The organism is Anaerobiospirillum succiniciproducens DSM 6400 (assembly GCF_000482845.1).
Taxonomy (GTDB): Bacteria; Pseudomonadota; Gammaproteobacteria; order Enterobacterales; family Succinivibrionaceae; genus Anaerobiospirillum; species Anaerobiospirillum succiniciproducens.
Window position 1 is genome coordinate 1 of the sequence record NZ_AXWV01000035.1, and the last position, 42447, is coordinate 42447.

At 43.6% G+C, this 42447-nt stretch carries 21 protein-coding genes and 1 pseudogene; 2 read left to right on the forward strand and 20 right to left on the reverse strand.

Annotated features, from left to right (window positions below):
• Positions 1-324 precede the first annotated feature (324 nt).
• Positions 325-537 (forward strand): annotated as a pseudogene (locus H524_RS17025) (flagellin); the annotation flags it as partial.
• 102 nt (positions 538-639) lie between these two features.
• Positions 640-1080, forward strand: a complete 441-nt coding sequence (locus H524_RS0106030; protein WP_027939573.1) for a BsuBI/PstI family type II restriction endonuclease — start codon at positions 640-642, stop codon at positions 1078-1080.
• A gap of 94 nt (positions 1081-1174) precedes the next feature.
• Here H524_RS0106030 and H524_RS0106035 read toward each other — a convergent pair whose 3' ends face one another.
• The 20 genes from H524_RS0106035 to H524_RS0106145 form a co-directional block, all read right to left on the reverse strand.
• Positions 1175-2533, reverse strand: coding sequence for a GIY-YIG nuclease family protein (locus H524_RS0106035; RefSeq protein ID WP_027939574.1), 1359 nt, complete (start codon positions 2531-2533; stop codon positions 1175-1177).
• A gap of 9 nt (positions 2534-2542) precedes the next feature.
• Positions 2543-4672 carry a DEAD/DEAH box helicase gene (locus H524_RS0106040; RefSeq protein WP_052338942.1) on the reverse strand — a complete coding sequence of 710 codons (2130 nt, stop codon included), beginning with the start codon at positions 4670-4672 and terminating at the stop codon, positions 2543-2545.
• A gap of 99 nt (positions 4673-4771) precedes the next feature.
• The gene (locus H524_RS0106045; RefSeq protein WP_169726133.1) at positions 4772-7651 is read right to left on the reverse strand and encodes a DNA methyltransferase; all 2880 of its coding nucleotides are present in this window, start codon (positions 7649-7651) and stop codon (positions 4772-4774) included.
• A gap of 283 nt (positions 7652-7934) precedes the next feature.
• A complete protein-coding gene (locus tag H524_RS0106050) occupies positions 7935-10001 on the reverse strand; it encodes a DNA methyltransferase (protein ID WP_044121614.1) in 2067 nt (688 codons plus the stop codon).
• A 203-nt stretch (positions 10002-10204) separates the two neighbouring features.
• A complete protein-coding gene (locus H524_RS0106055; RefSeq protein WP_169726134.1) occupies positions 10205-11059 on the reverse strand; it encodes a hypothetical protein in 855 nt (284 codons plus the stop codon).
• Positions 11060-11241: 182 nt separating this feature from the next.
• Entirely contained in the window at positions 11242-11745 is a 504-nt protein-coding gene (locus H524_RS16450; RefSeq protein ID WP_052338943.1) for a hypothetical protein, read from the reverse strand.
• 118 nt (positions 11746-11863) lie between these two features.
• Entirely contained in the window at positions 11864-12622 is a 759-nt protein-coding gene (locus H524_RS0106070; RefSeq protein WP_156907555.1) for a hypothetical protein, read from the reverse strand.
• Positions 12623-13048: 426 nt separating this feature from the next.
• A complete protein-coding gene (locus tag H524_RS0106075; protein WP_027939581.1) occupies positions 13049-14788 on the reverse strand; it encodes a hypothetical protein in 1740 nt (579 codons plus the stop codon).
• Positions 14789-15157: 369 nt separating this feature from the next.
• Positions 15158-16741 (reverse strand): vWA domain-containing protein, encoded by a 1584-nt coding sequence (locus H524_RS0106080; protein ID WP_027939582.1) that lies wholly within the window; start codon positions 16739-16741, stop codon positions 15158-15160.
• Positions 16742-16994: 253 nt separating this feature from the next.
• Positions 16995-18815 carry a formylglycine-generating enzyme family protein gene (locus H524_RS0106090; RefSeq protein WP_027939583.1) on the reverse strand — a complete coding sequence of 607 codons (1821 nt, stop codon included), beginning with the start codon at positions 18813-18815 and terminating at the stop codon, positions 16995-16997.
• 570 nt (positions 18816-19385) lie between these two features.
• Positions 19386-20591 carry an ABC transporter permease gene (locus tag H524_RS0106100; RefSeq protein WP_027939584.1) on the reverse strand — a complete coding sequence of 402 codons (1206 nt, stop codon included), beginning with the start codon at positions 20589-20591 and terminating at the stop codon, positions 19386-19388.
• Positions 20592-20596: 5 nt separating this feature from the next.
• The gene (locus tag H524_RS16455) at positions 20597-22390 is read right to left on the reverse strand and encodes an ATP-binding cassette domain-containing protein (protein ID WP_052338944.1); all 1794 of its coding nucleotides are present in this window, start codon (positions 22388-22390) and stop codon (positions 20597-20599) included.
• 930 nt (positions 22391-23320) lie between these two features.
• Positions 23321-25432: a vWA domain-containing protein gene (locus H524_RS0106110; RefSeq protein ID WP_027939585.1), complete on the reverse strand. Its 2112-nt coding sequence runs from the start codon at positions 25430-25432 to the stop codon at positions 23321-23323.
• A gap of 270 nt (positions 25433-25702) precedes the next feature.
• A complete protein-coding gene (locus tag H524_RS0106115; RefSeq protein ID WP_156907556.1) occupies positions 25703-26761 on the reverse strand; it encodes a flagellar basal body-associated FliL family protein in 1059 nt (352 codons plus the stop codon).
• A gap of 17 nt (positions 26762-26778) precedes the next feature.
• Complete coding sequence (locus tag H524_RS0106120) at positions 26779-30054, reverse strand: virulence factor SrfC family protein (RefSeq protein WP_027939587.1); 3276 nt, start codon at positions 30052-30054, stop codon at positions 26779-26781.
• Positions 30055-30201: 147 nt separating this feature from the next.
• Positions 30202-34143 (reverse strand): virulence factor SrfB, encoded by a 3942-nt coding sequence (locus tag H524_RS0106125; protein WP_027939588.1) that lies wholly within the window; start codon positions 34141-34143, stop codon positions 30202-30204.
• Positions 34144-34626: 483 nt separating this feature from the next.
• Positions 34627-36495 carry a hypothetical protein gene (locus tag H524_RS0106130; RefSeq protein ID WP_027939589.1) on the reverse strand — a complete coding sequence of 623 codons (1869 nt, stop codon included), beginning with the start codon at positions 36493-36495 and terminating at the stop codon, positions 34627-34629.
• Between the two features lie 95 nt (positions 36496-36590).
• Positions 36591-38453, reverse strand: a complete 1863-nt coding sequence (locus H524_RS0106135; protein WP_027939590.1) for a hypothetical protein — start codon at positions 38451-38453, stop codon at positions 36591-36593.
• A 143-nt stretch (positions 38454-38596) separates the two neighbouring features.
• Complete coding sequence (locus tag H524_RS0106140) at positions 38597-39988, reverse strand: hypothetical protein (RefSeq protein WP_156907557.1); 1392 nt, start codon at positions 39986-39988, stop codon at positions 38597-38599.
• A gap of 572 nt (positions 39989-40560) precedes the next feature.
• A complete protein-coding gene (locus H524_RS0106145; RefSeq protein WP_027939592.1) occupies positions 40561-42423 on the reverse strand; it encodes a hypothetical protein in 1863 nt (620 codons plus the stop codon).
• Between the last annotated feature and the right edge of the window lie 24 nt (positions 42424-42447).

The following is a 42447-nucleotide window of genomic DNA, read 5'->3' on the forward strand; positions in this document are numbered from 1 at the left end:
ATATGTTGGCATATTATGTGCTTTCTAATGTTGTAGAAATACAGCATCGCTTTGTTACGTCTTGCTTTTGACATTTTAATGAATAAGCACAAATGTCATTAATTGTCAATACCAGCTTAGTGACGTACATCACCTCACATATGGTGATAATATACGTAGCGTATGTAAATTTGTTTATTGAATTATGGCATTGAAACCGTCGCCAAAAAGAGAGAATTTGCTCCTATGACAAATTTTGTATTCGAGAATTTGCGACAAAATAATAATTGGGTTTCGAAGTTAGTTGAAGAGCTCATTTTTGCAATCAAAGATGTCGCAAAAATGATACAAAACAGAATGGAAAGCACCATCCGTAATCAGGCCTCAATTTCTGAGAACGAATCCGACGCCCGCTCACGTATTCGTGACACTGACTTTGCAATGGAGACAGCTGCTCTGACCTCTAATCAGATCATTCAGCAGGCATCGCAGACCATTCTGACTCAGGCAAATCAGCGTCCAACTATCGCGCTGCAGCTCTTAGGTCAGGGCCAATAGTTCTAAAGACCTAGTCGTAAGTTAGCTGACGACGAATAATCAAGTTCTAAAAAGGCAGCACCATCGGTGCTGCCTTTTTGCGTTTGTAGAATCGAGGAAAACATGGCCAATTGCCAAGATCTTAAGATCGCAGATGAACTCATAAAGGCTGTATTAGATAGCTTTATACCTGAACATGCAACTTCTTCTATACCTGTCTTTATTGCAGGAGATCACAGCTCTGTGATCCACCAAGATCAGATTGCACTTTCAGATATTGGTCTTGATGCAAAACACCTGCTTGGCAAAACTGATCTCGTGTTTAAGGTTGATGATCCTAAAGAGCCATGGCTGTGTTTCGTATCATGCGAACACTCATGTGGACACATCGATACCAAACGCAAACAAGAGCTCGATAAGATCGCAGCATCAACTAAGCTAAAGTGCGCTTATCTTTCAGTGTTTGATAGCATGGAAAGCTACTCAAAGGTATGCGATTCAATCGCCTGGAGCACCGATGTTTGGATAGCAGATCAGCCTACAAAGATCATAAGTTTTGATTAGCGTTCTCCATCATTAGGCTTGCATCAACGCCCGCGCAGAGGCTTGCCTTAAAACATAGGTTTTACTACAGAAAGCATAGCTTGATAGATAAGTATTACTTTTGCTTTAGCTTGAGACGGCCTTGGATTGGGTCAATGTAATACTTGTTAAGGTCTTGAGCCATGATATGTTCAACTACCTCACAGGCGGTATCAGCACTTACGGTAAACCACTCCTTTGGCTTGTATGTGTGGCCCTCATTATCTTTAAGCGTCACATTCAAGCGATGTGCTGCAAAAATGGTATGAAGTGCATTCTCAAGTGCTAAGGCGTCAAAGTTCTTACAAGCAATGGTACGTAAGACTTTGACAGGCGCACATAAGTAAGTACTTTCGTTCTGAGCATTGGCAATACGTTCTTCAACTGTATTGCTGGTACAACCAATTTTGATAAGGTGGCTATGCTCTAAGAACTTTTGAATCACAGGCTCGGTGCTCAAAGTGCCCAAGATATAAACGTATCCATCAGGCTTACCAGCGTTATCAAGCTTCTCAAAAAGCGGGTCTAGCTCCCTAACTAAGCGAGAAAAGAACTCCCTGCCAATATCATCGTTCTCAACTAAACGCACACAAGGAGGCACGCTCTTATAGAACGATGCCTTTACAGATGTACTGTATGGACTACTCTCAGTGCCATTGTCGAAAATCTGTCTAACTCTATACTTAATCTTTTTTGATGCCTTGCTGGTCTTTTTATCCTCGAGGCTAGCTTCGGCAATTAAGCTAAAGACTCCATCAATCACAAAAAACTGTCCAGGCACGATATCGATGCTGTCGCCACCAACTATCTTTACCTGCTTTACATGGTTTTGCTTCAGTAAAAGCTTTACCTCATTAAAGTAGCGCTTGAACTTATCAAACTCAGCGCACTTTACGGCTTTCGCTAATGGCTCCTCAAAGACAAAAGTCTTTGCTTTATAGGCTTCAGTGTCGCGCCAATACTCATGCTCTACAACAAGATCACTTTGACCTACATCATCAAGAAGTCCTAAAGGATCTGCAGCAAAAACGGAGTCCAAATCAGTAAAGAGGCGTGAGTGCATATCCTCTACCTCTTTTTTGATCACCTCGTCGCGAGTCATGCGAGTTCTTGAGATCTTTTCAGTTTTCTTTGAACGCAGCTCCTCAGGTAGCAATGCCTCACATTCTTCTTTAGCAGCAGAATAGACAGACAAGACCTTCTGATAGCGTTTAAAAAGAATCTGCTCTTCAAAGTCATCGCTAGCTTCGTTTGGCAAACGTTGGTGCTCTTTAATGAACTCTTTAATATCCTCAAGTTCAGACATGATCTTTTGCGTGTCATTCATCGACACCTTAGACTTGCCCACATCTGCTAGCAGGCCATAAGGATCATTATCAAAGAGCTCATCAAGTGACTTAGGACGTTTAACAGGCAGATCAATATTGAACTTCATATCATCACCTTAGCTATTTTGAGCTTCAGCTGATGATGCTGCCTTTGCATTGGCCTCACGCTTCTTTTGAAGAATGTACTCAAAAGCCACGCCTAAACGACGCTCAAAGTCGTTAGTAGACTTAGGATCAGGCAAACGATTATGCTCAATTCTGAAGGTATTAATATGAGGCCATAACTCTAAAGCTGCATCCAAAGTCATCTTTTCACGCCAAGCATTAATCTGATTTTGCATGAGCTTTAACAGCTCTGGCTTTACTGCCTTTGAAACAAAGATGTATGCATCTTGGAATGGATTGATAGAGCCGATCATGTTGAAATCGAGTTCATCCACATTAATGAACTTATCTTTGATTTTCACAAAAGTTCGATTCTCATGATCTTGAACTATCGCTACAGGCTCCTCAACGACATCTGTAGGAACATCGTGAACAATAGCATCATCTGGCTTAATCACTGGCAGTGTCTTGATAATCATCTCAGTAACTACAGCCTCAGACATGGCAGCAATATCACTATCACTTAGCTCAGGATGGTACTCACGAATAACTGAAGAAACATCCTCTGCCACTAATGACTTGGAAATATCATCACCACCATTCGCAATAGCCTTTTTGACTGTATTAGAGGAGTTAATCACCTTAGCTACAATATCGGCATACTCCTCATTGATGATCTTAAGAGCATCATCAGACATGCTGTCATTATCAATGGTGATCTCAACCTGATTACCAATCTTCTTCTTGATACTCTCGATCTTTTTCTGCTCTTTTTGCTCTGGAGTTGTAGGCTCGACTTCACCGCGCTTTTTAAAGTGTACGTTAGGAGCTAACACCTGCTCCATCAGCAAGGATAAAGTGATGGCTTTAAGAAGACTGTTAACTGCATCCGTTACGTCATCTACCATAGCTGTAGGCATAGCTACGAGGTTAGTAAATTGAGCGTGTTCTTTGCCTGGGCAGTCACGTGTTGCACGACCAATGATCTGAACAACTTCGGTCAATGATGAACGATAGCCTACTGTCAAAGCATATTCACATTGAGGCCAGTCAAAGCCCTCTTTGGCCATGCCTAAGGCGATAATTACATCAACAGTATTTAGTGTTTCAGGTTCACGCAGTGCAGCTAATGTTACACCCTGCATACCTGCAATGGTGTCGGATACGAGATCAGCAATTCTAAGGGTCTTTCCATTAGCACTCTTAACCGTGATGATGCCAGTCTTAGGATCTCTAGCTACGCGCTCACCAATATAGTCAATAAGTTGGCCTACTTCATTAAGCTTGTCACCGCTAGACTCTTTAGAGTTCACATTAGGAATATGGATGATAGTCTTCTTATCTAATTCAAGAAGCCTTGGTACAGCATCTAACCAGTTACCCTCATAGAAAGCGTAATCAATACCTAATGATTTTAGGTACTTATAGCCGTTAAGCTGCTCATAGTAAGTGTAAACAACACGATCAAACTTCTTCTCATCCTCAACAGACAGCACAGGTACGCTGTCACCTCTAAAGTAAGATCCTGTCATGGCAATGACATGTGCCGATGTCTTGGTCATCAACTCATGAATTACATTACCTAAGCGGTTATCAGCCTCCTCAGAGACATGGTGGAACTCATCAATTGCAACTAAAGCTTGGTTAAAGACTGACTTATCCTTAACCTTGTCATAGAAGTAGACTAAGGTTGCGTGTGAGCATAAAAGATAATGAGCATTGTCATCTTCTAAAAACTTAATAGCCTGAGCTACTTTCTGAGTCTCGCCGCCTGGAGCACAAAGGTTGTACTTTGAATCTAAATGCCAGTCAGCAAAGAAGCCAAACTTACTGAGCTCAGTGTCATTAAAACTTGAACCAATAGCAATCTGAGGCACTGAGATGATGACTTTCTTAATGCCTTGATTGATGACCTTATCAAGAGCCAAGAACATAAGAGCACGTGATTTACCACAAGCCGGTGGAGCCTGAATGAGTAAGTACTGAGAGTCTCGCTTTTCAAAAGCACGAGCCTGCATTTCACGCATACCCATAGCATTTGCCGCAGAACTTTGACCAGTCTGTGAAAAGCTATAAGAACCTACGTTATGTACCTGCAGTCTGCCTACAGCGACCTCTTCACCCTTGTGCTGCTCACTCATATTCAATCCTCTTATGTTTGACTCATCAAAATCATCTACTGACTAATTCAGCCAGAAAGCACCCACTGAAACAAATACTTAGCTATCAGCTTTAAATGCTTAGCTATCAGCTTTAGCGGTAGCTTTCTTTTTCTTCGGCTTCGCAGCCTTTAACTGCTCCTTTTCTTCAGCAGCAATCGCTTTAGAGTAAAGGTCAAGTAAGAACGACAAGCGCTCCTCATCATCCTTGAATGGCTCCTCACGATAAGCACGTTCTACTGCAGCATCGAGTCTTGCGTGAACATCCTTAAGCTCATCAGGCATGTTTTCAGGGTTATACATCTCACCAAGCGTAAACTGTGTTTCAAAGTCGATACGTGTCAGCAAGATCTCTTTTGCCAGCTTATCGATCTCATCACGCTGTTCGTCACTCACCTCAGGCCAAACAAAGGTGTTGAATGTCATGTCACGAGAGTAACGTATGTCAGACTTGAGCCTGCCAGAAGTAAACTTGATCCACAAGTTATGCATGAGAGACATAAGGATGCCAAAGTCATAGTAACTTGCATTTGGAAGCATATGAACTTGAGCACAAGCAATGGTATCTGATTTTATAAAGCCCAAAGGGATATACTTACGTCGCTCTGATGAGACAATTGGAATTACAAGTGCTCTTTCTGGATTCGATATACTTGCCAACTGACAAAACCGCCAAGGTTTATCTTTAACCTTATACGCAGCGCCTGTTTTTACTTGAGCAGATCTCCACAATCTACAATCCTCAACATGTGCTGTTATCTCTGGTATTGTAGACCACCTGTCCCTGTCGTCTTCTTCTAACCAAAAGCAGTACCTAAATTCACTCCTCATCAGCTCACTACTGCCTATGTACTTTTTGATATAAGGCTTAACGTTAGGATGTTCATTTAACAGTTTCTGCCCATCCTCATAGGTCAGTATCAGATGACCACCATCAGCTGATTTGTTTCCAAATGATAAATTAATATCTCGTTGAAATGCATCGTTTTTACTCTTAACAATTGTAGGAACAGAACAGCCTGTTAAATAAGGAGAAATACATATGCATTTTTCTGCCTTTAGCATATTTGTCTTGCTATCGTGAGTAATTAAATTGGGCGATTGAGTACGTTTAAATGAAAAACCGACTATCACACAAACAACAGCAGCCTTGCCTGCTGCATCGTTAGACCATTGGAACGGCTTATACGCAAAGTTAATGTATATGCCTTTATCTAATAACAAGCTCCATAGAGTGTTGACCTGCTCGCCTTGGCAGATTGAGTTGGTTGATACAAATGCTGCATGCACATTGTTGTTTAGCTGCATGTATTCTGATGCTTTAACAAACCAAGCCGTAACATAGTCTGCGTAACCTAATTTATACTTTGGTGGGTAAACTGATATTAACCAAGCCTTTTGTTCATCAGACAAATACTTTGCTCCACCAAACGGTGGATTACCAAGGATGTAGCTGCACTTTGAGGCTGGCAGGATGTCGTTCCAGTCGGTGGTAAGGGCGTTGGCTCTAACTATTGTTGCTGATGACTTGAGTGGGATAGATGAGATATTGGAGCCGAAGCGAGCGTTAGCTTGCTGGTTCATGAGGTGCTGCATGAGCCACATGGAGACGTGGGCAATTTCAACAGGCCAATCCTCGATCTCGATACCATAGAACTGATCGATGTTGATAAAGGAGTTTGTAAAGGCACCCTCATTAATGTAGTCAAATACCTCGTTCTCAAGAGTACGCAGCTCTTTGTATGTGACAAGGAGGAAGTTACCGCAACCACATGCTGGATCAAGGAACTTGAGCTTGCCTACTTCCTCTAAGAAGTCATAGAACATTTTGCGCACGGCAAAATTCTTACGACGAGAGCTATCGGCACGTTTAGCAGTGGCAGCACCTAACTTGAGAGGCTCAGCCTTTTTCTTTAGTTCTTCAAACTCAGCATAGAGATCATCAAGGAACAATGGCTTGATGAGCTTGAGGATATTCTCCTCAGAGGTATAGTGAGCACCCATGTTGCGGCGCTCTTCTTTGTTCATAGCGCCTTGGAACATAGCACCGAAAACGGCAGGTGAGATCTCAGACCAAGAGAGCTTACCGCAATCAGTAAACTGATTGCGGGTTACAACGTCAAACTCAGGGATAAAGCCAGGTTCAGCAAAGAGGCCACCGTTTACATATGGAAACTCTAAAATCTCATTGGCAACCTTGTTTTCAAGATGCTCTCGCTCATGTTCTTTAGTGTTAAATACCGTAAAGATATCTTCAAAGAACTGCTTAGCGTTACTACCCTCACGATCTACCAGCTTGTTGAAAGCATTGGAAAAGACATTATCGTCACCCATGCCAAACACGCCAGTATCCTCAGCAAAGAAACAAAAAAGGATGCGCACCATGAAGCTGTTGAGCTGCTGCATGTTCTCATCGCTAATGTTGTTGTGCTGAGCAAGGGTGTCGAGCAGACGAGTGAGCTTTAAACAAGCCTTACGATCGGCTTCTTTAGAGGAGACAATCTTAGTTCTACGCCCCTCTAACATTGGCAGCATAAAGCTGTAAAAGCCTGGCAAATCCTTATAGCCAATTACTATGTTGTCATGCTCAATAGCATCGAACATAGCAATGGTCTCAGGGCCGCAACAAATGAGGTATTGAAACTTATGCTTTGGACCAGTGACTTCTTTTAAAGCACGCACATCATCCATGGCATGGACAACGTCGGCATCATCCTTTAAGAATCTAAAGTAGGCGCGTAATGATATGGCAAGATCAGGCCTGGCCATAGAATCATTGACGTCTTTGCATGCAACGTTATAGCCCGGCTCATTTTTAAGAGCCATTTTTATGGAATCATTGGCGGTTCCATACATCCTCATAAGTTCACTGAAGAATACATCAGGCTCCCACTTTTCCTGCATTTTCTGACTTAAGTCATTAATGAGAATAGAGAGATCTTTTGAGGATACCTTGGCCATAACATTCATCCCAAACAAAAGCTTTATTACATCAGTAGTGCCAGTTGTTATCACAACTGCAAGGCTACTCGCAGTAGCCTAATCACTAATACCGTCATTTGCAAGCATAGAAATAGTTTTTAAGCTTATAGCTCACAATTAACTTTTAGTTCATAAGATGTGAGCCTTGAAAGTACTGCCTACAGCCGAACATTAAAAGAATGGCTCACAATTAACTTTTAGTCCACAAGATGTGAGCCTTGAAAGTACTGCCTACAGCCGCATGCTACTAATATGACTAATCTTAAAAGAAGTGCAACATAAAGATGCCATCATCAGCTTCTTCGTCTTCCTCATCAAAGATATGGTCATCAGCGTCATCTTCAATGTAACCATCAAACTTTTCTCCAATGAAAAAGACATCAGTAATGGTATCTTCTGCATTGCCAAGCTCATTTGGCCATGGGAAAGATGATTTGACTGAGTAATTTGGCAGCTCATCGCAATTGTTTAGGACGAACTTGCTGCTTCGGCTAGATCTATCAAAATCAAAATCTACAATTGGTACAATCATGGCAGCACTGATACTGTCATTGTTTTTCATGTATGAAGCGGCTAATTTCACCCATGCACTTGAATAGTGAGTAACCTCAATAAGACCACAGCCATCCAAGATCTTCTTAACCTGATTAAGCTTAGCCTTACTCATATCACCGAACATGCTCATTGGTAAGTGGGACAAGATAAAAGTGCACTCATCTGCCTTAATGATCTTGTTCCAATCAATCTCAAGTGCATCTCCTAGCACTATCTTATCCATGCTATTGATTGGCTGCACTAATGGCTTTGCACCAAGGCGCTTATTGAGTCTGAAGTCACAGACATGCTGTACCATCCACATGGACAGGTGAGCCTCCTGAACCAACCATGGTTCGATCTCAATACCACCAAAGTTCTTAAGATCAATGCATGACCTTACATTTACAAATGATCCTTCACTATCAATACCTAAAGGCTCAAAGATACCTTCTTTTAAGAACTGCTGTATACGTGGACAATCCTTAATGAAAGACTTTACGTGCGCATAAATCTTGGTTTCAAATCTACGACAGTCTTGATATGCGTATGCTAAGAGGTTAGCGCAACCACAGGCTGGGTCTAGGAATTTCTCATTGCTAAGGAGCTTGATGAAATTCTTCGCATACATGACATACTTGGTGGCAGCCTTGCGTGCTGTTTCCTCATCTTCTGCTTCGGTGGATTTTAATTGCTCTTGAAGCATCATCTGCTCATGGGTGTCATATCTCTCTTCAAACTCATCAAGATACAGTTCTTTAGCAAGCCAATTAAGCTTTTTACCTTGCGTATAACATTCTGTAACAGCAGATCGCTCATAATCGACCATAATGTACTCAATGAGCGAACTAAAAAGCACTACAGAGATCTTGGTCCAATTAATCGTATCTAAAGCGAGCAAGAGTGATACTGCTTGAGCATTAAACTCAGGTACTAAGATCTTTCCTTTTAAGAAATCACCTTCGATATAGGCAAACTTCAAAAGTCTCTCATCGACAGATGATTTGAGAGATTTGCGCTTTGAGTCCGGTGTAGCAATAACGCTAAAGAGATCGCCAAAGAACTGTTTAGCGTTAGAGCCATCCTCAGAGACCATACTCTTAAAAGCACTCAAGAAAGGCTTCTTATCTTTACCAAAGAGTTTGTAATCATCAGCAAAAAGACAGAACCACAAACGCAGCACAAAATCGCCTAGATCAAGACGCTTATCATCTAAGCCGTTGTGCTTAACGAGTTCATCAATCAGCGCAATAAACTGTAAAGCCGCACTTTCATCTACGGACAGACTCACTGCTTTAGCTTTCTTTTCACTCCAATCTATCCAGGCATCTACTACAGGTTCTGTAGCCCTTAGAGCTCTTGGTTTTACTTTAAGTTTAGTGATGTCTAGACCATCTGCAAATAGAGCACTAAGTTCGTCCTTATGCTTACACAGATCTTTTAGTTCACAGACTAAGCACACATCGTTTTTGAGATCGTAAATTGCGACCTTGTCTTGAGTACAGCAAATGATGATTTTAATGCCGTGCTCTTGTGACTGTATAAGCCTAAGGCTCTTCATCTTATCAATGTATTCATCTAGGCGGCTACCTGCTTTAGGAAACCTAAAATAGGCAAGACCAGCAATTGCTACATCCTTGTATGTGAAGTTGTTGCGACGATTATTAGGAGCTAAGTTGCCAGCCTCATCACCATACAATGCTCCATCAATAATCTGACGTGACACTCCAACATGCTCTAACAGCCCATCCATGAACAGCACAGGATCGAACTTTTCCATTAGCTTTTGACACATGTTGTCAAAGCTGGAGTTTTTCTCTTTGGTCTTGCTTATAGGCACTTTAGCGCTCTCTCTTCACTTAAATACAGCACATAACTAAGTATGCATACACAAGCGAGTCTATCACAGTACAAGCTTAAGACCTCTTGAGCTGCGATATAAAACCGCAATGCGCATTATTGCGGCATTGCCAGCGATCAATGTGTGGTTGTGTGGAGTTATGATTTGGACGTGATCATGTACTCGGCAGTTTTGGCTGAATAGTTTTCGGTGAGCACGAGATTGAGTACGTTGCGATCTTCAGTGTAGTTCTCAAGCACTGAGCGCATTTCGTTGATGCTGGAGTTTAGAAGCTCAATTTCGCGATCGTAGTTGGCGAGCACTTCATCATCGGTAAAATCTAAGATCTTGTAACCTACAATCTTCTCTTTGAGCAGACGATAGGAGCTTACGCGTGCTTCTTGTACGGTGATCTCCTTTTCGAGCTCTTCGATCTTCTTGTCATATGCGGCGATGTGCTTTGCAAGCCGATTCTTTTTGACGCGCTTTTTATCTATGTTGAGTAGCAGTCGGCTCAGTGTTTTAGTGTTCTTGCCATACTCTTTTTGAGCCGCTTCGTATGCCTCAATCGACTCTGAATGATACTTTTCCATTTGCTCGGCGAGAGCATTGAGTTGATCTTCCTTTTCGGCATAATGTTCTTGCACATTTTCTAAAAGAACATCCACGCCAACCATAGAAGCACAGCTGCCTGCTGCTGCAGCTACACAACTTGCTTTTGACACGGGATCAATAATAAAGACACATGACAGGCCGCCAATTAGTCCACCAGTGATGCAGGCTTGAACCTTGGAATCATAATCATCCCAGAAAGATGAGTTATACCAGTCAGACTCGGTAATACTTGCAGATATTGACTCTACACCTGAACTAATGGTGCTACATGCACTGAGCATGATAGCAGTGCCCATGGCGCTAAAGCTCCATAAGATACGCTCAGATAATTTTCTTAATCCAAGGGCTGATAAGTGTGGCTGCTCTTTTTGCTTGTTTGATCTTGAATATATAAGCATGATGGTGCGACGACTGTGGAAAGAGTGTTTTAACTTAGTAGGTAAATGCCTATTTTTCCAAATTGGGTTGTTTAGCCTAGATACAGACTAGTACTATGAAAAACGCGCATTAGCACTTAGGCCAAGGCGCGTTATTGTCTTAGCGTTGTTGAGCTTATGGTGGCTCAATTAGCTGTTCGTGATTAGAGTGAGTTTTGCAGCTCGTCGAGTGTAGCCTTGAGCTCTTCGATTTCAGCTTGCTTCTTCTTTAAAGTCTGATTTGCTGCGCTAGGCTTGTTCATAGCAGCAACCTTAGCCTTAGCAGCATCAAGCTTGTCTTGCAGCTCTGAGGTTAAAGCACGCTTCTTAGATAAGCTTGCCTGAACAGCATAAAGCTCACTGCGAGTCTTATCGAGCATACGAGTACGCTGCTCGTAAGTGCCAAGCAGTGCTGCTCTCTTACCTTCTACCTCACGGGCTAAGGCATTTAAGCGCTCGCTTTCTGCCTTGAGCTCATCCACGTGCTTTTGCTTTTGCTCAACACGCTCTTCATATGAGCCAGTAACTACACACCCCATCTTGCCAAAGAAGCCTTGATCTTGGCTAGGATCGCACTCTTCTGGAGTTGAGGCACAAGCGGTGAGTAAAACAGCGGTAGCGCCAGCAATTAAAGAAAGCTTGGCACCCTTTACGAATTCTAATGACATGGTCTTTCCCATTCCTAGGCAAGTTGATTAGATCTTAAATCAACCTGCCTCTTAGTGGACATTCGCGCATTGTGGCGCTATGTAATCTTGAGCTGCTAAAGCAGGCTATGCAATCAAACTAAGCAGCCTTGGCCTTGATCTCAGAGCCGTCGTTGAGAGCAATATTAAGCACGTTGCGATCGTTAGTGAAGTTGGTGAGCAAGCCGCGCATCTCATCGATGTTGCTTTGCAGACGGGCAATCTCACGATCGCACTCTTTGATCTGCTTACGCTCAGCTGCAGTTAAATTCCCATTGCCAGCAAGCTCAGTCTTGGTCTCTTTGAACAGAGCAATTTGCTTCTCATGATAATCGATGTTGTCTTTGAGCACCAAGATGTTGCCATCATAACGAGCTAAGGTCTTCTCAGCTTGCTTGCGATCAGCTGTGTTCTTGGCGATCTCTTTTTTCATCTGAGCAAGCTTTGCGTGATCCTCTTCATAGACCTGATTAGCAGTTGCAAGCATGTAGGCAGCCTTCTGACGGTTCTCTTCCATCTGCTTGGCTAATGCATCAAGCTGTTGCTCCTTGGTGTGATAGCCCTTACGCAGGTTATCTAAAAGAGCATTACCACCCATGAAAACGGCACAGCCTGCAGCAGCTGCTGCAAGACATACAGCACGTGAACCAGAGTCAGCAATGAACATACAAGAAACACCAGTAATCAGAGCGCCGCTAACGCAAGCAGTTGCATAGGAGCTTTGATCTACGGAGAACTCATCGTTAGTCATACGTGGGTCTGCATTTGATGCAGAAGGACCGCTAGTAGTTGAGTTACAGCCAGTTACGGCCATCAGACCACATAAGGCTGATGCCATTAGAGTAGTACGAAGTTGCACAATATGCCTCCTTGTGAACTGCTTTGAGCGCCAACTAAAACCAGCTATAAAGATGATTTTCAGTATGGCTGCAAGCTAAGCTTAGTCTCTTGACCTGCTTTTAATAGATAAGTTATTTGAGCACATCAGAGCCAATGTCGATGGCGTCCATGCATGTGAACGCTAACAGCTTGGTCTAAGGCCTATGACCTCAGGCTCATATGTTAGCCGGCTCTTAGGCTTATGCATGTGCATGTGAATAATACCTGTTAAGCCTATGGATGCGTCTTTTTTATCTTGTTGTTTGACTGCTTAAGCACAGAGACTTTATGAAAGTCTCCATGCTTAATTATTCTTGTGCCTAGCCTTAGCTAGGCTTTTTTTGTTGTGCCTGTTCATTATACATCTACAATTTAGATATAGTGTAAATTAGAACAGTTTTTATTGCTATTTAGTACCACCGTAAAGTTCGATTGGGAACTTCTGATTGCCGATAGTACCGACGCAATCTACCTTGCCATCTTTAGATGGAGCACACTTTACGTTTGGAATACGGTAAGTCTTATTATCTGGGCAGACAGCCTTACCATCAGATGAAATTTGGATATTGCCATCAGCTGATGCGGCACCAACTTGGGCAGTACACTTAGTACCATCAGCGCGGGTAATAGTCACAGTGCCCTTACCATCATTGAGCTGATACTGCATCTGCAGTGGTTTACCGTTGGACTCATCCATTAAAGCCATACGTGTACCCCAATTGCCATTAACGACAGCTGTGCCCTTGGTAGCTAAATCCTGAGGACTAAACTTAATATCCACAGGAGGTAATGGAGTTACAGCTGCTTGTTGCTTTGGCATAGCAGGATCTGGCGGTGCAACCTGATTAGTTGCAGCCATCTCTGCAGCACGAGCCTCCTTAATAGCAGCTTGTACCTCAGGAGGTAAGTTAGCTAAAGACTCATCAACTGGCATCTTTGGATCAACCGGAGCTACTGGAGTAACCTCAGTTGCCACCTGAGTAGCATTCTCCTCTACTACTTGATTAGCTTGGCCTGGCACCGCTTCATTGCTTACTACCTCTTGCACGGCAGTATTGTCTGCTGAAACTACTTCCTCTGGTGGAACTTTAGTAAGTTCTGATTGAGGCTCTTGAGTAGAGCTTGGAGCAGTCTCTTGCACTACAGTGGTTGAGCCTGCAGCTACTTCTTGTGCTGCAGCTTTATCTGCAGCTGGCTCGACTGGCTTTTCAGGGGCTGGTTCGGCTGCAGGCTCGACAGGCTTATCTTTGGCAGGATCAGCAGGAGCTACGGCTGCAGGAGGATCAGCAGGAATACTTGGACTTGATGGAAGACCAAAGCCAGGCAGACCAAAGCCTAATAAACCTAACAGCTTCCATAAGAGCCACAGTAATAATGGCAATAAGAGGAGGGCTAACAAGAGCCATAACAGCCAGGCTGGAAGACCGCAAGTATGGCCTGCACATATGCCGCCTGGACCAAAGATGGCGCACTTGTGGCCTTGATTGTTATCAGGGGCATTTGGTGGAGTCTCTGGCAGTTTCTGATCTGCAACTGGACGGCTTGCAAAAGCAGCATCAGCTGCAGGAGCAGCACCTGCAACTGCTGCAGCTGGAGCTGGAGCTGGAGCTACAGTCTTAAGCTTATCCCATGGGCTACCATCAAAATTACCAGCTCGATCAGAAAAGCCCCAGAAGGTAATGACAGGAATGCCGTCCACAATGTAGACATTGTCCTGACTTGGGAAATGGATTGCAGGTAATTTTGAAACAGAGCCGTCACCATTTAAATATGCTGCAAACAAACGACTTTGAGTGTCAGAGGTACGTCTTGAAAGCTCTTTGCCTAGCTTTTGTAACTTCATCTCGAGATCGCGTAGCTGTGCAAGCGCATCTTTACGCTCCTCAGCAGTAGCTGAGGCCCAATGCACAATACGATACTGACCATCGGCATTTTTTGGTGGGAATGGTGCGTACCACTCGATAGAAGTACCATCGGCACTTACTTTTGGAATAGCTAGGTGGCGGACACGCTCCTCGCCAATGGAAGGATTGATGGCTAATGCTGCTCTAAAGGCATCAGCATTTTGATAAATAGGCTGTCCATCCTGTCCAATTGGAGTAAAGTCAGAGATGTTGCCGCTACTTAAGCGAGTACTCTTATGCATGAGTATGTCCTTTGACAGAAAAAGTCTCTGTCAGTTTGTTTGCTCTACAGTAACTGCAGCCATAACAGCTTCAGTTACCGCCAAATTCTTTACATTGAGTGCTAGTTCCCATCGTTGCGTGCAATTAGATGCTGATGCTACGACGCTCCTAGCTAAAATTCTGGTGCCACTACAGGCACTATTAAAATCCTGGTGCCTCTGCATGCACAATCAAAGTCGCTGCTCCGCTACGCCACTATCTAAGTAGTGGTGCTGCGACGCTACTATCTTTAGCGTAGTGCAGCTACGGGCACTATCTAAAGCATGGTGCTGCTACGCCACCATCTATAGCATTGGGCAGCTTTAGGCGCTTTGATGCATGATCTCTTGCTACTGACAGACCTTAACTAAGGAACTGCCAGCGTTTTTAAGATCATTTACCAAGGAGACACTATCTTGTGGTCTGTAGACCTTGCCACCGGTAATCGAGGCAATGCACTTGGCCTCTTCAACATCGTCACCAATTAAGATCACGTTGATCTTAAGCTTTGGTCGCTGCGCATGAATCGTCCTGGCTACATCGCAAAGATTAAGATGCTCAGTACCATTGCAAGTATCCACGCCATCAGAGATTAAAATACCCACTGCATCAACATTAGCAGGTACTGAGTTAGCCATACCACGCAGTGCTGAGACTAATGGGGTAAGCACCTCAATTGGCAGCATGCCTTTAACTAAGCGAGGGTCAGTACGTGCAATCGACTGTTTTAACGCGCCACGATTAGCACCTGAGAATACGCCATAGTCACGAGCTAATGGACAGCCTTGAATACCGAAAAGACGAATTGGGACATTTTTATCCACACTATCGACTAAGGCATTGGCTGCTTTCATCGCTGCATCAATACGGAATGATCTATCTGACATAGTATGCAGCATGGAGCCAGAGCCATCAGTAGCCATTACAAGCTGTGGCATCTTGCCTTGCTTTTTTATCACCTCACACTTTGGCAGCTTGGACGAAGTTGATGCTACTGTAGCCTTCTCTTGGGCCACTTTGTCAGCTGCCAAGCGATCTTGCTCTGCTTTAAGCGCACTTTGCTCTAAAGCTTCAGTTTGTGCGATAAGCTTGTCGATCTCAGTGAGATTGTGCTGATCTTGTTTGAGTGAATCTACTAAGCCATTGAGCTTATCGTTACGATTGAGCTCGTTGGCTAGCTCTAAACGCAAATCGGTCTTATCGATAAGATCATTGATATCTTTTAATAAAGCCTGATCTTTAGCTAAAGTCTGCTCTAAAGCTGCAAGATCTTGAGCTTGCTTTTCTTTAGCCTCATCGATAAATGGCCACGGCCACAGCTTCATAAAGTACCAAGCTAAGCCTAAAGCTAAGAGCAATAAGAGCAGCACTAATCCTATAAGACCCCAGCGTATGCCAGAGCCACTTGCAGCTGCTGTAGCACCTGCTGCAAGCAAGCTTGGATTTTGCGCCAGAGCTGAGTTTAGATGAGGCGTATCGATATACGGAATAATAACCGGCACAGACTCATTGACGATGATCATGTGCTGTGGGTTATTTAAAAGCAGCTTGAGTAATAACGCAGGACTTGGAGACAGTGGCTTATCACCCTTTTCTCCATTTGCCTGAGCAGCAGCTAAATGAGCTTGCTTTTCATTAGCGATGATAGGCTCAACAAGCTGCATGATGTAGTCGCGACGCTCTTCATAATGAGCTTTAGCCTGCATACGAGCATTAGGAAATACCGGTTTACCATCGAGCATTGGCACGGGCTCAAGCAAACCCTCGCTAGGCGAGTAGAAGTTTAAGTACTCCCCATCCTCATCGCGATCAGCAATTAAGCTTTTAACCTCAGGAGGCAGGCTAAGAGAATTGATGAAAGCGCCCAAACTTTTGGCCGCATCTTGCCACTCAGGCGCAAGCTCTGAGCCTTTAAGGCGCATAACTCTTAACATCCAATCCTCCTCAAACTAAACATCAGGAGCCGTCCCATCATCCATCAAGCAAGCTCACAAAAGCAAAACAAAGCCAGCGCAAACTTACCACAGTCAGCCGTGCTAAATAGCAGTATTAAACTCGCATCGGCAGCGCCTAAGAGCACTTGCTATGAAATGTGTGCGATCTATTGCTGCGCTTAACTAAGGTATTGGCCAAGGTATTAGCTAAGGTAGTTAGCGCAGCATGGCAAGGCTGTGGTTTATTGGGCTTTTAGTGCTTCATAGCACGGCACTGCTTGACCCAAGTTGCCTTGTTTTTTGACAGATCACGACTACCGTCACGATAGGCATCTACGTCTTTAACAAAGCGCTCAATGTACTCGCTTAAGGTACCCTCGTTCTTACCGAGAGCCTTTTGAGCATTACGCTGTTGAGCCTCAATAAACTTGTAGTCGAAAGTATCTAAGGTGTCTGTGATGTGGTCTGCATAATAAGAAACATAGTAGTCCACCATCTGCTCAGCTAAAGCACGATTGTTAGCAAGCTTTTTCTCTTGCTCCTCTTTAGCCTTGAGACACTCTTTAGACTTTGCATCCTCACGGCATTGACGCATTGGCAGCTTACGAACGATTTCTTCGTTCTTTAAGGTACGCTCACGGGCAATTTCCTCAGAGGCAATTGAGGAGCACAGATAGCCACCTAAACGCAGGTTGGAGACGATGGCCTTATCACGCATTTCATCTTTGCGCACATTAGCCTCAATCATCTTGTTACGTAGATCAGCAAGGCTCTTAGTTAGTGTATAGCTACCCTCAAGCACACGCTCTTTCTCACTTTGAGCTTCGCTAAGATCTTTACGTACTGCCTCAAGTTCCTTTTCTACCTGTTCTAAGGACTTAGCAGATCCTGCCTTAGCTTCACTTAAAGCTTTAGCTTGCTGCTCAGAAAGCTTTTTGGCCTTATCTAAAGCCTGTTGTTGCTCAGCAATAATCTTGTCTAAACGAGCTACGGTATTTAAGTTACCGCCGCTCTTTACATCAGCCGCATCTGAGTCGTTACCCAGCTTTTGTACTTCTGCATTGAGCTCACGTACTTCTTGAATAGAGTTAGTAAACGGTATGGAGAGCACGATACGCATGCCTGCATCAGAGCCTTTTGTCTCTTTACCACGAGTAAAGTAGGCTCTCTCAGAACGATAGGCAGTAAGCATATCGGACTTAGCGTTAATCACCGAGCCGCCACGCACGATAAAGCCACCTGATTGACCATGCAGTCGACCAGTACGAGTGGCATAAAAAGGATCAAGCATCATCTCGCTGACATTGCCAAGCACGTCATAAAGACCAGCTGGATTTGGCTCTTTAAGACCAATTGGTCTTACCTTACCATCAGAAGCACTCTCACTTGCCTTGTACCAAGCATAGTCTGCAATAGTTTTATTTTGGGCAAATGGGAATACATCGGCGCTAAACTCTGAGGAGGTAACATGGCTGCCACCACGAGCTGCAAACTCCCACTCACTATCGGTAGGCAATCTAGCAAAGGCTGAAGACTTATCAGAACTTAAAGGTACGCTGCCAGTTTTGGCACTCTTAGCCTCAGCACTTGAGAGGTAGGCTGAATACTGTCTGGTAATCTCGATAGCATCAAACCAACTGATGTTGTTTTTAGCAATACGATCTTTAATTGAGTATTTCTTTGGAGTGCACTTACCCTTACCCATGTCGTACTTGCTTAAGAGATCGTACTGGGCATTATTAAGCTCGTATTTGGAGATGAGGAAGTAGTAGCCTTCTTTGTCTTTAAAGGCACCTTGGACATAGCGTTGATTTAAAGACTGTGAGAGCATGGCCTCGGCATTAGTCGATCCGGCATTAAAGCCCTTATCTTGCAGCTTGCTTGCAGAGCCGGTGTAGACTTTTTTAAACACCATAAAGCCATCACAAGGCATTGGAACAATAACGTCGTCCTTAGCTGGCTTAGGATTGAAGGTCTCAGCCGTTTTATCCTTACTATCAGCTGCAAAGGCAGTTGATGAAGCCATCATGCTAAAAGCTGCCGCAGTCATCATAGCCGCAATACTAAGTCTCATGTCCCCTCCAAGGTCACTTATCTACTACTAGTTAGAATCAAACTATCACAGATAAATTAGGTGTATCTTTGCGCTAAAAGTGTAAGCTCAAAAAACCAAGAGATCTGCCAAGCCATACATAATAGAGCTGATAGTAGCTTGATTGATCTAAAGCAGTAATATCTTGCTAGAACTACATTGTATGGTTAACACGCATAATTACAAAGCTAATTAGCTCATTATGTGCCGTTATGTGACACACACAACCTACTAGCCCCAAAGTAAGCCACGCACGACCTATTCCACCACAGACAACACCGAGCCATTTGCCCATTGCCAAACAGCCAAATGAGCTCACACCCATGCTATCTGGCAGCGAAAGTGGCTGATAGAGCTAGCATTGCCTCCATGGCTAAATCGCCGCGCATACTAGCAGCGCTAAGGCGAACTTGCATCGACTGCATGCAAAGAGGCAGCGTTTTTTGGTCTTTGCACCCTCCTAAGATGACAAAAGCCAATGCAGGGCATTGGCTTTGTCTTGAGTGAAATAATTTAAGGTCGGTTGCCTGGGCTTGGGAGGCTTTTGTTTCTTTAGGCCTCGCGGAGCACGTCGGCAATTTGCACCTTTAAGAATACGTACTTAACTGAGAGCAAGGCGACGATGAGTGATAGGCCAAGGGTGCTAGAGAAGAAAGCCAAGATATGCACCAGTGTGAGCTGACTAATCACTGAGCCTGCTAAAATTCCCATAAAGTAGAAGTTAAAGATAGCAGAACCAATGGCGTACATTGCCAGACCAGCTACAAAGCCAATCAGGGCAATAATGAGAGACTCGATAATAACAAGCTTGTAAATATCGGACTCAGAGTGGCCCATGAGACGCAAGAGTACTAAGTTACGCTTACGAGCGCGTAAGGAGCTGAGCATAAGGCCGCCTAAGGCAATTGAGCCACCGGCAATGGAAACTGAGGCAATAACACCGAAAACGAAGTTTAAGACATGCTGAATTGCCTTAACATTTTCAATATCTTTAACCTTGGAGCTAACGTTAAGCTTCTTGCTCACTAACAAATAGTACAGCGGGATGACGCTATCAACGTCTTTAGCGTACAGACGAAACTTTGCATAATAACGCTTACCCTCACGCTCATAAGATCCATCAGAGATCAGAGCAGGGTTATAACCATTACGATAGTCATCAATGGCATTGATAAGATCTTTACAGACCATAATGGTGTCGTCACGCACAAAGCGCTCAGAGATAATGCCACGGATTACCAAATCCTTTTTGACAGCCTCACGTACGCTATTCATGGTGCGTGACACCATGATGCTAATGGTATCGCCTACCTTTAACTTGCGGTCAACAGCCACAGCCTCACTAATAAAGACTTCGCTATTTGAAAGATCATGCTCTTTTTCAGTAAATGGGATTTTTGATCCTAAGACCACAGGATCGCCAAGCGCTGTTGGCAAGACGCTCATGCGCTTAACTCCTCCTGGAAATTTAATATCTACCAGTGCATTTAAAGCGGTGATCTCAGGTACGACAAAGCCAGTTTCTTTATGTGAACGCAGCATCTCAAAGAAATTGTCATCAAGGCGATATGAGGTATCTAAAGTTAAAGATAGTACACTTGGATCATTAACTAAATTATCCTCAAGCTCACTTAAAATACCGTGTCTTAATGAGAAGAGCAGTAATAATGGAGCAATGATGCATGCAATAGCCGTAATCTGACAGAAGTTCATCAAACGGTCATAGTTGAGTTCTTTTAAAGCGATCTTAAAAAGCATCTTAACTACTTACGCTCCTTTTCAAATGCACCATCGTTTGCATCAGCCGATGCCCCACCAGCGCTGCCAACGCCACTTTTACCTGCATTAGCATCTGCGCTGCCAACACCACTTGCATCGGCACTAGCATCTGCATTAGCTGCATCTTGCTGCTGTACTGCATCATGCTCTTGTGCTGCATCAGGCAAGCTTAGTTTGCCTGTGCCGACCTCGCTTATGAGACCATCGGAACCTACGCTGATAGTACTCATCTGTGCTGATGAGCTACTGTCGAGATCACTATCGTCAACACGTGGACCACCGCGCTTTGAGGAGGTCAGAGAGTTATCATCAACTCCGTCATTGTGCTGGCCTTTAAGCTTGTTAGCTGGAGTGGTGTAGTAAGTAATACGACCCTTAGCTGAGTACAGATGACCAAGCTCGTCATAGAGGATCTCAATACCTGCTGTATCTGAGCTCATAAGCTCATTACCACCTGCCTCAGTCTTAATGGCATCAGAAAAACCACCAACACGATGCATGGAGGAGCTTGGCATTGGACTTAGAGTTACGCCACTTGAGGCCATGCTATGAGAGCCTGCCTTACTGTAGGTATTGTGGAAAGTGTTAATCGAGCGACCGGCAAACTGTGAGCTGTAAATATGCGGCGCTGACGGAAAATCAACAGGACGGCCAGTGTACATGGCGTTGATACTATGGTCAGCAGTATTGGCATTGTCGTAGAAGGTAAAGACAGAATACTCAGAGTGTGATCTTACTGAGTCATAGACATAGCGGGTATAACGCGCTGCAGCTTTGAGATCGTGAGTAATGAGCAAAATGGAGATGCCAGACTCTTTGGCGATCTCATCGATAATCTGGAAGAGATTTGCAGCATTATCTGGATCTAAAGCCGAAGTTGGCTCGTCGATTAATAATAAACGTGGCTTATGCGCAATAGCACGTAAGAACAAAGCTCTTTGACGCTGACCAATGGATAATTGCTCAGGGAGCTTATCTAAATGATTGTACAGTCCAATGCTCTTAACGTGAGGCATTAACACCGCCATCATCTCATCGACCATAGCCTGGTTTTCTTTATTGGTGATGGTAATGCGATTGGCAGTACTCTCTTTTGGACTAAGCTCAGCATGGACTAAGGATTCGGCACTGAGTTTACGCTTATCATGTGGAGTGAACTGTCCTGCTGCATGCGAATCATAGCTATCTGCTGAAACTGATAGCTGCGCTGCTGCTAATCGAACTCTCATGCGATCTTCATCTTTAAGCTGAGTTTCGCTTGCGGCGCTATTATTATCGCTAAAAGATAAAGAGCGAGCCTTAGCTGCAAATCCATCGATAGAGATAGCGGACTTATCGTTTAAAGCTACCTTGTTAAGCGAGCTTGCTGAGGCTGAATCGATGGCACTTGGCTTAGATTTGATGGTGGTCTCGTTAGAAACCTGACGATCGAAAACTTCAGTGGTGGCTTGACGTAAAGCCATGCGAATTTGCAGCTCGAAGTTTTCTCTAATGGTTAGATACGGCAGCAGGCCGCCAGTTTGCGGCATGATGCCAATTGAAGAAACTCTTAAAGCCTGTTGCTCTTTAGCGCTGAGCTCATCAACAGCAATACGGTCAATGATAAAGGATCCCACCTCAAGTGGCGGAGTAATTAAGGCAATAGCTTCCATCAAGGTCGACTTGCCAGAGCCTGATACACCACATAGAGCTACGCACTCACCATCGGCAATAGTAATCTCAGGTAGAGAAACCGTAAAGTCTCCCCTCACTACCTTAAGTCCTTCGATCTTTAACATTTAGCTCTATCCAATGGTGGTAATTAATTCTTTGTCCAAAGCACATAGCAACGACATACGATAATCGTTTTGCTTATGCTTTCGACCTCTAATGTTTGTTTAATGAGTTAACAGCACTAGCTATGCCATAAGAAGACGTGCATGGAGAGCAAATACTCACTCTTAGGCATATGGCCTCAAACTGTTGCGCTATATTAATCAATCACGCCATTCATCACAACTTATAGCAATCAATTATCACACTCACTTACTTAATGCCATTAGATAAGTTCTAAAGATCTAGACTTAAGGGTTAAGCATGCTAAAAAGTCGATCTCTCGAGGCTATAAAGTCTTTTAGTAATGTTTTTAGCCTTACTAGTTTATCATTATTTCAACGTTTTGTTTAAGTGCCTAAAATAGGCTATTTTTGGCCTATCTAAGCCTAATACTAGATACTACATAGAGTCACAAAATTTAGCTTAGCCTGTGGCTTATGCCACACTTTTTAACATGATTTTTTCACGCCTATCACAAATTGATGCCGCTAAGGATAAAAATGCGATTCAGCAAAACCATCTAAAAAAGCGCTGCCTAATCATGCGCCGCGCACCAACGCACCTTTGCTCTAATTAACATGCGACCATGGCACTTAGGCTGTTAGAAACAGCCCAATTTGTGTCCATCAAAACGCAAAAGGCTCAAACACTAATGTCTGAGCCTTAATGATTAATAGCTTGTTTACCGCCACACTGCTAGGACTAGCTGCATCGCAAGTGGATGCCGGCTACTAGCAATTGAAGATAGCCTTGATAGCTAATAGCAGCTGCTAGAATTTGACTTAGCATTAACGCCGATAGCAGCCGCGTCCATTTTAGATAGCCTTGATAGCAGCCGCGAGTTATTTGTTATGCTGAGCGGCTGTCTAGGCATTGGCTGTAGAGCTATGTGCTTATGGCAATGCGTCAAGCGGGATTGGGTAAACCTCATCGGAGGTGTCGGCGTCAACGTTAAGCTTGATGAAGCGGTCGTTATCGCCTGAGCAGTGTTGGATGTAATTGAGGCTGTTCTCAAGGGCACGCACAATACGCTCTTGCTCTTGTGAGCCTAAATTGTACCAATCCTCTGGTGAGAGGTTAGCAATCATAGACTTATATGGCAGATCGTCTAAAAGCTCACCCATAATACCCATTTCACCAATGGACTTGCTCTTAGAGAGCTGATTAGGGTCGCGGCCCATTTGAGCTGCTAAAGCTTTGAGCTGACTAAACATGTCATCAGAGCTAAGCTGACCTGCGATACCTGACTCAAGCACACCATTTACTAAGGTGTATAAATCGCTAAGCTGATTGCGGTTGACTAACACTACAGGAGTACATACTGCAGTGTTGTGATTTTCCACATCACGGTCATACATCCAGCCTTGTAAGAAGTCTGGGCTCTTAGCGCCAGTAACACGACCTAAGTAGGCAAGCTGCATGGCAAGACCTAACTTGTCACTATCGTTAACTAAAGCCTTTTCTTGGTCATTAGTAGGCTTTTTGGCAAGATCATTAGCATCCTTATGCTTGTCAGCCTCGGCTTTGAGCTTGTCGCTAGCAGCTAATGAAGAACCTGCTGACATCTGTCCCATCACAGCACGCTTTACCTGTGCAGTTAAGGAGCTAGATAAGGTGTCAACCATGCTACCAAAGGCCTTAACGTCACCAGCATTTACTGGATAGTACAGCGGCTTATTTAAGATCTGGTTGAAAGATAAGATCTCATACTGATCTTTTGCCTTCTTATGATTCTTAGCGCCACTTTTAGTCAGCAAGTGCATGGTGTACACAGCTGCACCATAGTGCTGAGCTTCTAAACGTAAGGAGTTTGCATCCATACCAGTGGAGCTTTGCTTATCACCTGCATCGATAGCACCAGCATCGGTAATGAGCACGATGTAACGGCCACCGTAGTTATTCCAGTTGATATCCTGCAGAGCCATATTGATACCGGCATAAGCATCTTCATCAAACTGAGTGCTTGAGACCTTAGCCTGATCTAAAGTAGCCACCTTCTCATTAAAGGTCTTAGCATCAACAGCCTCACCTGGCTTTAAGTACATCTTGGTAGTGTACTCTAAGCCTGGAGTGCTCTTGGTGTCAGCGCGGAATGAGACGATACCAAAGTGCACGCTGTCATTGAGGTTATTGCTCTCAATAGACTTGTAGATGGAGTTAATGGCTTGCTTAGTACGCTCAATGTATGGACGCATCGAAATAGATGAGTCAATAACAAAGACGATAGCTGACTTAAAGGCAACTACGTATGGATCATCGCTATTGCTAGCCTTTGAAGCAGCTGCGTTAGCTTTCGTAGTAGCTTGTGCGCTTGCAGCATTTGCGGCTGCATCGCCACCCTTTGCTTTAGCTGCAGTATCGGTAGAGCTCTTAGAGTCTTTAGCCGTTACTGAGGCAATCTCATGCTTGTAAACAAAGTTACCATCAGGATAGATCGACTCAACTGAGTTTAAGATTGGCAGTAAGTAGAAGTTCTTAGAAGGATCAACATACTTATCTGGCTCAATGGAGATAACACCCTCAGCCTGACCACCTTTTGAGGCAGTTTCATAAAGCTTTTTATACTGCTGAGCACCATCATCTGAGTCGATGATGTTATCTAAACCCGCCTCTTGCTCGAAAATCAGAGCACGATTACGGTTAGCTGAGTTAGTAAAGTGCAGAGCAAGCTGCATCTTCCAAGGTACAGTGCAGCTCTTGTCTAAAAAGCCTGCGATCTTACCAGTAGTATCTGCACCAACCTCAACAGTGGCACCAGTGTCTGAGTAGACATAGTACTGACTTAAAGGTGCAATCTCTTTACCTGCATCAGAGACATCTGCCTTGGCATGTAACTTACAGCTTGGAGTAGTTAAGACACGCTGATATAAAGTGGTCTTGCCCTCCATGAGCAGAGGCTCACGGCTACCTTCAGCTGAGGCACTGGCACTAAAGCTTGCTGCAGCAACTGCAGTAACTACGGCTAAGGCTGTCTTGGTAAGCTTAAAAGCATTTACCTTTGTCATAATTCTTCCTTAAATCTTCACAACTCCATTCACCTCACAAGCCCACGCAAATGCCCAGTGCTCCTGCTGCGCCTGCATGACAGCTAATCAATTCTAGGCGCGACAGGTGTATTGCATGACAGCTCATCATGGCTCTCCATTTTCGAGTCAAGACCTTACGTGACTGGCACTAAGATGGGGCTTTGAAAGTTAGCTTGAATGCCCTCAGCAAATGCTGAGGGTATGAGCAACTGAGCTTGTCGTAGGTTGCGTTTAATGGGTTTATTGAGATTATTTTTGGCTTAAGCGCTCCATGAGTAAATCTGCTTCGCGCTGATCAAAGTTCTTGTCAGCCTTAGTACGCTGAGTCCAGTACTGGCTGTCGTTGGCATTCTTCTCAATGCACTTGTTGGTAAATTGACTGCCTGGATCAGAGTAGCGTGCATACACATGAGCAAATGGACCACCATCTGAGGCACGGCCCTTGGTACGTAAAATACGCTGCACGATTTCGCAACGCTCGGCCTTCATGGCATCGTGTAAGAGCACATAGATATCCTCTCGCTTAGGATTGGAGGATAAGCAGTTGCTAATTACAGTCTTGTCATCGGCAGCATTAGCAGTCAGTGCGCAAGGTGAGCCTGGTGCTGCGCTGCTTGCGGCGGCATTGGCTGTATCTGCTGCTGCATCTGTTGCCTCACTAGAGTCCTTGGCCTGCTCAGTTTGCTCTTGTTGAGCAGCTGAGTCGGCTGCAGGATCTTTACTGCCCTTGTTCATCATATCGAGCACAAAGTAAACCGCACCTGCGATCAGCGCTAAGGCACAGATAGCGCCCACAATCTTCAAGATGAGTGGCATCTTGGAGTTTGGCTGTGGTGCTGCAGGCTCTGGATGTGGCTTTAAGTGATCTACAGGGGCCTCTTGATTATTTGCTTGTGGCTCATTTGCCTGAGCACCTGGAGCAGGTGATGCTCTATCTCGAGCTACCTGACGGCTAAAGGATGATGAGGCACGTGGAGTGTCTTGTAGTGACACTACAAAGCTTTGAACAGTGCCGTTGACATCGCGGATCTTAAGTAAATAATCACCGCTATTGTCAAAAGCCATAGGATCAACAACTTCTGAACCTACCTCAAACTCAAAATCTAAAGCTCTTTGACGGGCTCTACGAGGTGTTACCAAAATAAAACCGTCTGCTGAGTTTGAGACCCAATCGCCTAAGTGCTCTTCATTACGACGCACCACGATAAGCTCAATACCAGCAGTGTACTCACCTAAGTTTTGCTGACCGTTAAAGCCAATTAAAGAAAACTTACCCTCTCCTTGTTTACCAGGAGTAAAACGGGCCACTCTATCCACAGCCGGCATTATTCAAAATTCTCCATTGTTCCTAAAAGTCGGCACAATAACAGATTCTCTTGATTAGAGAACTTGTATCTGTTTTCTGACAGGACATTCACCTGACACATCATAAACATGAGTGTAGATAAATAGTCACTAATAAGTTTAAACTCAAATGAGGCAGAGCGTTCATCTAAGTGAGGCAACACACCGGTGTCATCTGCTTTGCACTTAGCGGTGAAGACCTCATGATCGGTCTTACTTTCATCAAATCTGATCTTGCCATTGTCGTTAACAAAGGAGTTAACAGGGCCTTTAGTACTACCTAAGACACCACCATGAGCTGCAGCATCTTGAGCAACCTTAGAAGGCGCTACTGCATGCACTGGCTCGTTAAAGACCTTGGCTGGAGCTGGAGCTGCTTTGGCGGCAGTTTGGCCTACAGGTGTATAGCCATCATCGTCATCACCAAAATCAAGATCAGAAAAATCATCCTCATCACCAAATGAAGGTGCGCTTGGTGCTGGTGCTACATAGGCACTTTCAGAGGCAACCGGAGCTTGAGCTAATTCTTTAGCCATTGCATCCTTGGCACTTGAGTCACTTGGCATTAAGTGTGCGCCTAAGTAGAGGTTAAAGTCGCTTAAGATAAAGCTCATGAGCTGTACCTGTACACGCACAATGTCTCCATAGCCCTCATTGATGTTTTCTTGCTCAAGCAGTACTTGCACCATGTAGTTCTTTAAGCCTACCTGTGGTGAGCTAAAGGTCTTAGCGATCTCACTAAACAGACGCATAAAGACGTTCAAAATACTATCTTTTGCCTCTTCAGCTGTCTTATATCTGCCCTCTGCATCATTGTAGAACAGACTATAGATTTCTCTATTGCTTGGATCAGCCTCAAGATTTGGCAAGTCCTTTAGATAACCCTTGACCACGAGATCAGCAATGTCGTTTAGCTGTACATTGTCTTTACGCCACAGCTGTGACAGATTATCTAAAAACTCCGAGCAAACTGACTGTACAAAGCGCTGTACGTTTGATCCTGCCGAGAAGCCTTGCTGATAGATCTCCTCTAAACGAGTCTCTGAGATATCAAGGAGTCCTCTAATGAGATCAAAGCATGGGGTAATAGCATTACACTGCAGCACATCTAAGGACAATTGCTTAGACTCTACCTTGGCCTTTTGCAAGGCTAAAGCACTATCACGAGTAGCAAAAGGAGCTAAGTGTGCTACGCAGTTCTTTAGATCTAAACGAGCCTTGGTAGTTCTAACGGAGATGCGATCAGCATCCTTAAGCGCATTGGCTCGAATGATGTTGCAAATATTAGTAACACCACCGTCGTTTAAGGACAGTACGGCATCTAAAGTCTCTTCAAAGTTGGCAATATGCTCTTGGAAAAGATCAACTCCAAGCAGCGCTGCCTTTACCTTTTCAGCGTTCTCTTGATCTTGCTCTCTAATACCAAGCTCTTCTTTAGTATCAGGATCAAAGGCAAGCCATGGAGTGTATTTACCAATATTTGGCTTACGAGCAAGCAAGACACGGTTAAATGGCTTACCTGGTGTCCACTCAGTGAACCAATTGAGCTTCACAATACGGTTAAGCGCAATGTTGATCTCTTGATTCATATCAATTGGACGACCGCCTTCTAAATTGCTCAGCTGTCGAGTAAAGACGTCATCATAACGAGTGAGCACAATAGTAAGCGGGTTATAGCCACTAGCACGACGCTTTGGAGTATCGCCTACGTTCTTAGCGATCCAATCAGACAAGATAGTTAAAACAGAGGTAACGTCTTGCTGCATGTTCACGCCGATGCAGAATAAGAGCTGATCGATTTCGTTACGACGGGCATAACGCTCAAAAACATATGAGACCTTACCACGTCTAAAGAACTCGCTACCACGCATGCAGATAGCTTCAGTCAGCTTGCGATCTTGATTATAGCTAGCGCCATCAGAGACAACATCCTTAAGCAAGATCACATCGCGAGAACGTGCACCTGGTAAATCAAGCACATCAAAGTCATCAAGCTTACCTGAGTTCTCAAGTCTAAAGCACAGCTCTAAAGATAAAGCTGCAAGACGTGAGGCATTGATGCTTACATTTTCCTCAACCTCAAGGCGGCCATCAGCGCCAGATGCACCTGCCGCGCCGGCGGCAGCGGTGCCAGCCGCTGCTGCGGCGGCTGCTCTTGCTTCATCGTATAAGGCTTTTGGCTTGGCAAGAGCACACTCAAGCTCGACCTTGTCAGTAAACATGGTGCTCAGCTTGGTAATGTGCATGATGGTGCCAGACTCGTTTTGCATAAGGGTAGCGCCATTTTGAGTAACAAAAGCACTCATTGGAGCGTAGACCACATTATGACCCTTGAGCTTTAAGAGCTCACGAGCTAAGCACTCATAAGTAACTGAGAAGATTGGGAGATCTTGCCAGAACATCGACAGGGCTTTGATACGGCCATCTAAGGTCATAAATGGCAGCATTTCTCTTAGTTTCATCCATACATTTGGCATGGTTTCAAAAGAACCAAGCTTACCGTTGGAGTTAGACACTAAGTAATCAGCTAAATCGATAACCTGCTCTACTTGAATGTAGTTCATCTCGGTCACGCCGTTGACGGTAACGCTACGGCCTACATTCAAGCCACGAATCTTTAACTTAGAGCAATCAATACCAGAAGTGGCATCTGCATTAGATGAGGTGAGATCAGTCTCTTGGAGCAGTGCACTTGGATAGGCATTAAACTCATCACGAGCCTTGGTATCCACAAGTGGCTCTAAAGCTTTGAGCTTGTTTAAGTAGAAGTTTTCATCACTGCTTACTGAGACATCGGTCTGATTGATGTCATAGAAGAAAGCATTGATTAAGATCATGGCGATCTCAACTTCATTTAACAGCTTAAGCTCAATTGGATAGCCGCTTGGAGAGTTATCTTTCTCATGGGTAAAACGAGTGGCAAAACCAGTTGCCTCAGAGTTATTACCTGATGGATTTACATGGGTGATAAAGTCAACAGCATGCTCATCCCAATGAGTTGAAAGCTTGGCACTATCACCTGCGGCTAGCTTAGATACTAAATAGCTCTTACCGGCCTGTGAAGCACCAAACAAACCTATACATGGACGATGATTGAGGTTGTTGACGCTAAAGGAAACATTATTGGCACCACGGCCAAGGTCTAGCAGAATCTCGTTAGATTGACTTTTAAGATCTGCCTCTGCAGATGCATTTCTCTCAACCCAGGAGCTTGCTAACTTTAATGCCTGAGCTGCGTTGATTAATTCTTTTTTCATCTTGCTGCCTGCTATCTGAGAGCCTAAGTTTTGTGTAAGTGCATTAAATAAAATGATTAATGCGCTCAGCTAAACCTAGGCTTTACATGACAGTGGCCAAAGCACCTTGGCTTTGCCTCACTGCCATGAGCACGTGCTCACTAGTATTTAGAGAATGAAGCGTGGGTTGATACCGTTAAGATCAATTGAGCCACTATCCATGAAGTACTTAACCTTTGCACCGGAGATGGTCTTTAAGTACATACGGAAGTAAGGGGTATAGTCCTTACCATCGTCGGCAACAACAGACTCAAGTTCAAAGCTCTCTACCTGCTTTAAGTTAGGCAGATTCTGCTTGATGAATGCCATTGGGTATGGAGAGTGACGGTTTACGGTCTTTAAAGTAACGCTAAAGCCGCAACGCTCAATATTGAGCTTACGTTTTAACTGTTCAAAGCCACGAGTAAAACGATCACGTAACAGTGCAATGTTCTCTTCGATACCGGCGTTTAAGAGATTAGAAAGCTCAGTTTCGGTATTGTAGTAAGTGTCATCTACATACTCTTCAAAACGCTGAGTAACCTCACTTGAATACAGTTCTGCATAACGAGCTGAAATAGCAGCATTACGCTCATCATCATTGTTTGTAAACTTAGCTACAAACTTCTTAAGGCCAGTTGGTGCCTGAGTATTCGCATCAATCTCTGCAGTTACCTTATCCTTAAGCTCTTTTTCAAGCTCACCCTTGTAAGGTGCGCAGATATTATCGTTATCCTCAAGGCGCTTTAAGATCTCCTCAGCTTGCTGTGAGTACCTTTCTTGGATCTCAAAATCAAACTTAGAAATAAGATTGGTTACTTCCTCACGATTGATGTCGTTGTAAGTTAAAGCAAGAGCTTGCTTAACTCTAGCGATATCATCAACTGAGTTATGAGCCTCAATCTTGTAAAGAGGAGTTGCCTCAACATTCTCATCATCAAGTAAACGACAACCGATCTCTACAGATAACTGAGTATTAAATGACTCGTCTTCACGATTGTATGGAATGAAGTTCGACTCTTCATCGTCCTCATCTGACTCGTTCTTCTTTGCAAGCATGCGAGCTGACTCATACTTGTAGAGTACTGAAGCATTCGAGATCATATTGGCATTGTCGACAATACCAACATAGTGTGCGTTGTTGCTTACCTCTTCAGGGTAAGAGTAGAAGCGGAAATTAGGGAACTTATCGTGCGACAGACGTAAGTAGCTAAGGAGCGCACCCACTGATGCAGTGGTCTTTGGATCGCCAATAGTTTCACCATCGCGCTTAAACGGATACCAACTATCGCAGCGATAAGAGTGCATAGCCACAATACGCATGCTAGGCAGATTTAAACGCTGCATGAAGAAGGCGCGAATTGCAGGAAGCTTTGAGGATCTGCCTGTGAGCAGTAACAGATCCACATCAAAGGCGGTAATTACTTCGCACAGCTTAGATAAGATACGGCAGATGTTGAACTTACTACCCTCTAAGATGGCGCGGTTAATGGCTGCAATATCAAAGGAGAACTTAAAGTTCATGATAGAGAAGCCCTGCAGATACTCACCCATGATGCCATCAGCATAATTGATAACATCCTGACTTGGCATCTCAAAGGCACCCATGCGCTTGACGGTTAACGGCAGCTTTGGATTACGTTCCTGATCGAGCAAGAACTCCTGCACTGATCCCTTAACCACACATGAAGTATCGTACGGATCAAGATTTTCAAGGTGGAAGAGAATCTTATAGGCAATCTTAACTAAGATCTGCTGAGTAAACTGCGATCTTAAAGTCTCAGTACGCACATTACCTGACCCAGAGTCACCCACTAAGCGCTGCAGTACTGGCTTAAAGCCAATCTTATACTTAGCTAAAGTCAGCGCTAAGCGTGGCATGATGCACTCTTTGATGATGTCATGAATGATGTCATCACCGGCGATCTTAAAGCCGTCTTTGAAAATCTCACGCGGAATGATGTCAGAGGCAAAGGCTGCTACATTGCTCTTAAAGGAGTAATCCTTAATCACAAGATCAGTAGTGCCACCACCGATATCTAAAGAGGCAATACGAGATGAGTAGAGTGGATCGCCATCCTTATCTTTTAACACCTCGCCTAGACGCTTGCCCATCATTGGACGACGTAAGTTCTTTACAAAGGCCTGACAGTCGCCCTTGTAAGTCTTCTGGCTCTCGTTGTAAACGTAAACCACTTGACCAGCCTCAGCCTCATTCCAATCGAGGTATACATCTGGTACTGGCGGATCAATATTGCTTGAAGAAACACGTCCTGAGTTAGAAACACTAAACTTAAACTCACGAGGGCTGCTCTTATCGTAACCAAAGGACTTCCATAAGATACCTAAGGCCTCATAGACACATCCACGGTAAAGCTCGCGCTCTTCAGCTGGCATACCTGGAGGGGTAGTTAAGATCACAGACTTCAAGCGACGAGGAGACTGTTTGGAGGTACACTGCTCACGTTGTGAAACCGAGTTCATCTGTACCATGGCCTGAACAAAGAGCTCAATGAGCATAAAGGTCATGGTGGAGCGGTTAGAGTAGCGTGACTCAAGGTTATCAAAAACGTTATCGTCTTTGTTGAGCGCAAAGTACGCATTACCGTCGGTATTGAAGTAGTAGCCAATCGGATTTAAGTAGGCACGTACGTTCTGTTCTTTTCTCTGAATCTGCAGCTTCTTGGACTTAATCTGATAAGAGTAGTTGTTAAACATCCACTTATCATTAGTAAGACGATCAGTATTCCACAGATAGCGCTTTGGTGAGGTAATACCAGTAGTACCTTCATTGCCCTCACGGTGAGCTGCAAGCATAGCAGCCTCGTTACCTACACGCACCATGGATGGCCATGAGAAGGCATCAGGACGACCTGATCTTGCTGAGCGATTGTCGTAATCAAAGTTTGGCACCGAGAACTCAACCATTGAGGCAAATGGCTGGTTATACACCTGCTCAGGAGCGTTAAGATCACGCAAGTTGAGAACATAGGTATCGGAAAAATCATCATCACCGCGAGTAACGTTTGGATGATCTTCAACCATGATGCCGCAAGAACGTGCATTACCAATATCCAAAATTAAGGACACATCGACAGCACGATTAGAGCTTGAGCCGCTAGACAAACCATTAGAGACAAAGTGCACTGGACTAGGCTCAACTAAGAAGCCCAAGAATGCGAGCATGTTGAGGTAATGCGCCTCATGTAAATGCTCTTGAATGATGAGCTCTTGAATTTCCTCATCAATGATCTTTGGCTTAATACGCTCTTTGTATAAATCTTTAAAGACAGCCTCAGCCCACTCACGTACCCAAGGCAAGGAGCCATTGGAGCTCTTTAAAAAGTCAGAGCAGCGATCTGCAGTAAAGGCCAGCTTGAAACGCTCGCCTGACTCAACATCGCGATCTAGTGGAGCAAAATAGGCAAGGTTATCTTCTTGTGATTGAGTCTGGGTATCAAAAGCTAAAACGATACGGTAATAGCTCTCGCTCTCTTTTAAGAGTTCTTTAGGAGCAACGCCACCATAGAGCTTGTCTGTGGCAGCTTGTGCTCCATCGGCTGCAACGATATTTGGAGCAGCACTATCGTCATCTTCAGTGTACTTGACGGCATTTGGACGATGGGATGCAAGCTGACCTTTGCTCTTAAGGTACTGCTCAATGGCAGCATTATCTGTGACCTTAACAATACGCGCACGCGCCCAGTTAGTTGGGCCATACATGCCTGGAACAATATGATTTGGCAGATAAGGAATTGGGAACCATACACCATCGTATAGTTCTAATGATTCTTTAAGTGATACCTGCTGTGAAACTGAGGTTAGGTCAACGGCTCTTTGATGTACAGGGTCCACATAAGTGACCTCATTGGTGATCTTTGGTACAAGTCGTACTAAAGGATCATCCTTTGAGGCAGTAAGACGTATGAAATAACCGTTCTCAATAGCCTTAATCATGCTCAGATTATCTTTGGTCTTCCAATCAACCAAGATATCGAGATCGACAAATTGAATACCCGAGTTTTGAATCAACTCGATATTACCGTCTATAGGCACCACTTCAGGATACATATATACATCCTTAGATTCGAATGATAACGTTGCCCACATCAAGCATGGAAAGCATCCTCATGCTAGTTGCAAGCCTATCTAAAGCTAGAGTTCGCCACTAGAGTACACAGACTATGGCGACATTACATCCAGACTAAAATGCATACTAGCATAAAGACAATACGCAATGGCAAAACATGCACCAAGCCGCCGCGAAAGTCACAAAAATTAACGCCGCCACGCAAGATAAAACCTAACTTAAGAGCATTCAAGAGCCCATAAGCCCCAAATTAGAGCACAGCCATCATTAAAGCAAAGCCATCACTCCCAAAAGACTAAACACTCCCGAATGTAAAGGCATCACCAAAAGACAAGCTCCACACAGATACGAAGCCATCCTCAAAAAGCTAACTGGTCTACAAAATACTAAACAATCCCCAATGCGAAGCCATCCACAAAAGCTAGGTGGTCTGCAAAAGGCTGGACTCGCCAAAGGAGTGTGGTCTAAAGAGTTAGGCTTTGTCGACTCCATGATCCATCATCTTGCTTGCGATAGCGTGACTGATAATCAAGCATAAAAGAGACGATCTCAGGATCACCACACTCCGTGGCACTGTTTAGAAAGCTCTGCATAGCTTGAGGTGAAAAATGACGTCCACTTTCAAAGACTGCCTCAATCACTTCTTTAGCATGGTTAGAACAGGCATGATCTACAAGATTGATGATGTGAGAGATATTAACGTTGGCGATCCCAAACAGTTCTCTGATGATCTCAGGATGATCATACAGATTTCTAACCTGAGAAAAACGCGTTAACGGAAGCTTGCAGCCATGATCTTTGAATGCCTTGGCAAGGATCACTACATTGCGCGGACTAAACTCAAGCGTGTCTCTGATACCCTCTTCAATGGCGAGCAATCCTGTTTTAACGGCATTCTTTTTGTAAAAATCTTTAAAGTTCACTTGCTCAATTAGTTTGCAAGCAAGCTCCTCACGCCCCATGAGACAAGCGTAAAAGCACATCCATCCTAGAGCATCATTTGGCTCATAGAAGCGATGCGCTAAGAGATCCAAGCACTTAAATCTTTCATCAATGCTGATAGGCTTGAGATCGCGTATTTCACCATCAGCGTTAATGTAAAAGAATACATGCCAAGCAAAGCCTGCTACAAAGCCAATAACCTGCCATAAAGAGATCTTGTCTTTGAATCTATCGATGAGGCTTTGATTGATCTCATTTAGCGCACAGTTAAACTTCTCATGCTCAAGCAGGAACTTAATCTTGTCGTATCCACCATAGCGACAGGCTACAGCTAAGGCTGCCACACCACCATGGGTGTAGTCCTCACGATCTTCTTTGAACTTGCCAAGGAAGGAGAAGTTGTAAGAAAGGACGCGACTGATATCATCCATACTGCCGTATAACACTGCTTCAATCAGTCTCTTGCAGGCCTGTTCTTCGCTATTAGGTATCAGCTTTGAAACTTCATGTTGTTCCCAAAGACTCTTGTATACATTTGCAATAGATGGAATACCATAATCAATTGCATCTAAATACAAGTTATCTTCAAAATCTTGCATTAACTCTTGGTAGCGTACAGCAAGCTCTTGTGCATAAAGATCAGGCCTGTAACCATATCCCATAATAGCTAAGTGATTGATAGTGCTATCAGAATCATCGATCTTAAGTTTTGGGGCAACAATCACCGATCGTATCCTGGGCAGCCATGTGGTACGTTGTGATAGTTTGCCTAGTTTAGTGGCGTCAGGAAAGTACAGGACTTTGAGATTACTCAAGTTATACTTCAAGACAGTAGTCTTGATAAACTGCTCTAATGCTAATAGCGATATAGTCTTATGATGGAACTTAACCCAAACAGCTGGTCCCTCAAAAGTACGTAAGCTCGCATCTAAAGCCATATACTCTTGATAATTACACTCCATTTCAAACGGCAGAGAACTTTGCTTAGGTACATCGAGCACAAATCTATCCTTGACCATCAACACACCATCAGTGGCAATGTATACAGGATTATTTGCATCAACGATGTAGTTTTCAAGACTTGGCAAATCAAGCTCTAAAAACTCAAAGATGGCATCAGAATTACCAAGCCCTCCTGCGTTTGCCTTGCTATACAGCTTGAGTTTAACCTGGCCACCGGTTTTAACTTTCAGCACATGAGCTTGACATGAGCTTAGTGGATCATGCTTGTGTCCAAGCAAGGTGCTAGGCAAAGATAAAGTGGTGATCTCAACTTGACGATCAAATACCCCATCACGCTCTATGAACTTAACGCCCTCAGGGATCACCACATCGCCGCCAGCGCCTGAATATCGAATTAGCGTACCATCATCTGAGATCTCAAAGTCCATCGAATGTCCTCACTGCTAAGTGTCTACAGCCAAATATATTGCTGAGTCCCATCTAAGCAAAATCATCGTGATAGCAAACAACTACTTTTGCGCTACTACAAACTTAAGGATGACCTTCTGCTAGTCTTGGTCGTTTTTGCCTTGCCTTGAAACTCTTTTTGCCTCTCAAGGAGAATCGCTGTGGCTTCAGGTGCATTGTACTTTGTGGCCAAATCTAGAAGCTTACTCAGGGTTTGTTTTGATCTAATCTGATTAGATGTGGCGATTGCATGAACAGCCTGAGAATATGAATTCTCAAGTGCGTCTTCAAATAACTCAATAACAAGTTTTGTCTTCACCTCTACGAGATTGAAGATCTGAGCGAACTCATTCTGCCCATTACCGAGGAACGTCTGAAGTAAATCCTCAGGCATTGCAAAGCGCCTTTCCTCAGTAGAAGATAGCTCAATGAGTTTGGCAACTCCTTTCTGACATTCAAAGATGCCGAATAATAGCCAATCGTCGAATTGTATTTCTTCAAGATACTCTTTATCTTCTCTCATGAATGTTTGCATGTTGGCTCCATGAGAAATCATATAGTCGGCGATCTTAAAATCACCACAGAGCAAAGCTAGAAAGCAGAGCAAGTTACTTGCTCTATCGCATTTGATGTTAAATATCCCTCTTTTAGACAGAAGCTTCAAACACTCCAAACGCTCGTTCTCCGAAACTGGTTTCATGCTTCTAACTTCATGAGATGGGGAAATGGCTAGCGCTGAGAAATTTAGTTCACTATAGAAAATGAACTCTCCTGTTACCCATAGATCATAGCTGTAGTAACAAAGATTAATCGGCAACGACTTATATCTGCGAAACTCTTTATCTGCTGCATCGAAGAGCACGCGCAACTTTTCAATACCGCCATAGCGTGTGGTTAAAGCTATGGCATAATCCAAAACTCTAATGTATTCTTCATTAGTTTGAAAACTTCCTCGAAGAACCTTGGTATCCTTATCAAACAGCTCTTGAAGGTCTTGTACACTGCCTCTTACAATAATTTCAAAAAGATAATGTCTTAAGCCTGAGCTATTTGATATATCAATCTTAGGCAGCCTCTTTTGTCTCCATTCTTCTTGGTAAAAAATTATTACTGGCGAAGATCTTTCTAAGATGGCCCAATTGTAGATTTCCATCTCGTTTCTGAGCATCACCTCAATATACTGCTCACAAATCTCTTGACTATAGATTTGACGATTTTGGCAGTAGCCTAATACAAGACCAAAGCCAAGACTATCAACAAGCTCTTTAGACACACCCAGCTTAGGCATTATCGCAGTAATGCGTTTTTTCCTTTTATCCCATCGACCGTTTAACTTACATAGATCGCAGTGCGTTAAGTTTGGCGCAAACAGCTGCATTTCGCTGCCGCACAACCTAGCTATCTCATCTAATTGCTCAGTGCTTAGTGAAGTTCCCATATACTCAACAAGTTTCATTTCCTCCACTGAGCTATCGTATGCCTTTAAAACCTTCTCAAAACCATCTTGCAAGGTCAATCCTTGAGGGCATCTTTTTGGTATGCCTATGACGAACCTACGGCATTTGCTAAAGAGTACGCCATCAACACTCTCATAGATAGGATTTTGTGGATGCACAATGTATCTTTCTAGCTTGTAAAGTCTAGGTAAGTACAAATAAGAGTAGAGGTTTTCTTGGTTAGCCTCTTGCTCTTTAAGTCTTTTATTAACAAAGCAGTTGGACACGCTATTGTCTTTGTCGTTATAGACAAAGCCATTTCTATTGTAGATCTCAAACTTACGGCCAATGAAGCTCTTAGGCAGCGTTAAGGATGTAATTTCATCCTCATTGTCAAAGCTTGAATAAATCTCGATAAACTTAACGCCTTCAGGGAGCACCACATCACCACCAGCGCCTGAATAACGAATTAGCGTACCATCATCTGAGATCTCAAAGTCCATACTATGTCCCTAGTTCTAAATGCCAGTCATCTGTAAAAAAATCGGTCAAGAGAAATATATAACTCATCAAGGCATGATGCATGCGCAACTAAATGAGATAATCGCACTGCAATTATACGTGGTAAACAACTACTTTTGTGCCGCTACAACCTTAAAGATGACCTTCTGCTAGTCTTGGTGGTTTTGGCCTTACTTTGAAACTCTTGCTTCCTATTGAGGAGAATCGCAGTGACTTCATGAGCCTTGTGCTTTGTAGCCACATCTATTAGCTTACTAAGGGTTTTATTAGATCTAATCTGATTAGATGTGGCGATTGCATGAACGGCCTGAAAAAATGAATGCTCAAGTGCGTTTTCAAACAACTCAACAACAAGTTTTGTCTTCACCTCTACGAGATTGAAGATCTGAGCGAACTCATTCGGCCTATAACCGAGGAACAGCTGAAGTAAATCATCAGGCATTGCAAAGCGCTTTTCCTCTGTTGAAGATAGCTCAATGAGTTTGGTAAGACCAAGACCGGGCATACCCTTAAATATGGCGTTATATATCAAATTATAGAACTGTACTGGTTCAAGAGACTTTTTATATTCTCTTATGAATGTTTGTAAATTAGCTCCATGCGAAAGCATGTACTTAGCGATCATAAATTCACCACAGAGCAAAGCTATAGCACATAGCAAGTTACTTGCTCTATCGCATTTGATGTTCAATATCCCTCTTTTTGACAAAAGCATCAGGCACTTTAGACGCTCGTACTCAATAAGTGGAGCCACATCTCTAACTTCATTATATGAGGCAATCTCAAACGCTGAATAATTTTTGTCAAGATTAAAAATGCCCTCTCCTGTTACTGTTACCCATAGATCATAGCCATAGTCATAAAGATGAAGCGGCAATGACTTGCATCTGCAGTACTCCTTATCTGCAGCTTCTAAGAGCACACGGAGCTTGTCTACACCGCCATAGCGTATGGCTAATGCTATTGCATAATCTAAAACTTCGATGGATTCTTTAGTAGTTTGAAAACTGTCACGAAGAACCTTGGTATCCTTATCAAACAGCTCTTGAAGGTCTTGTACACTGCCTTTTAAGATAACCTCAAAAAGATATTGTATTAAGCCTGAGCTATTTGAGATATCAATCTTGGGCAGCCTCTTTTGGGCCCACTCCTCTTTGTAAAATCCATCTACCGCAGCAGATGCGTTTGGTTCTACCCAATCGTGGAGATCCACCTCATTTTTAAACAGCATATCAATATACTGCTTAGCAGGCTCATTATTATAGATTTGACTATTTTGGCAGAAGCCTAATACAAGGCCAAAACCAAGGCTATCAATAAGCTCTTGAGTCACCCTCAACTCAGGCATTATCGCAGTAATGCGTTTTTTCCTTTTATCCCATCGACCGTTTAACTTACATAGATCGCAGTGAGTTAAATTTGGCGCAAAAAGCAGCATTTCGCTGCCGCACAACCTAGCTATCTCATCTAATTGCTCAGTGCTTATTGAAGTTCCCGTATAATTAACAAATTCCATTTCCTCCTCTGAGCAATCGTATGCCTTTAGAACCCTCTCAAAACCATCTTGCAAGCTCAATACTTGAGGGCATCTTTTTGGTATGCCTATGACGAACCTTCGGCATTTGCTATAAAGCACGCCATCAACACTCTCATAGACTGGATTTTGAGGATGAACAATGTATTGCTCTAAATTTCTAAGCCGAGGCAAGTACAAATAAGAGTAGAGGTTTTCGTGAGTAGCCTCTTGCTCTTTGAGCTTAGTATTAACAAAGCAGTTACTTACGCTATTGTCTTGGGCGTTATAGATAAAGCCATTTTTATAGCAGATCTCAAACTTACGGCCAATAAAGCTCTTAGGCAGCGTTAAGGATGTAATTTCATTCTCATTGTCAAAGATTGAATAACGCTCAATAAACTTAACGCCCTCAGGGATCACCACATCGCCGCCAGATCCTGAATAACGAATTAGCGTACCATCATCTGAGATCTCAAAGTCCATAGAATGTCCTTGCTGATAAGTGTCTACAGCCAAATATATTGCTGAGTCCCATCTAAGCAAAATCATAGCAAACAACTACTTTTGTGCCGCTACAACCTTAATGATGACCTTATGCTAGTCTTGGTTGTTTGTGCCTTACTTTGTAACTCTTGTTGCCTCTCAAGGAGAATAGCAGTGGCTTCATGTGCATTGTACTTTGTAGCCAAATCTAGAAGCTTACGCAGGGTTGTATTAGATCTAATCTGATTAGATGTGGCGATTGCATGAACAGCCTGAGGATATGAGCGCGAGAGTGCTTCTTTAAATAACTCAACAACATATTTTGCCTGCACATCTACGAGATTAAAGATCTTCGCAAACTCATCAGGCCCCTTATGCATGAGCAATTTGATATCTTTCAATTGCATTGAGAAGCGCTTTTCCTCTGTAGAAGATAGCTCAATGAGTCTTACAACACCTGGCAAACAATGCATGGTGGCGTGATGTATCCAATGATAGAATTCTATTTTTACAAGATACTCTTTGTTTTCGCTTATCAATGTTTGTAAATTAGCTCCATGCGAAAGCATATACTCAGCGATCTTAAAGTCACCACAGAGCAAAGCTAGAGCGCAGAGCAAGTTACTTGCTCTATCGCATTTGATGTTCAATATCCCTCTTTTTGACAAAAGCATCAGGCACTTTAAACGCTCGTACTCATTAAGTGGAGCCATATGTCTAACTTCATGAGATGAGGCAATCTCAAGCGCTGAATAATTTGGGTCATGATTAAAAATGCGCTCTCCTGTTACCCATAGATCATAGCCATAGTCATAAAGATGAAGCGGCAATGACTTACAACTGCAGTACGCCTTATCTGCAGCTTCAAGGAGCACACGAAGCTTGTCTACACCGCCATAGCGTATGGTTAAAGCTATGGCATAATCCAAAACTCTGATGGATTCTTCAGTAGTTTTAAAACGGTCACGAATAACCTTGGTATCCTTATCAAATAGCTCTTGAAGGTCTTGTACACTGCCTCTTAAGATAACCTCAAAAAGATATTGTCTTAAGCCTGAGCTATTTGAGATATCAATCTTAGGAAGCCTCTTTTTGTCCCATTCTTTTTTGTAAAAATTTTTTACCGCTGCAGATGCGTTTTGTACACCCCAATCGTAGAGCTCCACCTCATTTTTAAGCAGCATCTCAATATACTGCTTAGAAAGCTCCTCATTATAGATGTGCCGATTGTGGCAATAACCTATTACAAGCCCAAAACCAAGATTATCAACAAGCTCTTCAGTCACCCTCAACTCAGGCATAAGCGCAGTAATGCGTTTTTTCCTTTTATCCCATCGACCGTTTAACTTACATAGCTCGCAGTGCGTTATTTTTGGTGCAAACAAATGCATTTCGATGCCGCACAACCTAGCTATCTCATCTAATTGCTCAGTGCTTAGTGAGCTTCCCATATACCTAACAGATTCTACTTCTTTCACTTCGTTATCTGCTTGTAGGACTTTCTCAAAACCACCAAACAAGGTCAGTGCTCGAGGGTAGTACATGAATGGAACGTCTATGACGAACCTTCGGCATTTGCTAAAGAGTACGCCATCCACGCTCTCATAGACTGGATTTTGAGGATGAACAATGTATCGCTCTAAATGGCGAAGCAAAGGCAAGTACAAATAAGAGTAGAGGTTTTCGTGAGTAGCCTCTTTCTCTTTGAGCTTAGTATTAACAAAGCAGTTACTTACGCTATTGTCTTGGGCGTTATAGATAAAGCCATTTTTATAGCAGATCTTAAACTTACGGCCAATGAAGCTCTTTGGCAGCGTTAAGGACGTAATCTCATCTGCATTGTTGAAAACTACGCCACGCTCAATAAACTTAACGCCCTCAGGGATCACCACATCGCCGCCAGATCCTGAATAATGAATTAGCGTACCATCATCTGAGATCTCAAAGTCCATATAATGTCCTCACTGCTAAGTGCC

Bases quoted from the DNA above. Each gene is read 5' to 3' on its own strand.
- H524_RS0106030 (WP_027939573.1), top strand. From the start codon at position 640: ATGGCCAATTGCCAAGATCTTAAGATCGCAGATGAACTCATAAAGGCT.
- H524_RS0106035 (WP_027939574.1), bottom strand. From the start codon at position 2,533: ATGAAGTTCAATATTGATCTGCCTGTTAAACGTCCTAAGTCACTTGAT.
- H524_RS0106040 (WP_052338942.1), bottom strand. From the start codon at position 4,672: ATGAGTGAGCAGCACAAGGGTGAAGAGGTCGCTGTAGGCAGACTGCAG.
- H524_RS0106045 (WP_169726133.1), bottom strand. From the start codon at position 7,651: ATGGCCAAGGTATCCTCAAAAGATCTCTCTATTCTCATTAATGACTTA.
- H524_RS0106050 (WP_044121614.1), bottom strand. From the start codon at position 10,001: ATGTGTCAAAAGCTAATGGAAAAGTTCGATCCTGTGCTGTTCATGGAT.
- H524_RS0106055 (WP_169726134.1), bottom strand. From the start codon at position 11,059: ATGCTTATATATTCAAGATCAAACAAGCAAAAAGAGCAGCCACACTTA.
- H524_RS16450 (WP_052338943.1), bottom strand. From the start codon at position 11,745: ATGTCATTAGAATTCGTAAAGGGTGCCAAGCTTTCTTTAATTGCTGGC.
- H524_RS0106075 (WP_027939581.1), bottom strand. From the start codon at position 14,788: ATGCATAAGAGTACTCGCTTAAGTAGCGGCAACATCTCTGACTTTACT.
- H524_RS0106080 (WP_027939582.1), bottom strand. From the start codon at position 16,741: ATGTTAAGAGTTATGCGCCTTAAAGGCTCAGAGCTTGCGCCTGAGTGG.
- H524_RS0106090 (WP_027939583.1), bottom strand. From the start codon at position 18,815: ATGAGACTTAGTATTGCGGCTATGATGACTGCGGCAGCTTTTAGCATG.
- H524_RS0106100 (WP_027939584.1), bottom strand. From the start codon at position 20,591: ATGCTTTTTAAGATCGCTTTAAAAGAACTCAACTATGACCGTTTGATG.
- H524_RS16455 (WP_052338944.1), bottom strand. From the start codon at position 22,390: ATGTTAAAGATCGAAGGACTTAAGGTAGTGAGGGGAGACTTTACGGTT.
- H524_RS0106110 (WP_027939585.1), bottom strand. From the start codon at position 25,432: ATGACAAAGGTAAATGCTTTTAAGCTTACCAAGACAGCCTTAGCCGTA.
- H524_RS0106120 (WP_027939587.1), bottom strand. From the start codon at position 30,054: ATGAAAAAAGAATTAATCAACGCAGCTCAGGCATTAAAGTTAGCAAGC.
- H524_RS0106125 (WP_027939588.1), bottom strand. From the start codon at position 34,143: ATGTATCCTGAAGTGGTGCCTATAGACGGTAATATCGAGTTGATTCAA.
- H524_RS0106130 (WP_027939589.1), bottom strand. From the start codon at position 36,495: ATGGACTTTGAGATCTCAGATGATGGTACGCTAATTCGATATTCAGGC.
- H524_RS0106135 (WP_027939590.1), bottom strand. From the start codon at position 38,453: ATGGACTTTGAGATCTCAGATGATGGTACGCTAATTCGTTATTCAGGC.
- H524_RS0106140 (WP_156907557.1), bottom strand. From the start codon at position 39,988: ATGGAATTTGTTAATTATACGGGAACTTCAATAAGCACTGAGCAATTA.
- H524_RS0106145 (WP_027939592.1), bottom strand. From the start codon at position 42,423: ATGGACTTTGAGATCTCAGATGATGGTACGCTAATTCATTATTCAGGA.